The organism is Thermodesulfobacteriota bacterium (assembly GCA_040754335.1).
Classification (GTDB): domain Bacteria; phylum Desulfobacterota_D; class UBA1144; order Nemesobacterales; family UBA2774; genus 2-12-FULL-53-21.
Genome location: JBFMCV010000001.1, coordinates 115344 through 173014 on the forward strand (window position 1 = coordinate 115344; position 57671 = coordinate 173014).

General features: G+C 52.0%; 50 protein-coding genes, 1 tRNA gene and 1 pseudogene (2 of these 52 cut by a window edge). 41 read left to right on the forward strand and 11 right to left on the reverse strand.

All coding sequences use genetic code 11. The annotated features are described in order from the left end of the window. A protein-coding gene (amrB, locus tag AB1598_00560) for an AmmeMemoRadiSam system protein B (protein MEW6143488.1) crosses the window boundary here: on the reverse strand, positions 1-826 show its 5' portion. It extends 32 nt beyond the left edge of the window; only the first 826 of its 858 coding nucleotides appear in the window; it begins with the start codon at positions 824-826; its stop codon lies off the left edge, out of view. A gap of 80 nt (positions 827-906) precedes the next feature. Continuing rightward, positions 907-2052 (reverse strand): AmmeMemoRadiSam system radical SAM enzyme, encoded by a 1146-nt coding sequence (amrS, locus tag AB1598_00565; protein MEW6143489.1) that lies wholly within the window; start codon positions 2050-2052, stop codon positions 907-909. A 290-nt stretch (positions 2053-2342) separates the two neighbouring features. Between amrS and AB1598_00570 the strand changes: the two genes are divergently transcribed. After that, positions 2343-3071, forward strand: coding sequence for a hypothetical protein (locus AB1598_00570; GenBank protein MEW6143490.1), 729 nt, complete (start codon positions 2343-2345; stop codon positions 3069-3071). Positions 3072-3094: 23 nt separating this feature from the next. Here AB1598_00570 and ppsA read toward each other — a convergent pair whose 3' ends face one another. Beyond that, complete coding sequence (gene ppsA, locus AB1598_00575) at positions 3095-5518, reverse strand: phosphoenolpyruvate synthase (GenBank protein MEW6143491.1); 2424 nt, start codon at positions 5516-5518, stop codon at positions 3095-3097. Between the two features lie 407 nt (positions 5519-5925). On the opposite strand from ppsA, the gene AB1598_00580 reads away from it, so the two are divergent. The 4 genes from AB1598_00580 to AB1598_00595 all read left to right on the forward strand — a co-directional run bounded on the left by AB1598_00580 (position 5926) and on the right by AB1598_00595 (position 10276). Further along, positions 5926-6315 (forward strand): DUF6864 domain-containing function, encoded by a 390-nt coding sequence (locus tag AB1598_00580; protein MEW6143492.1) that lies wholly within the window; start codon positions 5926-5928, stop codon positions 6313-6315. 84 nt (positions 6316-6399) lie between these two features. Continuing rightward, entirely contained in the window at positions 6400-8163 is a 1764-nt protein-coding gene (locus AB1598_00585) for an alpha/beta fold hydrolase (protein MEW6143493.1), read from the forward strand. Between the two features lie 64 nt (positions 8164-8227). Further along, complete coding sequence (raiA, locus tag AB1598_00590; GenBank protein ID MEW6143494.1) at positions 8228-8776, forward strand: ribosome-associated translation inhibitor RaiA; 549 nt, start codon at positions 8228-8230, stop codon at positions 8774-8776. A 54-nt stretch (positions 8777-8830) separates the two neighbouring features. Then, positions 8831-10276 (forward strand): RtcB family protein, encoded by a 1446-nt coding sequence (locus AB1598_00595; GenBank protein MEW6143495.1) that lies wholly within the window; start codon positions 8831-8833, stop codon positions 10274-10276. 95 nt (positions 10277-10371) lie between these two features. On the opposite strand, the gene AB1598_00600 is transcribed toward AB1598_00595, so the two are convergent. Further along, complete coding sequence (locus tag AB1598_00600; protein ID MEW6143496.1) at positions 10372-10683, reverse strand: MTH1187 family thiamine-binding protein; 312 nt, start codon at positions 10681-10683, stop codon at positions 10372-10374. Between the two features lie 286 nt (positions 10684-10969). Between AB1598_00600 and AB1598_00605 the strand changes: the two genes are divergently transcribed. After that, complete coding sequence (locus tag AB1598_00605; GenBank protein ID MEW6143497.1) at positions 10970-11443, forward strand: YbaK/EbsC family protein; 474 nt, start codon at positions 10970-10972, stop codon at positions 11441-11443. Positions 11444-11645: 202 nt separating this feature from the next. After that, positions 11646-13424: an adenosylcobalamin-dependent ribonucleoside-diphosphate reductase gene (locus AB1598_00610; GenBank protein MEW6143498.1), complete on the forward strand. Its 1779-nt coding sequence runs from the start codon at positions 11646-11648 to the stop codon at positions 13422-13424. On the opposite strand, the gene AB1598_00615 is transcribed toward AB1598_00610, so the two are convergent. Both AB1598_00615 and AB1598_00620 read right to left on the reverse strand, forming a co-directional pair. Continuing rightward, positions 13421-13690 carry a hypothetical protein gene (locus tag AB1598_00615; protein ID MEW6143499.1) on the reverse strand — a complete coding sequence of 90 codons (270 nt, stop codon included), beginning with the start codon at positions 13688-13690 and terminating at the stop codon, positions 13421-13423. The genes AB1598_00610 and AB1598_00615 overlap by 4 nt on opposite strands. 668 nt (positions 13691-14358) lie before the next feature. Then, positions 14359-14847, reverse strand: a complete 489-nt coding sequence (locus AB1598_00620) for a hypothetical protein (GenBank protein MEW6143500.1) — start codon at positions 14845-14847, stop codon at positions 14359-14361. 387 nt (positions 14848-15234) lie between these two features. Between AB1598_00620 and AB1598_00625 the strand changes: the two genes are divergently transcribed. Both AB1598_00625 and AB1598_00630 read left to right on the forward strand, forming a co-directional pair. Further along, entirely contained in the window at positions 15235-16122 is an 888-nt protein-coding gene (locus AB1598_00625) for a polyphosphate kinase (GenBank protein MEW6143501.1), read from the forward strand. Further along, positions 16115-16585 carry an NUDIX domain-containing protein gene (locus AB1598_00630; protein ID MEW6143502.1) on the forward strand — a complete coding sequence of 157 codons (471 nt, stop codon included), beginning with the start codon at positions 16115-16117 and terminating at the stop codon, positions 16583-16585. Before AB1598_00625 ends, AB1598_00630 begins: the two co-directional genes overlap by 8 nt. Positions 16586-16686: 101 nt before the next feature. On the opposite strand, the gene AB1598_00635 is transcribed toward AB1598_00630, so the two are convergent. Beyond that, the gene (locus AB1598_00635; GenBank protein ID MEW6143503.1) at positions 16687-17031 is read right to left on the reverse strand and encodes a PilZ domain-containing protein; all 345 of its coding nucleotides are present in this window, start codon (positions 17029-17031) and stop codon (positions 16687-16689) included. Positions 17032-17198: 167 nt separating this feature from the next. On the opposite strand from AB1598_00635, the gene AB1598_00640 reads away from it, so the two are divergent. From AB1598_00640 to AB1598_00650, 3 genes are all read left to right on the forward strand, one after another. Further along, the gene (locus AB1598_00640) at positions 17199-19016 is read left to right on the forward strand and encodes a PQQ-dependent sugar dehydrogenase (GenBank protein ID MEW6143504.1); all 1818 of its coding nucleotides are present in this window, start codon (positions 17199-17201) and stop codon (positions 19014-19016) included. A gap of 183 nt (positions 19017-19199) precedes the next feature. After that, positions 19200-21002 carry a PQQ-dependent sugar dehydrogenase gene (locus AB1598_00645; protein MEW6143505.1) on the forward strand — a complete coding sequence of 601 codons (1803 nt, stop codon included), beginning with the start codon at positions 19200-19202 and terminating at the stop codon, positions 21000-21002. 129 nt (positions 21003-21131) lie between these two features. Then, positions 21132-23060, forward strand: coding sequence for a TonB-dependent receptor (locus tag AB1598_00650; GenBank protein MEW6143506.1), 1929 nt, complete (start codon positions 21132-21134; stop codon positions 23058-23060). Between the two features lie 19 nt (positions 23061-23079). Here AB1598_00650 and AB1598_00655 read toward each other — a convergent pair whose 3' ends face one another. Next, complete coding sequence (locus AB1598_00655; protein MEW6143507.1) at positions 23080-24198, reverse strand: GDSL-type esterase/lipase family protein; 1119 nt, start codon at positions 24196-24198, stop codon at positions 23080-23082. A gap of 378 nt (positions 24199-24576) precedes the next feature. Here AB1598_00655 and AB1598_00660 point away from each other — a divergent pair. The 24 genes and pseudogenes from AB1598_00660 (at position 24577) to AB1598_00775 (ending at position 51380) form a co-directional block, all read left to right on the forward strand. After that, positions 24577-24653 (forward strand) — tRNA-Arg (locus tag AB1598_00660). Positions 24654-25556: 903 nt separating this feature from the next. Beyond that, positions 25557-26876: a TolC family protein gene (locus tag AB1598_00665; protein MEW6143508.1), complete on the forward strand. Its 1320-nt coding sequence runs from the start codon at positions 25557-25559 to the stop codon at positions 26874-26876. Then, entirely contained in the window at positions 26848-27816 is a 969-nt protein-coding gene (locus AB1598_00670; GenBank protein MEW6143509.1) for an efflux RND transporter periplasmic adaptor subunit, read from the forward strand. The genes AB1598_00665 and AB1598_00670 overlap by 29 nt, the downstream gene beginning before the upstream one ends. Before the next feature lie 12 nt (positions 27817-27828). Then, positions 27829-31083: an efflux RND transporter permease subunit gene (locus AB1598_00675; protein ID MEW6143510.1), complete on the forward strand. Its 3255-nt coding sequence runs from the start codon at positions 27829-27831 to the stop codon at positions 31081-31083. 61 nt (positions 31084-31144) lie between these two features. Next, positions 31145-31648, forward strand: coding sequence for a hypothetical protein (locus AB1598_00680; GenBank protein MEW6143511.1), 504 nt, complete (start codon positions 31145-31147; stop codon positions 31646-31648). A gap of 107 nt (positions 31649-31755) precedes the next feature. Next, complete coding sequence (locus AB1598_00685) at positions 31756-32226, forward strand: hypothetical protein (protein MEW6143512.1); 471 nt, start codon at positions 31756-31758, stop codon at positions 32224-32226. An 88-nt stretch (positions 32227-32314) separates the two neighbouring features. Next, positions 32315-32890: a cupredoxin domain-containing protein gene (locus AB1598_00690; GenBank protein ID MEW6143513.1), complete on the forward strand. Its 576-nt coding sequence runs from the start codon at positions 32315-32317 to the stop codon at positions 32888-32890. Between the two features lie 379 nt (positions 32891-33269). After that, positions 33270-33326, forward strand: a pseudogene (locus AB1598_00695) (SHOCT domain-containing protein). Between the two features lie 19 nt (positions 33327-33345). After that, the gene (locus AB1598_00700; GenBank protein ID MEW6143514.1) at positions 33346-33948 is read left to right on the forward strand and encodes a hypothetical protein; all 603 of its coding nucleotides are present in this window, start codon (positions 33346-33348) and stop codon (positions 33946-33948) included. A gap of 48 nt (positions 33949-33996) precedes the next feature. After that, entirely contained in the window at positions 33997-34371 is a 375-nt protein-coding gene (locus tag AB1598_00705) for a hypothetical protein (protein MEW6143515.1), read from the forward strand. A gap of 166 nt (positions 34372-34537) precedes the next feature. Beyond that, entirely contained in the window at positions 34538-36910 is a 2373-nt protein-coding gene (locus AB1598_00710) for a phosphoketolase family protein (protein ID MEW6143516.1), read from the forward strand. Continuing rightward, entirely contained in the window at positions 36907-38091 is a 1185-nt protein-coding gene (locus tag AB1598_00715) for an NAD(P)/FAD-dependent oxidoreductase (GenBank protein ID MEW6143517.1), read from the forward strand. The genes AB1598_00710 and AB1598_00715 overlap by 4 nt, the downstream gene beginning before the upstream one ends. Positions 38092-38241: 150 nt before the next feature. Beyond that, on the forward strand, positions 38242-38421 hold the full coding sequence (locus tag AB1598_00720; protein MEW6143518.1) for a DUF2934 domain-containing protein: 180 nt from the start codon (positions 38242-38244) through the stop codon (positions 38419-38421). Between the two features lie 5 nt (positions 38422-38426). Further along, positions 38427-41159, forward strand: a complete 2733-nt coding sequence (locus tag AB1598_00725) for a heavy metal translocating P-type ATPase (GenBank protein MEW6143519.1) — start codon at positions 38427-38429, stop codon at positions 41157-41159. A gap of 5 nt (positions 41160-41164) precedes the next feature. Then, a complete protein-coding gene (locus AB1598_00730; protein ID MEW6143520.1) occupies positions 41165-41542 on the forward strand; it encodes a cupredoxin domain-containing protein in 378 nt (125 codons plus the stop codon). A gap of 12 nt (positions 41543-41554) precedes the next feature. Then, positions 41555-41821, forward strand: coding sequence for a DUF2933 domain-containing protein (locus tag AB1598_00735; protein MEW6143521.1), 267 nt, complete (start codon positions 41555-41557; stop codon positions 41819-41821). Further along, a complete protein-coding gene (locus tag AB1598_00740; GenBank protein MEW6143522.1) occupies positions 41818-42474 on the forward strand; it encodes an isoprenylcysteine carboxylmethyltransferase family protein in 657 nt (218 codons plus the stop codon). The genes AB1598_00735 and AB1598_00740 overlap by 4 nt, the downstream gene beginning before the upstream one ends. A gap of 227 nt (positions 42475-42701) precedes the next feature. Further along, positions 42702-44447 carry an alpha-glucan family phosphorylase gene (gene glgP / locus AB1598_00745; GenBank protein ID MEW6143523.1) on the forward strand — a complete coding sequence of 582 codons (1746 nt, stop codon included), beginning with the start codon at positions 42702-42704 and terminating at the stop codon, positions 44445-44447. Positions 44448-44465: 18 nt separating this feature from the next. Further along, positions 44466-45482: an efflux RND transporter periplasmic adaptor subunit gene (locus tag AB1598_00750; GenBank protein ID MEW6143524.1), complete on the forward strand. Its 1017-nt coding sequence runs from the start codon at positions 44466-44468 to the stop codon at positions 45480-45482. Next, entirely contained in the window at positions 45463-46977 is a 1515-nt protein-coding gene (locus AB1598_00755) for an ATP-binding cassette domain-containing protein (protein MEW6143525.1), read from the forward strand. The genes AB1598_00750 and AB1598_00755 overlap by 20 nt, the downstream gene beginning before the upstream one ends. Next, the gene (locus tag AB1598_00760) at positions 46952-48076 is read left to right on the forward strand and encodes an ABC transporter permease (protein ID MEW6143526.1); all 1125 of its coding nucleotides are present in this window, start codon (positions 46952-46954) and stop codon (positions 48074-48076) included. The genes AB1598_00755 and AB1598_00760 overlap by 26 nt, the downstream gene beginning before the upstream one ends. Next, positions 48076-49203, forward strand: coding sequence for an ABC transporter permease (locus AB1598_00765; protein MEW6143527.1), 1128 nt, complete (start codon positions 48076-48078; stop codon positions 49201-49203). Before AB1598_00760 ends, AB1598_00765 begins: the two co-directional genes overlap by 1 nt. 912 nt (positions 49204-50115) lie before the next feature. Continuing rightward, the gene (locus AB1598_00770) at positions 50116-50547 is read left to right on the forward strand and encodes an SLOG family protein (GenBank protein ID MEW6143528.1); all 432 of its coding nucleotides are present in this window, start codon (positions 50116-50118) and stop codon (positions 50545-50547) included. Positions 50548-50759: 212 nt separating this feature from the next. Then, positions 50760-51380, forward strand: coding sequence for a VTT domain-containing protein (locus AB1598_00775; GenBank protein MEW6143529.1), 621 nt, complete (start codon positions 50760-50762; stop codon positions 51378-51380). Between the two features lie 22 nt (positions 51381-51402). Here AB1598_00775 and AB1598_00780 read toward each other — a convergent pair whose 3' ends face one another. Then, positions 51403-51615 (reverse strand): hypothetical protein, encoded by a 213-nt coding sequence (locus tag AB1598_00780; GenBank protein ID MEW6143530.1) that lies wholly within the window; start codon positions 51613-51615, stop codon positions 51403-51405. 339 nt (positions 51616-51954) lie between these two features. Between AB1598_00780 and AB1598_00785 the strand changes: the two genes are divergently transcribed. The 5 genes from AB1598_00785 to AB1598_00805 all read left to right on the forward strand — a co-directional run bounded on the left by AB1598_00785 (position 51955) and on the right by AB1598_00805 (position 56221). Beyond that, entirely contained in the window at positions 51955-53148 is a 1194-nt protein-coding gene (locus AB1598_00785; protein MEW6143531.1) for a TIGR04053 family radical SAM/SPASM domain-containing protein, read from the forward strand. A gap of 54 nt (positions 53149-53202) precedes the next feature. Next, positions 53203-54342: a TIGR04053 family radical SAM/SPASM domain-containing protein gene (locus AB1598_00790; protein ID MEW6143532.1), complete on the forward strand. Its 1140-nt coding sequence runs from the start codon at positions 53203-53205 to the stop codon at positions 54340-54342. After that, positions 54326-55024: a Crp/Fnr family transcriptional regulator gene (locus AB1598_00795; protein MEW6143533.1), complete on the forward strand. Its 699-nt coding sequence runs from the start codon at positions 54326-54328 to the stop codon at positions 55022-55024. The genes AB1598_00790 and AB1598_00795 overlap by 17 nt, the downstream gene beginning before the upstream one ends. Before the next feature lie 224 nt (positions 55025-55248). Further along, entirely contained in the window at positions 55249-55524 is a 276-nt protein-coding gene (locus tag AB1598_00800; protein MEW6143534.1) for a 4Fe-4S binding protein, read from the forward strand. A gap of 250 nt (positions 55525-55774) precedes the next feature. Then, positions 55775-56221 carry a pyridoxamine 5'-phosphate oxidase family protein gene (locus AB1598_00805; protein MEW6143535.1) on the forward strand — a complete coding sequence of 149 codons (447 nt, stop codon included), beginning with the start codon at positions 55775-55777 and terminating at the stop codon, positions 56219-56221. Positions 56222-56246: 25 nt separating this feature from the next. On the opposite strand, the gene bioB is transcribed toward AB1598_00805, so the two are convergent. Both bioB and AB1598_00815 read right to left on the reverse strand, forming a co-directional pair. Continuing rightward, positions 56247-57233, reverse strand: coding sequence for a biotin synthase BioB (gene bioB, locus AB1598_00810; protein ID MEW6143536.1), 987 nt, complete (start codon positions 57231-57233; stop codon positions 56247-56249). Positions 57234-57488: 255 nt separating this feature from the next. Further along, positions 57489-57671: the end of a hypothetical protein gene (locus AB1598_00815; GenBank protein ID MEW6143537.1), read on the reverse strand. It continues 588 nt past the right edge of the window; 183 of the gene's 771 nt are visible here — the last part of the coding sequence; the start codon falls outside the window, past its right edge; its stop codon occupies positions 57489-57491.

The following is a 57671-nucleotide window of genomic DNA, read 5'->3' on the forward strand; positions in this document are numbered from 1 at the left end:
TCCTGACTATTACCGCAGCCGCATAACCGACAACGGACTCGTAGTCACCCGTAACGTCGCCCGAATTGGCGTAATTGAGGATTTCCACGCGGTCGGCCCCCAGATCGCGGCAAGCCCATAATACCGCGGCTATAGCGCCGCTCCCGCAGGCGAAACCCGCTCCTTCGCTCTCTGCTTCCGAGACGCCGTCCGGATCGAATGCTCCAATTCTGCGGAGCATCTCTCCATCGAACTTTCTCGCCGGGATGTCCGGATAAAAGTGAGACAAATCCGAGCTTGCTATGAGCAGAACCTTGCGGCCGGCTATGACACGAGCGAGTGAATGTCCGAGCGCTTTCGCGGCCCTCGGGTTTGAGCCGTACAGCATTACGGGCAGCATACGGGGAGAGCCCAGCATGTACTGCAGGAAGGGCAGCTCGACCTCGACCGCGTGTTCCGGATCGTTGCTTACGGGGACCAATTCTTCCTTGTACGCCTCCATGAGTGTACGGTTGAGCGCGTTCATCAAGTCCTTGTCTATTTCCACTGTCCCCAGAGGAGTTTCGTAGGCATCGTGAGAGGAAGTGATAATATTTCCGGAAGAGAGAAAATGAGACGGTGAAACGATGACAACTGTTTCGAACTCCATGCCTCTTATACACTTGTATGCGTATGCGGCGACCTGCCCGGAGTACATGTGACCGGCGTGCGGCGCTATGATGCCGACTACCTCACCGACGGGTTTATTTAATTCCGCATTCGATATGTACCGTTCTATGCTTTTGACAAGGAGCCGGGGGTTTCGCTGATACCACGCACCCCCGATCGATGGTCTGATGTTCTTCATTATCTTGCGGCCGTCATGCCTCCGTATCCGCGCCCGTAAACAATTTCTGCTTGTATGCCGTACATTGACGATCCTGCTTCCTAAGCACCGTAAGTATCATCTGCGGAAGGAACGTGTCCGTGTTTCTTTGGTATTGGCATTATATCTACGGAGAGTCTTCGTGATCCCCAGTTTCCGGGCTCCGGGTCGAGGCGGCCTGACAGCGCGGTTCCGCAAAACGTACAGCGCCCGTTCTTATCAAGATTCCATTTCCCGAGCTCGTACCTGCTCCTCCCGATCAGAAGGCTGTCGCAGGAAGAGCAGTACGTGGACTCGCCTTCAGGGTCGTGGATATTTCCCGTATATACGTGGTTTATGCCTGTCTCTTTTGCGATTCTCCGGGCTTTTTTCAGCGTCAACGGAGGGGTAGGGGGTACGTCCGTCATTTTAAAGTCGGGATGAAACGCCGAGAAGTGAAGCGGAACGTCCGGGCCGAGATTATCCAGGACCCATTGACTGAGCCTTTCGATCTCTTCGGCCGAGTCGTTGCGGCCCGGTATTAAAAGAGTGGTTATTTCGAGCCACGAATCCGTCTCGTTCTTTATCCATTTCAGATTGTCCAGGACGGGTTCAAGCTCGGCGAGACATATTTTCCCGTAGAATTCCTGCGTAAACGCTTTTAAGTCGACGTTTACGGCATCTATATTGGCAAAAAACTCCTTTCTCGACTCGCGTGATATATAACCCGCTGTCACGGCGACGGTCTTTAGCCCGAGGTCATGCGCTGCCAGAGCGGTGTCCGTCGCATACTCGGCGAAAATAACTGGGTCGTTATATGTAAATGCGATACTCTTGCACGATTGTCGTTTTGCCTCGAGTGCAATGTCTTCGGGAAGAGCGTGTGAAGTGAGTCTTTCGTCCTGCTTTGCCTTGGAGATATCCCAGTTCTGGCAGAACCTGCATCCGAGATTACATCCTGCTGTTCCGAATGATAATACGCTTGTTCCGGGGTAGAAATGATTCAGGGGTTTTTTCTCGATCGGGTCGATACAAAAGCCCGAAGCGCGCCCGTAGCTCGTAAGGACGATTTCTCCGCCCTGCGCCCGGCGGATGTAGCAGAAGCCGCGCTGTCCCACGCGAAGTCTGCAGTACCTGGGGCATAGGTCGCACTGCACCCTTTCATCATCCAGCCGGTGCCACCACCCTCCGCTTACCGTATATGGTGCGATAAACTTTCTTTTTTCCATGTACTTTTTACCTTGTTTACTTCATAGCATATATTATATCATCCTTGCGAAATGAGATTTGTTACAGGCTCTTATGGCCACGGCCATCGAACCCGTTCGGCATCCACTTTCTCCGCATACGGACATAGAACCGGCGCGAAAACAGGCGCGTCTCGTCCCTTCCCCGGGATTTCCGGTCTATTGACAACCGAAGGCGGTTTGCTTTATATTGGGGCATGAGGGCGTCATGTTGTGTTGAGAGATTTGGCATTGCCGATCCGGACTGAAAGCGGCTTTTCAGAAACTATGACATGACCGGTATAGCGACACTCTTATTAATACTTCTTATCTCACCCGTTATATTCCTGCCCGGCTGCTCGTCAACGAAATATGTCCCTATAGAGGACCCCTCGGAGCGGATAATCAGCGGCTGCATATCCATGCTCCCGCCAGCGGAGGGTGAGTGGTACGTGGACACACACTGGACCGAGGTGCTCTACGGTCCCGATCCGTGCGAGGACAGGCTCAGGTTGGCGAGCGGAGACGAGGAGGATTTGTACTTTATTTATATCACGACCGGACTCAGGAAATGGAGCGATAAGCTCGATAACGAATATCTCCGGAACTGGGTAAAGAATTACCATGACAGGGAGCTGATAAAGAATGAGGAGCTCGGGATTGAGGTCGTAAATTATGAAACTGTTACGTGTAAAAGTATCGAAGGCGTCTGTGCCGAAGCAAGCTACAGCTTCATAACGTCCAAACGGCTCCAGTTCAAGGCGGGCGGCCCAACCACGACTTTCCGTGATATTAAGCTCATGCCGAGCGATAAATATTTCTATGAAGTCGTCGAATTTTATGTGTTCGACGGTCCATATGACAATCTCGAGAAGGACAGGAACACTTTTTATTATGAAGTTATGTTCCTGCACGTATCGGTCGATGAGAAAAAAGACCCCGAATTGAAAGAGCAATCCTACAAGGTCCTCGAGAATATAAAATTCAACGAAAAATGGATTATAGATGAGAAGTCGTACTGATAACCGCTACACCCGAAGAAATATCAGACCTTGCGTTTTCCGCCGAGCTCTTTTTCGAGCTCTAGCACTCTGAGGGTGGTTTTCATAACGGAATCGGGGTTGAGGGATATGGAGTCTATCCCTTCTCTTACCAGGAATTCGGCGAATTCGGGGTAGTCGCTCGGCGCCTGACCGCAGATGCCGCTGTGCCGCTTGTTTCGTTTGGCTCCTTCTATGGTCATCGAGATCATTTTCATTACGCCGGGGTCTCTCTCGTCGAAGTCGTGAGCCACAAGCTCGGAATCCCGGTCGACGCCGAGCGTGAGCTGCGTAAGGTCGTTCGAGCCGATGGAAAACCCGTCGAAGAGCCGGCTGAATTCGTCGATCAATATGACGTTATTTGGAATCTCGCACATGACGTAAATTTCGAGTCCGTTCTCTCCCCTATTAAGCCCGTTCCTAGCCATCTCGTCCAGAACCTTTCTTGCCTCGTCCGTCCTCCGGCAGAACGGGACCATCAGAATGAGATTATCGAGCCCCATTTCTTCGCGTACCCTTTTCATAGCCCTGCACTCGAGCGCAAAGCCTTCCCTGTATCTCTCGTCGTAATACCGTGAAGCCCCCCGGAAACCGATCATGGGATTTTCTTCCCTGGGCTCGAAGAACTGCCCGCCGATCAGGGTCGCGTACTCGTTGGTTTTGAAATCGCTCATCCTGACGATTACGGGCTTGGGGTAAAAAGCCGCCGTTATGGTTCCGACACCCTGCGCGAGCTTATCGACGAAGTAATCTCCCTTATTCCCGTAACCGGAAGTCAGGTTGTTAATCTGGTCCCGGATACCGGGATCGGAGACCCTTTCCGGGTGCGCGAGAGCCATTGGGTGTATTTTGATGTAGCTTGTGATTATGAACTCCATTCGCGCGAGCCCGACGCCGTCGTTGGGGATCATGGAGAGGGAAAAGGCGAGATCCGGGTTTGCCATGTTCATCATGATCCTGGTTTTGGGACGTTCCAGCTCCTTCAGGTGGATCGTATCGATATGAAAAGGCAGGTCTCCCTCGTAAACTATCCCGTCATCGCCCTCGGCGCAGCTGACTGTCACGATCTCTCCCGTCCGTATTTTTTCGGTCGCTCCCTCGGCGCCCACCACTGCGGGTATTCCGAGCTCGCGGCTCACGATCGCCGCGTGACAGGTCCGCCCTCCTCTATTGGTTACGATTGCGGAAGCGGTTTTCATCACCGGCTCCCAATCGGGGGTCGTGGTGTCGGCGACTACGACCTCAGCCGGCATTACCTGTGAAAGCTGGTCAATGCTGTAGACTACGCGTGCTTTTCCGCCCGCGATCTTTTCTCCCACACTCTTGCCTCGAGCCAGCACAGGCCCCTTTTTATCCAGAAGATATGTCTCGAGCACGTCCATGTCTTTCTGCGACTGGACGGTTTCGGGACGCGCCTGGACGATGAAGAGGTCCCCGGTCAGGCTGTCCTTTGCCCATTCGATGTCCATCGGCTGGGCTTTTCCCGACTTCGTTGAATAGTGTTCCTCTATGTTCACCGCATAATCCGCTAATTTGAGTATCTCCTCATCGGGGACCGAGAAGCGCCTCCTGTCGGCTTCGGGCACCTCCACGTTCCGCGTGAGCGTTTTCGAGCCTCCCGCTCCGTAGACCATCATTATCTTCTTCTCACCCAGCTCCTTTTTTATAATCGCTTTGTACCCTTTTCTGAACGTCGGCTTGAAGACGTAGTACTCGTCCGGATTGACCGCGCCCTGCACTATGTTTTCTCCGAGCCCGTAGGACGCCGTTATGAAGACTACGTCGCGGAATCCGGTCTCCGTATCGAGCGTGAATATGACTCCGCTCGTCGCGAGATCCGAACGGACCATCTTTTGCACGCCTATGCTGAGGGCGACTCTGAAATGATCGAAGTTGTTGTCGATGCGGTAGGATATGGCTCTGTCCGTAAAGAGGGAGGCGAAACACTTCGAGCACGCCTCTTTAAGGGACTGGTAGCCCTGTACGTTCAAATAGGACTCCTGCTGTCCGGCGAATGAGGCTGTGGGAAGGTCTTCCGCGGTCGCCGAGCTTCTCACCGCAACATCGGCATCATGTCCATACTGCTCCGAGAGTTTATCATAGGCGTTTCTTATCTCCTCCCAGAGGTCTGGGGGGATTCCCGCGCCGAGAATGAGGTCCCTCGCTTTCTTGCCCCGGTTCGCAAGATCGGCCACGTTTCTCTTGTCGAGACCCGACATGGCGCCTCTGAGCCGATCGAGGATTCCGGCCGAGCTTAATACGTGCCGGTACGCATCTGCCGTCACGGCGAACCCGTTGGGGATTTTGACGCCTTTCCCGGTGAGCTCTCTATACATCTCCCCTAGGGAGGCGTTCTTGCCGCCGACGAGCGGGACGTCTTCTATCCCTATCTCGTCAAAGAAGCGAATGTACTTGCTTTGTCCGTTCATAGCGTTCTCCGGAGCCAAAGATTTTTGCGGTTTTGGGTCGTTCTGGTATTAAGTATAGCAATATTTCTACCAAGCTCGGATGCGTATCTTCACAGTCAGGCAGAAGTGTGTTACAGAAATAAGTCCGGCTACAGGAACCCCCCTTTCATGGCCGTGCGCGATATCATATCGGTCTGGGAGCGGCTGGATGAATATTGAGCATAAGAAGCAGCATGAACGGCTTCTGTAAGCTTTTAAGACACTCGACACGGGCTTGCATTGCAAATAACTGCGTAATACCGACTGGTTACGCTATACCATTCCGTGGTACGATGATTGCACCTATATTATTGGCATTCGTAGATCAAATAACATGTTTTGAATCCGGCAACCGAAGCCGGGTTGAGCGGGTTAAGGGTATGCTGCCTGTGCATATAAAATCGGGGCCTCTAAGTCTGAGGGCGGGCGGGACGGCGATCCAATTCGAGGACGAGGACGTCACGCTGTCTTTTCAGCTCCCCATGTCCGACCGCAGCGTCTTCGATATAGACGTAACTTTCGTTTTCAGAGAAGATTCCGGCAGGGACTCGGGATATGAGCTTGTAAATCCCCTTGAAGGCATGAGCCCCGACGATATCGGCGGCTCGGCCCGATACGAGCTTACAATTTATAATTCAAGCTTCCCGGACGGGGTCTCGAATGAAAGTCCGATTCTCCTGGGAGAGTATGCGGGGATCGGACTGTATCTCAATTTTAAGGCAGAGGGGCATTCATCGGCCTCTCAGAAAATTCTGCAATATTCTTTTTACACGTCCTGAGAGCGAAGGTCATGACGGTGATCTAACTGCGAGTAGTGGAGGGGGAGCGGGAGAGAGAGTTCCAAGGACAGTGCATAAATGACTATGAGAATCAGAGAGGATATGGACGGGGAAGCGGATTTCCCGAACGCGCTTTCGAGTATGGACAAGATGATCCATACCGCGATAAGCAGGTTCACGCTCGGCGTATCGCCCGCGGCTCTCATGATGGCCTACCTCGACTGGCTCGTCCATCTGAGCATATCGCCCGCGAAGCAGCTCGAGCTCGTGCAGAAAGCGCTCAGGAAGGCAGTCAGGTTCTACGTTTACGCTGTGAAGTGCGCGTCTCAGCCGGGAGCGCAGCCTTGCCCTTGCATCGAGCCGCTGCCCCAGGACAAGCGGTTCGGCGGCGAGGAGTGGCGGCGGATGCCGTTTAATCTCATGTACCAGTCGTTCCTCCTGACCCAGCAGTGGTTCCACAATGCGACTACAGGGGTCCACGGAGTCAACCGCCACCATGAGGAGGTCGTCTCCTTCGTTACTCGTCAGATACTCGATATATTCGCTCCCTCCAACTTTATACCGTCGAATCCCGAAATTCTCAGGAAAACGCTGGAGTCAGGCGGCAATAACCTGTTCAAGGGGTGGCTCAACCTGCTCGAGGACTGGGAGCGGGCTGTAATCGGGAAAAAACCGGTCGGTACTGAACAATTCGAGGTCGGGAAAACAATCGCCGTTACACCGGGAAAGGTCGTATTCAGGAACCGCCTGATAGAACTTATACAGTACGAGCCCTCGACGAGAGATGTCTACGCCGATCCCGTCATTATTATCCCGGCCTGGATCATGAAATATTATATACTCGACCTCTCTCCGCATGATTCTCTCGTCAAATACCTGGTCGATAAGGGACACACGGTCTTTATGATATCGTGGAAAAACCCCGGGCCCGAAGAAAGGGACACAGGCATGGGGGATTATCTGGAGCTGGGGATAATGGAAGCTTTGAGAGCCATATCCGGCATAATCCACGGGAGGCGAATCCACGCACTCGGCTATTGTCTCGGCGGGACGCTCCTCGCGATCGCAGCGGCCGCTATGGCCCGGGACGGGGACGGCAGGCTCGGAAGCATAACCCTTCTCGCCGCGCAGACCGACTTTCACGAGGCGGGGGAGCTTATGCTGTTTATCGACGAGAGCCAGCTAGCGTTTCTCGAGGATCTCATGTGGGAGCAGGGTTACCTGGATACGAGGCAGATGGCGGGGGCGTTTCAGATTCTCAAGTCGAACGACCTCATCTGGTCGCGCATGGTGCACGACTACCTCCTGGGAGAGCGCGAGCCGATGTTCGACCTTATGGCCTGGAACGCGGACGCGACGAGGATGCCCTACCGTATGCATTCGGACTATCTGAGGAGCCTTTTCCTCAACAACGACCTGGCCGAAGGCCGGTTCCTCGTGAAAGACAGGCCCGTCTCTCTCACGGATATAAGGGTGCCGATGTTCGTGGTATCGACCGAGAGGGACCACGTGGCCCCCTGGCGCTCCGTTTACAAGATCCATCTCCTGGCGGATACCGAGGTGACGTTCGTGCTCACGAGCGGCGGCCATAATACGGGCATTGTGAGCGAGCCGGGACACCCCGGCAGGAGCTACCGCATAGGGACGAGGAAAGAGAACGATTCATACATCGACGCCGAAAGCTGGACCGCGAGGACGCCCGGGAAGGAAGGCTCCTGGTGGGAGGCGTGGGAAGCGTGGCTCAGGAAGCGCTCGGGGGATAAAACAGCTCCGCCTCGTATGGGGGCTCCGAAGAAGGGGTATGCGCCTATAGCCGATGCGCCCGGGATTTATGTAATGCAGGAGTAGCGCCCGAGCGGTATGGAGTGTTTGTAGATATGCGACGATCGAATAAAATACAAGAGGAGAAGATATGAAAATTGAGTTCATAGGGAAGGGAATAGACATATCCGAAGACATAAGGAGCATGACCGAGCACGGCCTTTCGAAGCTGGAGCGGCATTTGAAGGAGATGGGGGAGGGCGAGGTGGAGGCGGTCGTTACCTTCACCGTGGAGAAGCACAGGGAGAGGCACCGGGTGGACATAGACCTCTACCTCAAGACCCCTGGCGGCGGGGCGCTCCACGCATGGGAGGAGTCGAACGATACGTTCATGTCCCTCGAATTCACGCTCGACGATATCGACAAGCAGCTCAACAGGCTAAAGGAAAGGCGGATCGAGATAAGGAAGGACATCGCGCGCGAGAAGGCGAAGCGCAGGGTCGAAGAGCCTTCTCCACGCGAGGCGGGGCTGATAACCGAGGAGAGGCTCTCTATAGAGAAGCCGCTCACGCCCGAGGAGGCGCTCTCGGTGCTCCAGGACGAGGACAGGTTCTTCCTCGTCTTCAGGAACAAGGACACGGGTGACCTCAACGTCGTCTACAGGAAGAAGTCCGGGAAGTACGGCGTCATTACGCCCTAGGGAAGTCCGGTGCGGGATGGGGGCTCAGAAAATTTTCTTATAGAGAAGTGAACGGTGAATGAAAGGATAGAAGTCAGAAAGATACACGACTACCTCTGGGAGATTCCCAGGACAGGCGGGATGCTCGTCCCCGGGCGCGTATATACGACCGAAAAAATGCTCGAAGCCATAAGAGAAGAAAAGGCCCTCGAGCAGGTGATGAACGTCGCCTATCTCCCCGGCATCCAGAAATACTCCATAGCCATGCCCGACATACACTGGGGATACGGCTTCCCCATCGGCGGCGTCGCTGCTTTCGATGCAGAAGACGGGGTTATATCTCCGGGGGGAGTAGGCTATGACATAAACTGCGGCGTGAGGCTCATGAGGACTAACCTCACGGAGGGGGAGGTGAAGCCCGCGCTCAGGGACCTCGTCACGGAGATATTCCGCCGCGTCCCCTGCGGGCTCGGCGAGGGGGGCAAGATAAAGCTCACGCAGGAGGACTACAAACAGATAATATCGAAGGGGATCAATTGGGCTATACAGAACGGGTACGGAGAGAAAGAGGACTCCGAAAGGGTCGAGGACTACGGAACGTTTCCCGGCGGAGACCCGGCCGCAGTTAGCGAGAGGGCTTACGAGAGGGGGAAGGACGAGATAGGCACGCTCGGCTCGGGGAACCACTTTCTCGAAATAGACGTCGTAGACGAGGTCTACATCCCGTTTGTCGCAAACTCGTTCGGCCTCTTCAAGGGCCAGGTGTGCGTCCTCATTCACTGCGGGTCGAGGGGGTTCGGACACCAGATATGCACCGACTACATAGACGTCATGCTCTCCTACATGAGGAAGAAGAGCCTCGAGCTCCCGGACAAGCAGCTCGCCTGCGCCCATATCAATTCCGAAGAAGGGAGGAGGTACCTCTCGGCGTTCGCGGCCGCGGTGAACTATGCCTGGGTGAACAGGCAGGTGATCATGTCCTTCGTCAGGGACTCCTTTTACTCCATATTCGGGATCGGCCCCTCCGAGCTCGGAGGAAGCCTAGTCTACGACGTGAGCCATAATATAGCGAAGTTCGAAACGCACAAGGTGAACGGGGAGAGGAAAAAGGTGTGCGTCCACAGAAAAGGCGCGACGAGGGCTTTCCCCAAGGGTCATCCGCTCATCCCGGACATATACAAGAACGTGGGCCATCCAGTGTTCATACCCGGCGACATGGGGAGGGCGTCCTTCGTGCTCGTAGGCACCGAAGCGGCGCTCGACGAAACGTTCGGCTCGAGCTGTCACGGAGCTGGGCGCGTGCTCTCGCGCACCAAGGCGCTCAAGCTCGGGAGGGGCAGGGACATCATCTCCGAGCTCGGCGAGAAAGGGATAGTGGTCATGGCAAGGGGCAGGAAGACCGTGTACGAGGAGATGCCCGAGGCGTATAAGCAGATCGAGGAAGTAGTCGACGTCGTCCATAACGCGGGCATAGCGAACAAGGTCGCACGCTTGAGACCCATAGGCGTAGTTAAGGGATGATCTGAATACGCAGCGTTCGGTGACACCCTGGTTACTTGGGTGCTGACTCCTCATAAATAGAAATAAAACGGAAGAAGCGTAGAATTAACCCGGCCTCATTTTGCGGCTTTTCTGAGCCTCCTCTTAACCGAAGCCACCTTGCTCTTCATCGTCACTTCCTTGTCCCGACGGTCGTCGATAACGATAGTGGTTACGACGCGCTTGATCCCTTTCCTGAAAGACGCCGAATGCATCTTTGCTGCTATCCTGAATAAATCGGCATTATCGCCTTCGAGGAGCGTGCCCACCGGGCTCACCTCGTACTTCACTTTTTCCTTTTCCAGAACCTTCACCGCTTCGGCAATCCAGTCCCCTATGCTTGGCGACGGCGTGCCTATCGGTATGACCGTAATCTCGGCTATAGCCATATCAAGCCCCCCTTGAAATGAGATTCCGCGCGCGGCGCTCTTTGGATTCCGGTGTTTGTACGAAGAGATCGGCCTCGATCATGCGGCATGTCTTGCGGAGAACGAGCGTCGCGGCCGCTCGATCTCATTATATCACGGACACGGCTTCCGGTTACAAGGTTAATTCTCCTGATAACCGGTACTCGGCGGTTCTCCCCGGGAAGGCAGATGTGGGATGTATTATTTGAGGCAAATGTTATATAATAATTATCAGGATATTGGCAGAGGTCAGAGGGAGGTGATAAGCATGGGTGTGCTCAAAAGATTAGAGGACTATCTGGACGGCAATACGGTAAATTACCGTAAGCTTCATCATAGTCCGGCCTTTACTGCGCAGGAAATAGCGGCTTCCGCGCACGTCCCGGGAAAAGAGCTGGCCAAATCTGTGGTCGTAAGAACCGACGAAGGCTACGCTCTCGTGGTCTTGCCCGCGTGTTATAAAATCAATCTTAAAAACTTGAGAAGCGCGATGGCCAGGAAACGTGTCGAGATCGCCGAAGAGAAAGAGTTCGAGAAGATGTTCCCCGATTGTGAGGTTGGGGCAATGCCTCCGTTCGGGAACCTTTACAGCCTGCCGGTCTACGTGGCGAAGGCGCTCTCGGACGACGAGGAGATCGTGTTCAACGCTGGGACGCATACGGACATGATAAGGATGAGCTACCGGGATTTCGAGAAGCTGGTAAAACCTGTAGTGGCCGATTTCTCGGAACCGATGAATTAAGCCGTTATCTGTTCGGGTCCGGCGCCTCGCACGCCGGCATGCTTGAAGGCGGCAAGCCGGTTCCTCTCCTGAGCCGAGCTCGGAACGGGCCCGGTCTTAGCACGGGGTTTAGCATATTTTATTAACGCTCATAAGCACATTTATTTAGGTTCCCTGTCGCTCCAATATTTTCTGTCCTATACTTCCTAGACCGGAGAACCCATTGTATCTGTCCGAAAACGCGAAGAAGGTGCTTAAGGCGAGGTATCTCAGGAGGGACGACAAGGGGTCTGTGATCGAGACCCCTGAAGAGCTCTTCGGGAGGGTCGCGAAAGGGGTTTCCGAGGCCGAGCTCGTCTACGGAGGTTCCTCCTCGGCCCGTATGTGGGAAGAGCGGTTTTTCGAGATGCTGAGCAAGCTCCGGTTCCTTCCCAACTCGCCCACGCTCATGAACGCAGGCACACCTCTCGGCCAGCTGAGCGCCTGTTTCGTCCTGCCCGTGGACGATACGATCGAGGATATTTTCGACGCGGTAAAGAACATGGCCCTCATACAGAGGACGGGCGGAGGCACGGGATTTTCATTCTCGAGGCTCCGCCCCAAGGGCTCGGTCGTCTCGAGCACGGGAGGGGAGTCCTCGGGCCCCGTGTCCTTCATGAAGATATTCGACAGCGCAACGGAGAATATAAAGCAGGGCGGGAGAAGGAGGGGCGCCAACATGGGGGTCCTCCGGGTCGACCACCCGGATATTCTCGAATTCGTCACGGCCAAGCTCGGGGAAGGCGAGCTCAGGAACTTCAACCTCTCCGTAGGCATAACGGACGTCTTCATGAAGGCCCTAGAAAGCGGCGGGACGTACGAGCTTATCGACCCGAGATCGGGCGGTGTCTCGGGGAGTCTCCGGGCAAGGGAAGTTTTTGAGAAGATCTCCGAATGCGCATGGAAGACCGGGGACCCGGGCGTATTGTTTCTCGACACCATAAACAGGGCTCATCCCCTGAGGGACCTGGGTGAGATAGAGTCTACCAACCCCTGCGGCGAGCTCCCGCTCCTCCCAAACGAGAGCTGCAACCTGGCTTCCGTCAACCTTTCCGCCATGCTCGACGATAAAGGGGCGGCTGTCGACTGGGAGAAGCTTGGAAGACACGTCAGGGACGGAGTCCGTTTCCTCGACGACGTGATCGACGTGAATAAATTTCCGACCCCCGAGATCGGCTCGGTCACGAGAGCAAACAGAAAGATAGGCTTGGGCGTTATGGGATTCGCGGAGATGCTCATCAGGCTCGGCATCCCGTATAATTCGGCTGAGGCCGTGGATTACGCGGACAGGCTCATGTCCTTCGTTTACGACGAGGCGTTTAAGGCGTCGGCCGGACTCGCGGAGGAGAGGGGAGCGTTCCCGAACTGGGAGAAGAGCGATTATGCGCGGCAGGGAAAGAGGTTAAGGAATGGAACGCTCGCCTCCATAGCCCCGACGGGCACGATAAGCATCATAGCGGGGACGACTTCCGGAATAGAGCCGCTCTTTGCGCTCGCTTACAGAAGAAAAAACGTGCTCGGGGGCGAGACCCTTTATGAAATAAACCCCGTATTCCTAGAATACGGCACGAAGCTGGGACTATCTCCCGGAGAATTCCATGACCGCGTTATCCGCGAGATGCTTGAGAAGGGCGGCATAAGCGGGGTTGGGGGCGTCCCGGAGGATATGAAGAGGTTATTCGTTACGGCCCTCGATATACCTTACGTGCAGCATATAAAAATGCAGGCTGCGTTCCAGATGCACGTCGACAATTCCGTCTCGAAAACCATAAACATGCCCGAGAGCGCGGGCGTCAGTGAAGTGAAGGACGCATATCTCAAGGCCTACGGCCTGGGCTGCAAAGGGATTACCGTCTTCCGATACGGATCGAGGAGTCAGCAGGTGCTCGAGATAGAGACCGACGAGAAGGCGTTCGAAAGGGAATATTTCACCAGGTGCGATCCCGAGGCCTGCAGGCTTTAGGCGTTTTCCCTGCGGAGCCTTGTCACGCCAAGCACGGCTCTCAAAACTATGCCATAATCGTCAAGAGCGTGAAAAGACGAAGAAGCGCGAGCTTCTTCATGCGCGCGTTTTTGTTTTTTGCGCGCTTCTTTTTTTACTGTGTCTTCCTTCCCCGTGCTTCCTTCAACTGTGTATTCCTTAGGGTTCAAATTTTGAACACCCGGGTGTTCGTTATCTGAACACCGGTGTTCATATTCTGAACGGGTGGGGGACGTTTTCTTCAGCATGACCGCCGCGCCTGTCCTGAGCGAAGTCGCTCATCTCGATCAAAGCCCTAGCCCTAGCCGGGAAGGATCGAAGTATGAACGGGTTTGAATTCGTTGCTGATTTGAGCAGAGGACTTGGAAGGAATCGTAAAACAGATTATATGATTGGTTTATAAAAGAATAAGAGACAACTAAATTCTTTCTTCTTTTCCTTGATGAAAAGAAGCAAAAATCATCCGACTACACAGAATTTCGGCTAAAATCGTTCGTAAACGCTAAAAATCTATCAATTCCGCCCCAAATAGCATGGTAGTTTAGTGATGTCCGAAGCTAATTAACTTCTTTCTGATAGGGAAGGGCGTCCGAATGCGCGCTCGCTTGCATTCGTTCCCTGATAGATTTTTCCGTGCGTTTGCGACCGATTCCTTAACGCCGATTCTGTGAATGTCGGTAAAACGACAAAGCAAAGAAAAAACCGTTCGTACTGAGGCGCAGAACCTGCGCTCGTATACGATCCTTAAATCACTCCACTGATTTAACGGAATAATGGACCCAAGATAATCCTGAACTCGCTGTCCTTGCGTGCCATCTCCTGAGCGAAGTCGAAGGATCGAAGTATGAATGGTTTAGTATTGGAGACGTTAAACGGAGGAGTTGGAAGGGATCATAGAACGCACTATGTGCGTGTGCTATTCGCCTATCCATCTCCCCTCGGCCTCCCTGTCGCCTAGAGGCATTTCTTCCTGCACGGGCGCCTGGTTTTCGAGAGGGTATTCCTCCCCCTCGGGTCCGGGGGGCAATACTTCAGACGCCTGCTCGGCCGTTTCCGAATCCTCGCCTACTTCCTCGGAAGCCTGATCGTCCGTCTCGGAGACTTCATCGAGGGACTCGGTGGGCGCTATATCGTCGCCGACTTCTTCAGACGCCTGGTCGTCCGTTTCCGATACCTCGTCGAGCGACTCTGTAGGCGCGCCGACAGGCTCCCCGGACAGGTCGCCAACGGGCTCGGATACCTGGTCGAGCTCTTCCGTCTCGGGGTCTATCTGGAGCATTATGCCTCTTGCGTGTCCGTAGGCCGCGCCGTCCAGGGCTTCTGCTCCCGTTACGGTCAGAGTTATTCCTGCGCAGAGCACGGCCAGGCAGAGATACGTCAGGGCTCTACTCAATAAATTTTTCATTTAACTTCTCCTTTTCCGGACGTCTTAACAATTCCTTAACATTGATGCGTATAATTCTAATAATAGAGCTTATATCCGGATTCGGCAACGGATGGCTGGGCTGAACACGTACAGAAGCTAAATACGTGAAGCCCTTCCCGCCGCGACAGGGACGGATGAGGTGATTTGAAATAATCGGTGTATTTTTATATAATAATCGGAGCAGCGAATCCGACCTGCCGTAGCGATACTGAGCCGTGCTTGTATGTAAATTTAATTTCACCAACTGCCCCGGATTAAATAAAAAGGGGAGAGGTGCAGCCGGCCATATGCAAGCCGTTGGGACCGTGTTTAAAGACTCTCTACAGCCGACGATCGGCCGGAAAGACAGTACGGAGGACTGACTGCATGAAAAAACTCACGGGCGGCAGCGTAGAAAAGATCGAATCCCCGTACGAGGGGATAAGCCTGAAGGACTACTATATCGAGAAGAGACGCCTCCAGCTCGAGCTGCTCCTGATACAACAGAGCATAGTGAAAAACGGGGAGAGGTGGTGCATCTGTTTCGACGGGCGCGACGCCGCAGGCAAGGGCTCGACCATACTTAGGTTCACTCAGAACCTGATGCCGAAATATTACCGTATAGTGGACCTCGGGGTGCCGACGCCAAAGGAGTCCAAATACTGGTTCCACAGGTACGAGCAGCACCTTCCGAACCCGGGCGAGATGGTGTTCTTCGACCGGTCGTGGTATAACCGCGCGCTCATAGAGCCTACGATGGGTTACTGCACGCAGAAGCAGTACGAGTATTTCATGGCCAAAGTGCTCGACTGGGAACACGAGCTCATAGACGGCGGCCTTAAGCTCGTGAAGTTCTACCTCTCCGTCGACCCCGAGCACCAGCTCTACCGTTTCCAGGAGCGCCTGACCGACCCTCTCAAATTTTGGAAATTCTCGGAAAACGATTACAATGCTCGGAAGAAATGGGAGACCTTCACGAAATACAAGGAGCAGATGTTCGACCATACGGCATCGGAAAAGTCGCCGTGGATTCTCATAAACTCGAATTCCAGAAAGACGTCCAGGCTCACGTGCATGCTCTACATCGTGAGGCTCTACGGGAACAAGAAATTCGTCCCCCTTACCGGAGAGGACGTGACGGAGACGCATACTATAGAAATAAACGGAGTCGCCTTCGACGGACTCAATAAATTACAATACTCAGTGCTGAAGGATTTGGCCGACGAGCGTAAGCTCGAGGCTCAGGATGTGCTGACAGGACCCCAAAATGGATGAAGACATCACATTAGCAAATACCCTTAACCTGCCCCGCGTGAGATCCGCGGGCGGGCTCGTTTATAACGATAATTACCATATCCTTCTCATTTTCAAGCGCGGGAAATGGGACCTCCCGAAGGGGAGGTTCGAAATGGGCTCCGACCCACTCGAGACAGCGCTCAGGGAGATAAGCGAGGAGACAGGCCTCGACAAGGACAAGCTCACGATCCAGGGGAAGCTCGTATCCACATGGCATACGACGAGGCACGAGAAAACGAAGTACCTCAAGAAAACCCACTGGTACCTGGTCCACTACCACGGCGAGGATTCGGACGTCGCACCCCAGTTCAGGGAGGGCATTATAGAATGCCGCTGGGTGCACCTTCCCGACCTCGACAAGTACAGGTCGCTGCTCCTTCCGAGGATCGAGTACGTAATAGATTTCTGGCTCCAGAACCTGGCGTACGCCCCTAGGTTTTGAGGACGGTGCGCGTGGCCGGAAACTGCGCCTGGCTCAAGCGATTAGTTCGGATTCGGTTGAAATCTTCCGGTTAGTGCGGAAAGGCCGCGGCTCGCGGACCGCTATTCTTTTATTAGCTTGTTGATCCTTTCCCTGTAGGCGCTTTTAACGGTGTCCCCCGAGTCGTCGATTATCTCCACCCCCATCTTTCCGGAGAGGCTCCCGGCGAGGCGGGTAGACCATCTTACAATTCCTTCCACCCTTATTTCCTCGATGTCTTTCCCGGATTCGCCTTCTTCCTGCAAGCTTATCACGATCCTCGTGCCGGCGGGGAATACATTCCTCGCCTCGACCTCGAGGCCTTGCTCGGAAATGTTTACGGCGTACCCCATAAATGTCGGGTTCTCCTTACCGAGCCTTATCCGCTTCCTGAAGGGAAGTCTCCTCGATTTTCTTTTCTCGCCCACAGGGACTCCTCAGCCAATTATAACCCCATTTCTGCGCTCCGATGAACGTGCCCCTGGGCTGCAGGCGCTCAAAAATCCGGCGGGCCGCCTGGTTGCATATAACTCCCGTATGGATAATATTCATTAGGATGTAAGGGCCCCCGGCTGCCCCGTCCCGGATATCCGATATGAATCATATCGTCTCTATAACATATAAGGCGGGACTCTTCGCCTGCCTTTTCATCGCTCTCGCCATCCCGCCCCGGTCAAGCCCTGCCGCTCAGAATAACGACTGGATGGGAGACTGGTCCCTCGAAGAGGGCTTCAATATAAGCATCGACACGGAAGGCTATCATTTCCCCACGGCGATTGCGTTCGTCCCCGAGCCGGGCAGCGGACCCAAGGACGCCCTCTATTTCGTAACCGAGCTAAGGGGAAAGGTTAAAGTCGTTACGAACGACAGGAGCGTATATACGTTCGCCCGGGACTTCTTCAGATTCGAGCCCGACGAGGAGCTTCCCTCCCGCTCCGGGGAAGGAGGGCTCGCCGGCATCTGCCTCGACCCGGTTCACGGATATGTCTTCGTTACGTTCGTCTACGAGGACGAGAACAGGGTCCTCAGGAACAATATTGTGAGGTTCCAGTCCGAGCCGGGCAGGTTTTCCCTCGAACCGAGCTCCAAACTCGCCTTTACCGATGTCTTAAATAATGCGGTGACGGGATTGTCGCACCAGATAGGGTCGTGCCAGGTCGACGGCGGTACGCTCTACGTGGGGGTGGGTGACGGATACACCGTGACCGAACGGGATGCCGAGGGACGGAATACGAGCCGTAGCGTCGACTCCGTACTCGGAAAGATACTGCGTATGACGCTTGACGGTAAGCCTCTGGAATCGAATCCGTTTTACGTCGACGACGACGCGGGCAAGGCAAGGAATTACGTATGGGCGAAGGGGTTCAGGAACCCCTTCGGGCTCAAGGTGCTGAACGGGCGCGTGTTCACCGCCGACAACGGCCCTTCCGTCGACAGGTTCACGGAGGTGAAGGCGGGGGACGACTACCTGTGGGACGGTACGAACTGGAGCATCGGGGCTAATTCTGCCCAGGTTCTGTCCCCTGCGACCGGAGTGACCCAGATGGAGTTCATTCCAGCGGATTCGGAGATTTTCCCCGAAGGGTACAGGGCCAGGTTTTATCTGACCCTCTGCGGTTTCCCGAACAGCGACCTAAAGAGGGACGCCGCGAGGGGCATTATCAGCATCCGTTACGGTTTTGAAGTCGACTTGATAACAGGGACGCCCCGATACTTATTAAAATACAGGGGAGAGAGCCTTCAGATGGTCGTCGGCCTCGCGGCTGGTCCCGACGGTCTGTATTTCCTCCCGCTTTATCCCGATGCATCGGGAAGGAGTTATGCGCTCAAAATCAGATATGATAGAGACAGCCGGCATCCTTACGGTTTCGAGGATACGGAGGATGCCTCCAGGTATATCGAAGAGCGCGGCTGTTTCACCTGCCACACGCTCAACGGATACGGGGCGGGCGGGGACGGGCCGAGCCTCGATAAGGCGGGTCTCGTCGCAAGGATAGAGGAGAGGATTACATCCCCTGAATATTCCGAATTGGCAGGCGAGCTCGACGAGATCGACAGCGAACCGTATAAGAGATTCAGGGAGGCGAGGAAGGAGGTCCTCGAGAAGCGCGGGATGGATAAGGTCAGGGCGTGGATAAAATACCGTATAATGGAGCCGAGGTTCGATGACCCTCACGCGCGCATGCCGAATATGGACGTAACGGAGCCTAACGCGCAGATGATCGCCGACTACCTGCTTGGAGAAGTCAGGATTGATCAAAACAGACCGGATATGAGGGTGAGGAAGTTCATGAAGCGTTTCATTCCGGAGCTCAAATACAGGCATATATTGGTTTCCTTCGCGCTCGGCTTCTCCCTGGCGCTCCTGGTTACAGGCGGCTATGCCGTGATCAGGAAAAGGACGCGCCGCTGAACTGCCCGTCAACCGGACCCGTCTCCTCGGGGCGCGGGACTGGCGGCGTGAATTTGCATACTTGCGGGGTACATATAATATTGAGTACGTGAGAGGAACTGGCTTTATGCAGGGATCTCTATATTCCTATATAACCATATACTGATGAAACTTGGAATGTCGATGACGGATAACTTCTCAATCATGATCCTGCGCGGGGTTTTCATTCTCCTGGCAGCGTTATTGCTGTTTTGTCCCCTGTCCGCGCGGGCAGATGAAAACGCCGGCGAAAAGAAGGAATGGTGGAGGGACTGGTCCCTCGAGGAGGGTTTCGATATAAGCATCGACACGGAGGGGTACCATTTCCCCTCGGCTCTCGCCTTCGTCCCCGACCCCGGGAAAGACCCCAAGGACCCGCTCTATTTCGTCCTCGAGCTGAGGGGCAAGATAAAGGTCGTCACTAACGACAGGAGCGTGTACACGTTCGCCGAGGATTTCTTCAAATTCACCCCTTCCACAGAGCTTCCGGCGTTCTCGGGCGAGAACGGGCTTGCCGGAATCTGTCTCGACCCTGAAAACGGCTATGTCTTCGTAACCTTCGCCTATCAGGATGAATCCGGGATTTTGCGGAACAATATCGCGAGGTTCGATTCAAAACCGGGGACCTTTTCCCTCAAGCCCGGCCCGATGACCGCGTTTACAGACATATTCTCGCGGGAGGGGTCGAGCCCTTCTCATCAGATAGGACCGTGCCGGGTCTATGAAGGCGCGCTATACGTGGCGGTCGGAGACGGGTTCGACATAATATTGACCGAGGAGCATGATTACAAGCGTAGCCAGAGCCCGGATTCCGTCCTCGGAAAGATACTCCGCATGACGCTTGACGGGAAGCCCTTGAAATCGAATCCGTATTACGTCGACGACGACGTTAAAAAGGCACGGAATTATGTCTGGGCCGTTGGGTTGAGGAACCCGTTCGGGTTAACGATTGCGGACGGGCATGTGTTCGTAGCCGATAACGGCCCTTCCGTCGACAGGATCATCGAGGTGCGTGAAGGGGGGAATTATCTCTGGGACGGGACGGACACGAGCTTCGCGACGAACTCTTTGGTCGTGTTCGTGCCCGGAGCGGGGATCACACAGCTCGTATATCTGCCCCCGGACTCGGAAATGTTCCCGCCGCCCTACATAGGGAAATTCTATGTATCCCAGTGCGGAGACCCTGACGTCGATCCCAAAACTTCCAAGGGCAGAAACATTGAAATGTTCGACTATGATTTCAGGGTGGGTAAAGTAGTTTCCCCTCCGGCGACGCTGCTCAGGTATACGGGCTCGGCGTTCCAGACGCTGGCGGGTCTCGCGATAGGCCCCGACGGGCTTTATATCGTCCCCATACTGCCGCTTGCCGACGGGAGGAGCGTGGTGCTGAAGGTCACGTATAATCCGGAAAGCACCCATCCCAACACGCTCGGGAGCGAAACGAGCGCGCGCGTGCTCCTCGAATCCCGCGGATGTTACGGCTGCCATACTTTCGGCACGAGCGGCTGGGGCACGGCAGGGCCCAATCTGGACAGCGACGGTCTCGTCGCGAGGGTCACCGAGAGGCTCGGCTCAGGCGAATACAGGACACATGTGAAGGAGCTCGAAGGGCTCGAAACCGAGCCGTACAAGAGCTACAGGGAGGAACGGGCCGAGGTGCTCGATAAAAGCGGGATCGAGAGGGTGAGGACCTGGATGAAGTATCACATCATGGAGCCCAAGTTCGATAACCCGGAATCGGCCATGCCTAACCTCGGCATAAATGAAAAGGAGGCGGAGCTTATCACGATGTTCCTCGTACCGGAAGAGTTCGATGCGAGGTCCGTCGGTTTTAAGGACATCACGGTTGTGATCCCTCACCTCAGGTACAGGCACATTGTTTATTCCTTTCTTCTGGGGATCGCCGTAACGCTTCTAGCAGGCGGCGTTTACGCCGTGACGCGGAAGCGTAAGCGGATGCGGGCATAGCAGCTTCCGCGGAGACCAGCTCACCCTGCCCCTTCTTCCCCGGACTTTACTATTAGCGGTTTACTAAATATCATCATCCCCGAGGATCGGGCGCTGCCCGAATCACGCCCGCTCCCATGAGCCGTACGTATGAAATACAAATTATTACTGAGATTGTTGATATGCGTATGCCCGGTTCTCTATGCCGTCCCTTCACCTGCGGAGGATGAAAGCCTCGGTTTCACGGGCGCTCGGACTCTCGAACCGGTCGTCGTAACGGGCACGGCGTACCCGGCCGAGCTCGGCAAGAGCACGGGGAGCGTTACCGTCATAACGGAAGAGGAGATAGAGGCGAGCCATGCCGTAAGCGTGGGCGAGCTGCTCGAGGACGTACCCGGGCTCTACGTCGACCAGCCCGCCTCGCGCGGAGGAGTGACGTCAGTTTATATAAGGGCCGGCGACCCTAACTTCACTCTGGTTCTCATCGACGGGGTGAAGGTGAACGACCCGACGAACAGCAGGGGCGGGTCGTTCGATTTCTCATCGCTCAGCACGGACAACATCGAGCGCATCGAGATCGTGCGCGACCCGATGTCGTCGCTTTACGGCTCGGACGCGCTAAGCGGCGTAATCAACATCATCACGAAAAAAGGGAAGGGGAAGCCCGAGGCGTCCGCCGAAGCCATGGCGGGGAGATACGGGCAGTATCAATTCCTTGGCGGCGTCTCGGGCGCGGGGCCGTTCTACGATTTCTCGGTCACGGGTTCCTGGCTCGACGACGGGGAGGAGGTGGAGGGGAGCACCTTCAAGAGCCCGAGCGTGACGGCGAAGGCTGGGCTTGTTAACGGGGACGATATGGAGCTCGCTTCCACATTCAGGTATTCGCATATCGACAGCACGAGCTTTCCTGACGACAGCGGCGGCCCCGAGTTCGCGGTGCTCCGCGCTACCGACGACAGGAACATAGACCAGCTCCTCATGGGGCTCAACTACACCCACGGCCCCCTCGAGTGGTGGGAATACAGCCTCAAGCTCTCCTATTACAATACCAAAGAAAAGTTCACGTCCCCTGGCGTCGCGCCCGGAGAGCGCGACCCGTTCGGCATCCCACCCAACGAATCCGACAGCGATTACAAGAGCTACGACGCGAACGCTGCGAGCACGTTCTCCCCTTACGCGGGTCTCGATATAACCGCGGGTTTCGAGGCCGAATACCAGGACGGGTCGAGCCGCGGAATGATAATCGTTGGATTCCCCCTACCTACCGCCTTCGACCTGAGCAGGTACATATTTTCCCCGTATGCGGAGGTCCAGTTCAGCGTGGTGGAAAACCTCCTGGTCGTGCTGGGCGCGAGGGAAGATTTCCCGGAGGGGTTCGACCCCGAGTTCAGCCCCAGGGCGGGCGTATCGTACAAGCTCGCGGCTACGGACACGATACTCCGGGGGAGCTGGGGGGAGGGGTTCAAGCTCCCGTCCTTCTTCTCCCTCGCGAACCCCATAGTGGGCAACCCGGACCTCGTCCCCGAGGAGAGCAGGAGCCTCGACCTCGGCCTGACGCAGGGGGTCTGGGGCGGCAGGCTGAGCGCTCAACTCAACGTCTATTACAACGAGTTCAAGAACCTAATAGACTTCGAGGAAGGGCCTCCTCCCATACTCGTTAACCGCTCCCGCGTAACGGTAAAGGGGTTCGAGTTAATCGGAAACGTCCGCCCGTGGGAAGAGCTTCGGTTAAACGGCAGCGTGAGCTACGCCGACAGCGATATAAAGGGAACGGACGAGCCCTTAAGGAACAGGCCCAGGTGGTGGGGGGAGCTCACTCTTGTCTACAACCCCTCGGCGAGCGTGACTTTCAGTCTCGACGCGGTCTTTACCGGGAGCGTCCCGGATTCGTCGGTACCCACGGGGGATGTCACCCTCGACCCCTACGACGTTTACAACGTCGCTCTCACCTGGGCGCCAGGGGACTGGATAAGTCTCTATGTCGCCGTCGATAACCTCTTCAACGAGGAGTACGAGCAGTATGTGGGCTTCCCCGCGCCTGGAGTGAGCCCGAGGGCGGGTCTACGCGTCACTTTCTGAATAAATGCGTTGATACGGTTTATCGCAGGCGGGTGTGACTATACCGATTCGTTTCTTTTGTTTTGGACAGCAGCTCCGCGGCTATGACATCGGCGAACTTTTCCCCGCCCTTTTTCGTGAAGTGGCCGTCGTCGATGAAGTCGTCCTGTTCCCATTTTACGTCCAGGACCCCGTCAATGTACAAGCATTTAGGATCGTCCTTGGCGCAAACGGACCGCATTATTGAATTGAACCTGTCCATTAATTGCGGCATCGCCCCGTTCTTTATATGGAAGCTCCAGCCGTTGCAGCCGATGTCATCCTCCTTTCCCGTGAACGCGGGGTAATTTAACACCTGGGGGACGAATATAGTATATGGGGCGATATGCTCGGACAAGAGCTTTAAGGTTTCAAGATTCCTCGCGTAAATTTTGTTAACGTACTCATCCGGTGTATCGTACTTGGGGCAGGAAGGGACGTCCGCTCCGGCAAGCTCCCTTTTTATCTTCGCAGCCAGTCTCCCCATGGCCGACATCTCGTACAGCTTCCCCCAGAAATCCTGCCTGTGCATCGGAGGTATCTCTAAATTACCGTACTGCGACATTCCGTGAACGTAGTAGTCCCCGCCTAAATCGGGGACGTGATAATTATGTATGTCGTTCCAGCCCTCGTAGAAGATCACGAACTCTGGCTCGAGCTCGGGAACGATAAGGGCCGTCTGAACTATGGCTTCAGCCGTCGAATAGCCGGGGACGCCGTAATTAATAACGCTGAAACCCTCCCCGAGCTTTCTCTGCAGAATGGCGGGCCAGGTGTCGAGGTCCGTCAACCCGGTGCCGAACGTGCTTGAGCCGCCCAGTACGGCTACCCTTATCAAGTCACCGTCTTCCTCGGGAGCCCCCGTCGAGCGGGTATGGTATTTCGTGGCGGTGATACGCTTTCCCGACTTTACGTCCGTAACGGCGGCGTCTTTTTTTAGCCGCCCTGCGAGGTACGGATGGAGCTCGAACACTTCCATGTACTGGTCTCCCTCGACCATCTGGTATGGAAACATTCCGTACCTCATGTAGTAGGCAATCTGACCGAAGGACTCTATGACGATAATAAAAATGAAGACAAGAATGACGTTAATTATTACGGGAACGAGTTTTCGTTTCATCGTCTGTGTATTCCGGTCACGGAGACCCGCCATAAATATGTGATTGAGCGGTAATGAAGGACCGGTCCATCGGGCCCGGCTTCAAAAATCAGTCTCTCCTTTGCGCATCCGGCCTGACGGTACATGCCGGTATTGCTGATTATAGAATATCGGCGATTTACTTTCAATCGGTTCCCCGGGTCCCGTTTATTGTGCGGTACGATGCTTGACGGTCCGCAAGCATACCTCTTTATGGTCAGGCCGGGCATTTCACAACCCCCTTGTTGAAGTGCCGGAAGGGTGCAGGTAAATTAAAAAATTCCCCGTGTTAGAAGAATGTTAGAAATATTGAACAGGGAAACATATAATATCCATGTAACTATCCGTAAACATTACTCTGCGCCCGTAGCTCAGTTGGATAGAGCAACGGACTTCTAATCCGTAGGTCGGGGGTTCGAATCCCTCCGGGCGCGCCATATTATATAATTATATCAGTATGTTATGCCAGCCACGCAAATTATCCTTAAACTTGCTTTCAAAGAATTGTCAAAGAATGATTCGAGCAAAAACGAATTTATTCGTCCATACAAATTTTTTCGAAAAATAAACATTGTCTCTATTCCGCTGATTACGAGAAGCGAATATGGACTCATCCCTCCTTTTTAATAGAGCAACTGGTCTATAGTCCGTTAGTCGGCAAGAGCGTTTCTGCGGTAATAGATATATGAGAAAATCCAGCTGTTGCCGATGTTTCATAGACAACCAGAGATAGAAATTTTTTTGACTATCGGCAGCGGATTAGCTAGAATTTATTTCAACATGAGACTGTTAAGTCTGTATATAGTATTCAACCTCATCCTTTGCACTACTGGCATCTATTCCGTAACGAATATATTTGCAGAAGAATCAACGCATTTAAGCTCAAATTGCCATGATCATGAATACAGTGACGTTCATGATTCGTTACAGCATAATTCTAATCCGGGAATAATCGCAGCGGATGTGGAATGTTACGACTGCTGCTTGGAAGTACTCCCAGGCTCCAACGATAGCGGCAATTTTAATGCCACACCTTCGGTTGTTGCTTTATTGCCGTTACTTTCATCCGAAAGCGATTCCAGCAAATCACAATTTTTAAATTCGGCATTCACAAAACGACCTCACGGTCCTCCGGATATATATTTGTTACACTCCTCGTACTTACTATAGTTCCCTCTAATCGATCCGTCCCGTGCTCATTGATAGTCTACTAAACTATCAAATTGGGCCTCTCCGTAAATTCTTGTTTTTTACAAAAGAAGTCAGTGCCATATAAAACCTTCGATTTAAGGGGTTGTAATTTGCTCATGGTCGATGTTTCGCAATGGAGGAAAAATAGAATGAAAGTATTCCTCATCATATTATTTATCACAGTTATTGCCGGAACTAACGCTCAAGCTCAAGAGCCGATTCAAAGCTTAACAATTGATCAGGCAGTCGATATTGCCCTCAAAGAAAACCGGGATCTCGCAGCAGCCAGGGTGCAAACTGAGGAAGCAAGAGGCAGATTAAAACAGGCGGGACTCTATCCCAACCCGGATGTAGAATCCAGTTTCGGGTTCGACACCATATTTGCTAACGACGGCGAACGGAATTTTACAGCTGGCATAAACCAGCCTATTCCCATAAGCGGGCGTATCGGTGCTCAAAAGGAAGTCGCAAATCTGAATGTCAACCTTACCCTTTCAGACATCGCAAATTCAGAGCGTCTGCTTGTACGAAATGTCCGTCAGACATTCATAGAACTCCTTGCAATCGAGGAACAGCTCAAGCTTCAGGAAACCTTGATAAACCTCAATAGCGAATTGCTTAAAGGTATAGAAACCGGAATTAAAGAGGGTCTTGCATCACAGCAAGACCTCAATGCCGTTGCGATAGCCTTCCAGCAAACAAGGCAGGAAAAAGAGGTACTTACAGCTCTCAGAAGAAGTAAGATTTTTGCAATAAACAACTTGATAGGAAAGCCGCCCGGCTTCGACTTCACCCCGGAGGGCTCGCTTACATACGAACCCTTAAGTGATTTAAATAACTACAATATCGATACCGCTTTTTCTCAGAGGCCGGATGTAAGACTTGCGGAACTTAACATTGAACTCGCTAAAGCCGACACGAAGTTGGCGAAGACTTTGCGCTTTGAAGACATAACGGCGGGGATTTTCTATGAAAACGACCGCCTGGTTTTAGACAGCTCCGGCGGGCAAATCACGGATAACGATCAGTTGATTGGCTTTAAGCTGACTATTCCCATACCAATTTTCGATCGCAAGCAGGGTCTCATTGCCGAAGCGCAGTCTCGCGAGAATAGAGCGGAAGAGAATTTCAGGGCATTGAAGTTGACAATCAGCCAGGAGGTAAGCGATGCCCTAAATAGAGTAACAACCCTCTCACAACTATTAGACACTTACCGAACTGGAATTTTAAGGACTGCGGAAGACAATGTGAAACTTGTGGAAGACGGCTTTAAGCAAGGACTTGCCGGTATCACTGATGTTATACAGTCCCGCCAGCAATTTGCTACATTGTCATCATCTTATATCAATTCGGTTCGAGATTATCAGATTGCCCTCAACGATCTTCAGATATCTACGGGCTACTACCCGACGTCTGTCACGTTTAATGAGACCAAGGAGGTTGAAACCAATAACGATGGCAAGGAATAACACCTGTATTTCGGTTTTTATTACAGCTTTCGCGTTGCTCACGGCAATAGCATCACCGCGATATGCCAATGCAGACGGTGAAGAACATTTAGGGGGAGAGGAGAAAGATACTGTTTCTACTTCGGAGAGCAGCGGTATAGAGCTATCCGACATAGCCCAAAAAAGCATAGGTCTCAAAGTAGTCGAAGCCGATATAAGACCTATTGAGGAAGTGCTTCCAGTTAGCGGAATAGTGAAGGCTGAGCCCAACAGAATTGCAGAGGTGAGCACGAGAGCCGAAGGCCGCATTCAGGAACTCTATGCAAGCCTCGGTGATCGGGTTAAGAAGGGGCAAAAACTCGCCGCATTCCTTCCGCGTCAGATCGGAGACCCTCCTCTCGTATCAATCACTGCGCCGCTTTCGGGAACAATAGTCGAAAGAAACGTCTCGCTTGGCGGTTCAATAGAGCCGAATGCGACGCTTTTTCGAATTGCGGATTTATCCGGGGTAATAGTAGAAGGCGATGTATTCGAAAGCGACGTCTCCAAGGTGAAACCCGGTCAGTATGCGCGTGTGAGGATGGATGCCTACCCAGACATGGTTTTAGACGGGACGGTGAGCTTTATCGCCGATCAGATCGATCCCGAGAAGCGAACTTTACGCATATGGGTCTCTATAGACAACAACGAAGGATTGCTCAAGCCCGAATTCTTTGCAAAAGTCGACCTCGTGGTCAGACCGGGCAGTGAGGTTTTAGCCGTTCCTGTAGAAGCGATCATCGACGACGGGGCTGAAAAATTCGTATTTGTAAAAAACGGGAACGAGTTCATCCGTCAGGACGTCGCAACCGGCATGAGTGATGACCGCTATATCGAAATCACGGACGGTCTTTATCCCGGAGACCAGGTAGTCACAGACGGCAACCGTCAGATCTATACGAAATGGTTATTCAGCAGATAGGAGAATTGCTTAATGTTTAACGCAATCATAAGAGGATCGCTTAATAATAAGTTGCTGGTTGTTGTGGCTACTCTTATCTTCTTAGGCGCTTCGGCATACCTCGTAACGCGTATGCCCGTGGACGTCTTTCCTGAGTTTGCGCCGCCCCAGGTCGTGATACAGACGGAAGCGCCGGGACTTTCCCCGGAAGACGTCGAGGCGCTGATAACTTTCCCGATCGAGAGTGCCGTAAACGGTACGCCGGGAGTCGATACCGTCCGCTCGTCGTCCTCCGTTGGCCTTTCGACGATCATCATTGTTTTTAACTGGGGCACAAATATATATACCGCGCGTCAGCTTGTGACCGAGCGAATACAGTCGGTTCAGGACCGCTTTCCTCCAGGGACGAAGCCGCCCGTCATGCTCCCAGTCACATCCGCCGTCGGATGGATGGTTAAGTACAGCTTGACTAGCCCGGAGCTCTCGCCTATGGAGCTCCGGACGATCTCGGACTGGCAGATACGCCCTAGGATCCTCGCAATAGGCGGTGTGGCCTCGGTCGTTTCGATCGGCGGGGAGGTCAAGCAATATCAAGTCCTTGTTGACCCTCTGAAGCTGCGCTCATACGATGTCACCCTGTCTCAAGTGAAGGACGCGGTTGAGAAATCGAATATAAACGTCCCTGGGGGATTCGTGTACCGCGGCGGGGAAGAGTTTACGATTACCGGCGTCGGGCGAATCACGACCCTCGATGATCTCAAGAGGACCGTAGTCTCCGTCCGCAGTGACGGCACTCCCATTACCCTGAGCCAATTGGCCGAGGTGAAGCTAGGCCCCGAGATAAAGCGTGGCGACGGCGCTTTCATGAATAGCCCTGCCGTCATCGGTACGATTTCAAAGGCTTACGGGGCGGACACGCTGGCCACGACATATAAGGTCGAGAAAGCCCTGGAGGAAATCAAAGCCGGCCTGCCTAAAGGAATTGACATGAATTACGAGGTCTTCAGACAGGCCGATTTCATCGAATCCGCCATCTCAAATTTAAAGAGAGCCCTGTGGGAGGGCGGAGTCATAGTGACAATTATCCTGTTTCTATTTCTAGTCAACTTCCGCGCCTCTTTTATCAGCCTTCTCGCCATGCCGCTCTCGCTCCTAGGGGGGTTAATGGTTTTAAAATCACTGGGTATCGGTATAAATGCGATGACGCTCGGGGGTCTGGCCGTCGCGCTCGGAGAGGTAGTGGATGATGCGATTGTCGATGTGGAGAACATATTCAGACGGTTGAGGCTCAACCGTAACTTGCCTGACCCGGAACCCGTGATCAGGGTAGTATTCAACGCCTCGACCGAGATACGGAATTCTATTGTTTATGCAACTTTTATTGTCATAATCGCCTTCACTCCGGTCTTTTTGCTTTCTGGTCTCGAGGGCCGGATTTTTACCCCCCTCGGTATCGCCTATGTAGCGAGCATCCTATTTTCTCTGCTTGTTGCTGTGACTATCACACCTGTGCTCTGTTACCTTCTCCTTACGCGTAAGCTGGAAAGGAAGCGAGAAAGGGGAATGGCCCAGGCAGGAGTGCCTTTATTACAGCCGGCATTCGCTTATGGTAATCCCGGCAATCCCGCGAACCCATCGGAAACAACTGGGAATCCAGGCGGCGGGAATAGCGGCGGCTCGGGCCGCGAGGAAATCGAGAAAGAGGGGTTCTTAGTCCGGTTCCTCAAGAAAAACTATGAGCGTGTCCTGAATCTTACGCTCAAAGGTTTCTACCCTGTAGTCGGCTTATCCTTGATTCTCCTAATTGGAGCAATTGCTATGATCCCGTTCTTCGGACGGTCTTTCCTCCCGGAGTTCCGAGAGGGGAATTTCATCATAGCTCTGACTACCCTCCCCGGCACGTCCCTTCAGGAATCGATGAGGCTCGGGTCAATAATCCGGGAGAATCTCGGTGATAAATCAAAGTACCCGGAAATCGTCTCCGTAGCCCAAAGGGCGGGGCGCTCGGAGCTCGACGAAGATGCACAACCCCCCAACTTCAGCGAATTCGATCTGAAAATCGAGTACGGGGAGCGTCCGGCGGATGAGCTGCTTGAATCCATACGTTCGGACTTAAAGCAGATACCGGGGGTCGCAGTGAACGTAGGGCAGTTTATATCGCACCGATTTGACGAGGTCCTTTCGGGAATCCGTGCACAGATAGCAATAAAAATTTTTGGCCCTGACCTTAATACCCTGCGCAGCATAGGCAAAGAGGTCAGAGAAATCATGGAAACAGTGGATGGGATAGAAGACCTCCAGCTCGAGCAGCAGTTGGACGTTCCTCAGGTGATTGTCAGGTATGACCGAGAGAAAGCCGCCCGCTACGGACTCAATGTTGGAGATCTGGCGGAAATCACGGAAACCTCCTTAAACGGCGCTGCAGTCTCGCAGGTACTTGAGGGACAAAAAACTTTTGACCTGTTCATCAGGCTAAACGAGGAATCCCGGAGCGGCGTTGACACCCTGAAAAACGTTCTGATAGATACGCCTTCGGGAGCGAAGATTCCGCTTCACCAGGTTGCGGAGATCAATTTGGAAAACCGTCCCTACTTTATTAACCGGGAGCAGGTACAGCGAAGGATAGTAGTGCAGTCTAACGTTGCCGGGCGCGACCTGAACAGTGTCATAACCGAAATTCAAAATAAGATTAACTCACAGGTCAAGCTCCCGCAGGGCTATTTCATAGAATACGGCGGGCAATTCGAAAGCCAGCAGCAGGCTGCCAGGGTGCTCACGATATTCGGGTTTGTTGCCGTGATTGCAATCTTCATGCTCCTCTTCCAGGCTTTCGGGAACACCCGCGAAGCCCTACTCGTAATGATCAATCTGCCTCTCGCGCTCATAGGAGGAATATATGCGGTTTTCCTCACAGGGGCCGAGCTCAGCATTCCGGGGCTGATCGGTTTTATCACCCTCTTCGGTATCGCCACAAGAAACGGAATTATCCTCGTCAGTCACTACAACCAATTAAGAAGAGAGGGACTTTCGATACGCGATACGGTAATTCGGGGTTCTCTCGACCGGCTTAGTCCGGTTTTAATGACAGCGTCCACAGCCGCGCTTGCGCTCATTCCGCTTCTAATCGGCGAGCCAACAGGGAAAGAGATAGAGCGGCCATTGGCGATAGTAGTCATAGGCGGTCTTTTCACTTCCACTTTCTTAAACCTGATCGTGGTCCCTACGATCTACAATAAAGTCGAAAGCTGGGCGGAGAGAAGAAAGCAAGCTGCGGAGGGGAAAGCATGATGGATAACGGAATAATAAGGACACGAGTTCAATAAAAATATCAAATTTCAGGAGGTGTAAAATGAAATTACACAAGAAGTCTATTTTGAAGTGGACAATCGGCGTCTGCCTTTTAGTGACTCTGTTAGTATCGCCCAAACTAACCGTAGGGGCTTGGGCGCACGGGGACCAGCTTGGTGGAGACGAGGACGGCGGCGCCGTGAAAGAAGAAGAGAAAGGCCCGCACGGCGGTGCGGTTGTTGTATCCGGCGACAACCATCTTGAATTTACAGTTGACCATGGAAGCGGGGAGATTGTCCTTTTCCTGCTCGATAAAGAGTTGAAGGCGATACCGATGCCGGAGAGTTATTCGGGTGTCGTTTATCTCACTATGTCCGACAACTCTAAGAAAACCTTTGATCTGAAGCGCGGGACGGAAGGCCAGGTTTCCCATCTTGAAGCGGATACGGGGATTAAAGAAATCGGTTCTTTTAAAGCCGTTGTCAGCTTAAAAATCGGAGACAAGCGTGAAAACTTCCGGTTCAGCTGGGCGCCCGCTGCGCATTCGGATGACGAGAGTAGCTAGGTTAGAGGGATATGAATAGAAGTATTTCATAATAAGCAGCGACCTTGCCTTGATATTATAGGCATTATGCAGGGCGTATCGATTACTTGGTTCTATGGAGGTGTGAAGTGAATCTGCATGTGAAGCATGTCTTAGGATGGGTCATTGCCATAAATTTCTTAACAATGGTCTTGGCATTATCTGAATTTACGAACACAGTGTGGGCGCATGGTCCAATGGACCATCAGGAAGAACTGAAAAAAGGCCCTCATGGCGGACCTGTATTTCAATTTGGGATGAATTACGTGGAATGTATGGTTGATCATGAAATTGGATACATCGTGATTTTTTTCTTTGATGAAGATATGAAACCAATTCCGCTGCCAAAGTATCATTCGGCCAGCGGCTATCTTACCATGGCAGACGGTTCGATCATTTGGGTTACCTTCAGAGCTGCGGAAGAAGATACGACCTCACACCTCAAAGCCGAGACAGGAATTAAAGAAATCGGTTCATTTAAAGCAGTCGTCAGCATAAAAGACGGAGAGAACCGTGAGAATTTCCGGTTCAGGTGGGTGCCCGCTGCGGCATCTGAATAATCGGAGGGAAGATCATGCGGGGAGCAACGAAAAGGAAGTTAGAGTACAAGAGGGATCTTGACATATCTATAAACGGAGGCGAGAAACAATGAAGAGGCTTTTACCTTTAACAATCTGGTTACCTGTATCTTTTCTGCTTTTGCTTACTGCCTGCAAACACGAGGAAAGGGCGAGCACGGTACATATTGTAACAGGCGATTTTTTCTTCAAACCGGAAACAATCGAGCTCAAGGCCGGTCGGGAGGTAAAGATCGAGCTAGTCAACGACGGGAATATCGAACATGAATTCATGGTGGGCCGCGGGGTTAAGACGGCGGAAGACGAAGCCCACGAAGAGACGGATGAGGCCGGTGAACATGAATCGTCCGAAACCGGACACGAGCACCACCACGAACACGACGGGGGAATGAGCAGCGCCCATGCTGGAGCGTCGAGGGGCTTTGACAAAGACTTCTTTGAAGGGATCGATGTCAAGGCCGAAACCGGGAACGGAGCCGAATTTATGAGAATGCCCGGCCATGGGACCATGGTTTTACTCAAACCACATAGTAAAGCCACGATCACCTTCATGGTGCCGACAGACCGGATTGGAAAGTGGGAGATGGCCTGCTTTATCCCGGGTCACTACGAGGCAAAGATGAAGGGGAACGTTACAGTTGAATAAGTGCATTAATCAGTAAAGAAGGAAAGGAGCATACAGTGACTCAAATATGCATATACAATTGCTCGGCGGATTGTCAGAAAGTCAGACACTCTTTGTCTGGTACGGACGATAGATGCTGTAACTATATGTAAACAAAATAAATTATTTTGGCATTAAATATGCTCGACAAAATTATAAAGAAGAAGAGGGAATCAAGTAACGGGTAAGACAAGTTAGGGAATTGATTATGCCTGTTCATGAGATCTTAGGTTGGCACTGGGGAATGTGGATATTTTTCATCATTTTTTGGCTCCTGATCGTATTGTTAATTGCGGCAATTGTAAGATGGTTCAATGACAAAACTAAGAATGAATAATCACCCATTCAGATACTGGAATAGAGGTATGCAAAGGGCGAAATAAGTAAAGAGGAATTTGAAAGAAGAAGAAAAAAATAACAGAACGGAGGTATTAGACATGAAAAGATTAATCGCTTCAGCTCTTATTTTGATATGCCTTACGAGTCTGTCGCTCGCCCAGGAAATGGGCCAGAAGATGGGCGATCAAAAAGAAGGCATGATGTCCAAAGGCATGATGATGGGGATGGAAAAGGGGATGGGGAGCCATATGATGGGTTCCATGATGTACGACATGATGATTCAGCATATCCTGATGAAAGCGAGCGCCCTCGACCTCACGGATGCTCAGAAAAAAGAACTGGCCGGCATCAAGGAAAAGTATCTCTATCCGATCGTCAGGAAGGAAGCCGATTTCAAGATCTCTCACATGAAGATTATGGACATGATACACGACCCCGGCTTCGACCCCGCAAAGCTGAAATCGGAGATAAAGACGTCTAATCAGCTGAGCCTAGAGCAGGCGGATATGATGGTGGATGCCCTATCGGCTGTTAGAAAAACCGTAGGGACAGAAAACTTTACGAAGATGATGAAGGCGATGCCTATGGAATGCGGAATGATGAAGAGCGGAATGATGATGGAAAAAGGAGATACGATGGGGAACGAACCCGCGCAAGAGGAAGAAGAGAATCCTCCGGGTGAACACGAAGGACACCATTAAAAGCAGTGAGATATTTAAACTACGTCATAAAAAAGGGAGGTGATACAAATGAAGAAGTCGATGCTACTTTTGGCAGCATTCGCTGCGGCGCTCTGGGTTTTCTCCCACTACAGAGAAACCCCGACGAGCGCCCAAGAGGAAGTGGACATTACAGTGCTGATCGAAACGGCGGACACGCCCGAAGACCATCTCAAGATCGCGGAATACTACGAAGAGCAGGCGGTCTTGATGGAGAAGAAGGCGACGCTGCACGAGTCGATGGCTAAGGCGTACGAGGGGGGGAAGATGGGCGGCATGAGCACACACTGTAAGAATCTGGCGAAGGATTCGACCTCTTCCGCCGAGCAGTATAGGGCGATGGCGGCTGAGCACAAGAAGATGGCGCAAGAGACGCAGGGCCAGAAAACCACAGAGCCTCAGTAAATGGGAAATTCCCCGGGTGAGGGCTTCCTCAGGTCCCAAGAACCCGGGGGGCAATAATAGTGATTTTTATGAAGAGATATTGAATTGAAAAAACGGCGCAAGACATACAAGAGAGCCGTTGAATATTCAATGTAGTAGATGTGCAAAATATAAAACGGAGGGCAGCATGGCTAATCCCGACAGTGTGCATATCGATAAGATTCACAGGTATTGGCAAGCCGCAAATTACCTGTCTGTCGGACAAATTTATCTCTATGATAACCCCCTTCTTAAAAAGCCCCTTAAGCTGGAACACATAAAACCGAGGCTCCTCGGACACTGGGGAACTACGCCGGGACTCAACTTCATTTACGTGCATTTAAACCGTGTTATTAAGGAAAAGTATTTAAACATGATATATATCGCCGGGCCAGGTCATGGCGGTCCCGCCATCGTGGCTAATGCTTATCTCGAAGGTACGTACAGCGAATATTATCCCGAGATCAGTCAAGACGAAGAAGGCATGAAAAAACTTTTTAAACAATTCTCATTCCCCGGGGGCGTACCCAGCCACGTTGCGCCGGAGACTCCGGGTTCCATTCATGAGGGCGGAGAATTGGGATATTCGTTATCTCATGCATATGGTGCAGCCTTTGACAATCCCGACCTAATAGTAGCCTGTATAGTCGGCGACGGCGAAGCCGAAACAGGGCCGCTCGCCACTGCCTGGCATTCGAACAAATTTCTTAATCCGGTTACAGACGGCGCAGTTCTTCCGATTTTGCACTTGAACGGTTACAAGATCGCCAACCCCTCGATATTGGCGCGAATAGGCCGGGAGGAGCTGGGGAGCTTGCTCGTAGGTTACGGTTACCATCCTTATTTCGTCGAAGGCTCTAACCCTAAAGTCATGCACGGAATGATGTATGAGACCCTCGATATGGTCATCGATGAGATTAAGAAAATCCAGAAGATCGCGCGTACCAAGGGAGTTATTAAGCGTCCTAAATGGCCTATGATAGTCCTGAGAACTCCCAAAGGATGGACGGGACCTAAGTCCGTTGACGGTAAGAAGACAGAGAATTTCTGGCGATCCCACCAGGTTCCTTTCGGCGAGATGGCGACTAAACCAAGTCATGTGAAACTGCTTGAAAAGTGGATGAGGAGTTACAAGCCTGAAAAGCTCTTCGACAAAAAAGGAAAGCTGATTCCCGAATTGGCGGAGCTGGCTCCCGCGGGTAAGCGCAGGATGAGCGATGACCCTCATACTAACGGCGGATTACTGCTTAAGGAATTGAAGATGCCCGATTTTCGAGACTACGCCGTAGAGGTACCCAAGCCCGGACGGGTTGAGGCGGAAGCGACAAGAATCATGGGGCGATTCTTGCGTGACGTTATGAAGCTGAATATGAACGAACGGAATTTCCGCGTATTCGGACCTGACGAGACCGCCTCGAATCGGTTAAGTCCGTTATTCGAAGTGACCGATAGGGCATGGATGGCCGAGCGGCTTCCCGAGGACAATGACAAAGAATCGCATCTCGATCCAAGCGGCCGCGTGATGGAGATATTAAGCGAACACACGTGTCAGGGCTGGCTCGAAGGTTACCTCCTGACAGGCAGACACGGGTTCTTCTCATGTTATGAAGCCTTTATCCATATAGTCGATTCAATGTTCAATCAACATGCAAAGTGGCTCAAGGTCACATCTCACGAAATTCCCTGGCGCCGGCCTATCGCGTCCCTCAATTATCTCCTGACCTCTCATGTATGGCGGCAGGATCATAACGGATTCAGTCATCAGGACCCGGGGTTTATAGATCATGTCGTAAACAAAAAAGCGGACGTCATACGTGTTTATTTTCCGCCCGACGCGAATACGCTACTCTCGGTGACCGACCATTGCTTGAGGAGCCGCAATTACGTCAATGTGATAGTGGCCGGCAAGCAGCCTGAATTACAGTGGCTAAATATGGACGCTGCAGTCAAGCATTGCACTGCAGGGGTAGGAATCTGGGAGTGGGCGAGCAATGATATGGGAAGTGAACCGGACGTCGTAATGGTATCTTGCGGTGATGTGCCGACCATAGAGACCTTAGCAGCGGTTGATATACTCCGCCGAAAGCTACCGGGGCTCAAAGTAAGAGTGATTAATGTGGTTGACCTCATGAAACTGCAACCGAAAGAGGAACACCCCCACGGCTTGTCGGATTGGGAGTTCGACACTTTATTCACGACTGATAAGCCTATAATCTTCGCATATCACGGCTACCCCTGGCTTATTCATCGTTTAACGTACCGAAGAAGAAATCATAATAATCTTCACGTTCGGGGCTATAAGGAAGAGGGAACTACTACAACTCCATTCGATATGGCGGTACGAAACGATATAGACCGCTTTCACTTAGTAGAAGATGTGGTCGATCGAGTACCCAAGTTAGGTTATACGGCAGCTTATATAAAACAGGAGATGCGGAACAGAATAATCGATCACAAAGAGTATATCGAAAAATACGGTCAGGATATGCCCGAGATTCGCAATTGGAGATGGAAGTCATGAATGACGAAGGAATCAAAAGGCTGGCAAACAAAGATTCAGGAGTCCATATCGTCGGAGCCGGACCTGCTTCTCTTGTCGCAGCTATCAACCTCGCCAGAGCGGGCATGGAAACAGTAATTCACGAACAGAAAAGGGATGTTGGCTCCAGATTTAATGGCGACTTTCAGGGGATTGAAAATTGGTCTACCAATATAGACGCGCTTGAATTCTTATCATCGATCGGAGTCACGATAAACTTTCTGTGTGAACCATATTCTATCGGGCAATTTTATGGGCCGAGTTTGAAAAAACACGTAATAGAGACCTCAAGGCCTCTGTTTTACATGGTCAAACGGGGCACCGGGGCCGGCACTCTTGATCAGGGGTTAAAGCGGCAAGCAATCGACGCCGGTGTAAAAGTACTATGGAACGACAAGGTCGAGAGAGCACGGAATCGAACCACCATAGTCGGCACGGGTCCCAGGGCTGCAGATATGATCGCAAAAGGAATAATATTCAGAACACCACATCCGGATTCTTGCTACGGTTTTTTGGATAACCGGATTGCGCCTAAAGGTTATGCATATCTTTTAGTTAACAACGGTGACGCCACATTCGCAACAGTTTTGTATGAAGATTTCCAGAAAACCAAAGATTATTTCCTGCGAGCGCTCGAAATAATGAAGAGTGTCGTGGACATCGAAATAAACGGACCAAAGGAATTCGGCGGTTATGGGAATTTTGTGCTGAATCACAGATCGGAAAAGAAGAGCGACGTTCTCCTTGTTGGAGAAGCTGCCGGATTTCAGGATGCCCTGTGGGGCTTCGGATTAAGGTACGCGATGCTCTCGGGCTATTTGGCGGCGAAAAGTATCTTGACGGGGACTTCCTATTTTCAATTGTGCGAGGAGAAAATCATGCCAATGATGGAGACCTCGCTTGCTAACCGGTGGCTCTTCGCACATCTAGGCAATTATGGATATGACAAAGTTCTAAGCCTTATTTCAAGGCGGAATGACATTATCGAGATGTTGCAAAGACAGCATACGCCATCACAGTTCAAGAGCTTGATATTTCAACTTGCTAAACAATGGTATCACACGAGATTGATCGATAAGCAATGCTTGCATCGGAACTGTGATTGCGTCTGGTGTAGGCGCTGTGAAGATCCTTATGAATCCAAGGAGGTTATGTCGGCATGAAGCTTCATAATCACTCTAAACATAAACGCTTGGAACATGAAGATCACACCAGTCGTGAGCATAAGGAGGGAACACAAATGCAGCAATCAACTCTTTAATTACTGATTTTAGGATCTTACCAAAGCAACGAAAGATAAGGAGGTATTACCGATGGCAAAGGAAACCAAACCAAAAACATCCAGGATGAGAAAGAAAGTAGATGAAAGATCAATAAGAGATATTATTGAAAGAAAGGCTTACGAGATTTTTGAACAAAGAGGCAGACAGCCGGGTAAGGAGCTCGATGACTGGCTTGAAGCTGAGAGGATAGTTAAGGGCAAAAAAAGATGACTAAAATGACAAGAGACCCTGTTTGCGGAATGGAAATTGAGGAAAGCTCTGCGTTCTCTTCCCGGACGGTAGACGGAAAGGTATATTATTTTTGCTCTAAGGCATGCGAAGAGAAATTCCTATCCGAACCCGGTAAATATACCGTCGAACCTTCTGCAACACTCAACCCTGTGGAATCCGTGGGCTCAAATACACAGCAACTGAAGCAAAATACTCCTTCGGCAACGACCGGTATCGGGCTTCCTTCTGAAATCGTACGAATCGAGATACCGGTCTTCGGAATAACCTGCTCCGAGTGCTCCCGAAACATCGTAAAAGCGCTCCAAGGAGTAAAAGGAGTTCACCATGCTATGGTAAATACCGCAACCGGACATGCGCACATCTTCTACGACCCGAAAACAGCAAATACGCTTGATCTCTATAAGGCGATCAAGGAAGCGGGATACCGCACTGGCACGAATACTCTCCGCATGAGGATTAACGGCATTTACTGCTCAGGCTGTATTCCGCAAATCGAGGAAGCTCTAAAGAAAGTCGAAGGAGTCGCAGCCGCGGTACTGAATCCCGCAACCGAAGAAGCTTCGATCGAATACATGCCGGATTCATTCGACATGAAGAAACTCGAGAGAGCAGTTGAATCGGCCGGTCCGTATAAAGCCGTCAATCCTACGGCGCCTACTTCTGAGGCTGTACACAAAGAAGAGGACGATTCCGCAAGAGAATACCGCCAGCTTATGCGAAAGTGGTGGTTCGGTGCTGCGGTCGGGGTCTTTACCATGATTTTTTCCTACCCGCAGATCTTTCCGGGGCTGAGAGATTGGCTGCCTCGCGGCAGCTTGCAGTTACGTTATCTATGGATGTTCATGGGCCTCGCGTCCCTCGCTGTCATGGCATACAGCGGTAGTCAATTCTTTACCGGCATGTGGGAATCGCTACGGAGGCGTACAGCGAACATGCATACACTGATCGCTATCGGCACCGGTGTAGCCTGGATCTATTCGACCGTAGCTGTCCTTTTCCCGCGGATATTCCCTTCAATCGAGATGGCGGACGTCTACTATGATGTAACGGTTGTAGTGACAGCTTTGGTAGTACTGGGCTTGGCAATGGAGATAAAAGCCAAAGGGCGAACAAGCGAAGCAATCAAGAAGCTTATCGGACTACAGGCCAAAACCGCCCGCGTCTTGCGCAATGGGAAGGAAATGGATATTCCGGTAGAAGAGGTCTTGGTCGGTGATATCGTAGTCATACGGCCCGGGGATAAGATACCCGTCGATGGCGAGATTATCGAAGGAGCTTCGGCGGTAGACGAGTCAATGATTACCGGCGAAAGCATACCCCTAGAGAAACGAATCGGTGACGAGGTTATAGGTGCTACGATTAATAAGACCGGTTCTTTCAAATTCAGCGCAACCAAAGTTGGAAAGGATACGGCATTGGCAAATATAATCCGCATGGTGCAGGATGCGCAAGCTACAAAAGTTCCAATCCAGAGGATCGTCGATGTTGTAAGCGGCTACTTTACACCGGTTGTGATTATTCTCGCCGTTATAGGTTTTATGATATGGTACGACTTCGGACCCGCGCCCGCTATTGCTTATGCCTTAATAGTGGGTGTCACGACATTGATCATTGCCTGTCCCTGTGCGTTGGGCATGGCTACGCCTATTTCGCTGACGACGGGAATAGGTTTAGGAGCTCTTAACGGTATCCTCATACGTGGAGGTGAATCATTACAAACGGCGAAGGAGCTTAACACAATTATTCTTGACAAAACGGGAACTATCACCCACGGAAAGCCTGTACTCACTGATATTGTCATAGCAACAGAGAGAAATCAAGAAACAATAACGATAACCGAAAATGAGCTGTTGCGATTGTCTGCGTCGATAGAGAAAGGTTCGGAACACCCGCTTGCCAGCGCTATCGTCGAGGGTGCTGAAGCACGGGATCTTACATTGCCCGAAGTTCGGGATTTCAACGCAATACCCGGACATGGTGTAGAGGCGGCTGTAGAAGACAAGAAACTGCTACTTGGCAACCTGAAGCTGATGCGCGGCCGAGGGATAGATGTCGGCGTTCTGGAAAATGATGCAAGAAGGCTTTCCGAGGACGGCAAAACGCCAATGTACGTAGCTATAAACAGTGAAATCGCGGGCATAGTTGCAGTCGCTGATACCGTCAAAGAAGATTCGAAACAGTCGATTCAGATTCTTAAACGGATGGGGTTGGAAGTAGTTATGATCACGGGGGATAACGAACGTACCGCGAAGGCGATTGCCGGCAAGGTCGGTATAGAGCGCGTGCTCGCGGAAGTATTGCCGCAGGATAAGGCTTACAATGTGCAGAAGCTTCAGCTAGAGGGTAAGAAAGTAGGAATGGTAGGGGACGGGATCAACGACGCACCGGCACTCGCCCAGTCCGATGTGGGTTTCGCGATCGGCACGGGGACGGATGTCGCTATCGAGGCGAGCGACATCACGCTCATTAAAGGAAGCTTGAGGGGTGTTGTTATGGCAATTCAGATTAGTCGGTCTACAATGCGAAATGTTTATCAGAACCTCTTCGGGGCTTTCATCTACAACACGATAGGCATACCAATCGCAATGGGCATTCTCTATCCGTTCTTCGGCGTGCTGTTATCACCTTTAATGGCAGCGGCTGCCATGTCGTTTAGCTCGGTAACTGTTATTGCCAATGCCAACAGGCTAAAGAGATTCAAACCGAAAGGAGTGTAAATCAAATGGCGCCGGACAAAATCTACGTAACACTTGGCGGACTAGGGGTTATCGCTTTCATCGTATGGTTCTTCTGGATGGGTAAACGGAAGGGCGTTAAAGCGGGAGTAACTTCCTCGGGATATCAAGAGGTCATGGTGCTTGTGAAGGGGGGCTACACCCCTGACGTGATTGTGGTAGAGCAAGGCAAGCCTTTACGTTTGAATTTTCGTCGGGAAGAGACTGCGTCATGCTCCGAAATGGTTATATTTCCGGATTTCAACAAAAATGCGAAACTGCCTACCGGCGAAACAGTGTCTATCGAGCTTATGCCTGACAAACCGGGTGAATACGAGTTTAGCTGCCAGATGGGTATGTTTCGCGGAAAACTAATAGTGGAATAGGAGGTATAAAATATGGATACCAAACAACAATCGCAGACACGGAGTTGGCTCAGGTCGCCCGCGTTTCTTGTGCTATGCGGATTCCTCATCATTGCCATCTTCTTCCTAGTTACTGAACACAGGGCGCATGCACTCGGCGTACTGCCATTCATATTATTACTGCTTTGCCCGATACTGCATTTTCTTATGCACGGAAAGCACGGGGGACACGGCGGTGGCGACGGAGGACATGCAGGCCATAACGGTGGGCGCAAGCACGATTCCGGAGGTGACCAATGAACGACTCTGCACCCGCATACGGACTCTGGTTCCTGGTAATAATCAACTCTCTTGTATTCATTATTTTTGCGTTCAGTTTCACTCGTCCGCGCACACGCCGCGACTGGCGGTCGTTCGGCGCCTTCTCTGCATTCATCGTCGCACTGTTCGTCGAAATGTACGGATTCCCGCTGACGATTTACCTGATCTCTGGCTGGCTCGGCAGCCGCTATCCGGAGCTCGATCTATTCTCTCACGATACCGGGCACCTCTGGGAGACACTCCTCGGATGGAAAGGCGACCCGCATCTGAACCCCATTCATATATTAAGCGATATACTCATTATCGCAGGATTCATCCTCCTCTCCGCTGCCTGGAAAGTCCTCTATGAAGCACAGCGGAGCCGTAAGCTCGCAGTCACGGGACCTTATGCCTGGGTTCGCCACCCGCAGTATGACGGCTTTATACTCATCATGTTCGGATTCCTTCTGCAGTGGCCGACGATTCTGACGCTCGTGATGTTCCCGATATTGGTCTATATGTATGTCCGGCTCGCGCACGCAGAGGAACGGGAAGTGCTTGAGGAATTCGGAGACGAATACGCGCGATATGCGGCGATCACGCCGGCTTTTATTCCTCATCTAATGAGAGCTGAGAAAGTTAGAGGGACTTAAGAAAAGCATTTTTTATTTGTTTTTCATGCTTCGTCTAAGTATGGATACGACGAAGTGTTAATCTATATTTTGGTTTTCAAATCTCTGGCGGATTATTTTACTCAATCGGGGTATTGGCGACGATGGTATATACGCTCATGGCGGACATGAGAGACGTGGGGATGAAAAGATATGGATGAGTTGATAAAGCTGAACTAATTTACTGTAGCAGGAGAGGAATGCTTCTAATGGAACCTGAGAATAAAACCACCCATGATGTCACAGTCGCTTATTTCTCTATGGAGATCGGCCTTGACCCCGCCATGCCGACCTATAGCGGAGGGCTGGGAGTTCTGGCAGGGGACACCTTGCGTGCCGCAGCCGATCGTGGCTTATCCATGGTGGGAGTGACTTTATTATATAGAAAAGGCTACTTTCGTCAGCACCTCGATGCTCATGGCAATCAATCTGAAAGTCCCTACGAGTGGTCGCCCGAGAAATTTCTCGAACCTATGTCCGCTCGCGTGACAATGACAATCGAGGGGCGGCAGGTGCAGGTACATGCTTGGCGGTATTTCGTAAATGGTTTGCAAGGGGCTGATCTGCCTGTTTATTTTCTGGATACGGCATTGCCGGAAAACGACCCCTGGGATCAATCTCTGACCGACTACCTCTACGGAGGAGAAAACCGCTACCGTCTGTGCCAGGAAGCTTTGCTCGGCATAGGCGGTGTGGCCATGCTGCGTGCCCTCGGACATGACAATATAAATGTCTATCATAAGAACGAAGGTCATGCCTCTCTCCTCGCTCTGGCGTTACTTGAAGACGAAACTGGGGGACGAGGCCTCAAAAATTTTACACCGAAAGACATAGAGGCCGTACGACGGAGGTGTGTATTCACCACCCACACGCCCGTTCCCACGGGCCATGACCAGTTTCCCATTGAATTAGTTCGAAAGGTATTGGGCAATGAGAGGACTTCCGCTCTCGAGGCGGCTGGGTGCTGTCCCAAAGGGATACTGAACATGACTTACATGTCCCTCTTTTTTTCCTATTATATAAACGGTGTGTCCATGCGGCACGAAGAACTCTCACAGAGCATGTTCCCCAATTACCCCGTGAACTCTATCACCAATGGTGTGCATGCCGGCTCATGGGCATCTTCACATTTTTGTGCCCTTTATGACAGGCACATACCCGAATGGCGTTATGATAATTTATACCTCCGGTATGCAATAAATATCACTCTGGACGAAATCCTTGAGGCACACGCCCAGGCAAAACATGAGTTGATAGCGGAAGTAGAAAGACGCACAAATAAACGTTTCGATCGGACTGCATTGACCATAGGTTTTGCCAGGCGTGCCACACCGTATAAAAGGGCGGACTTACTCTTCTCCGGCCCGGACCGCTTGAAAAGGATTGTAAGACGCGTCGGCCCTATACAGGTGATATATGCGGGCAAGGCGCACCCCAAGGACGAGGGCGGCAAGACGCTTATCAGAAGTATCTTCAGATACGGTGCTTCCTTGGCGGATACGGTGCGCGTCGTATATCTCGAAGAGTACGACATGGCATTAGCAAAGTATCTGTGCGCGGGGGTGGATTTGTGGTTAAACACACCTCACAAACCACACGAGGCTTCCGGCACAAGCGGCATGAAGGCCGCACTGAACGGCGTGCCGAGTCTTAGTGTTCTGGACGGGTGGTGGATCGAGGGACATGTAGAGGGCGTGACAGGCTGGTCCATAGGCGACGGGTGGGAGACTGAAAGCGATCCCTCCCGGGAAGCTCTTTCTCTTTATGATAAGCTCGAATACGTGATAGGTCCTATGTTTTACAAAAGACCGGATGCATTCGCTCAGGTTATGCGCTCGGCCATCTCACTCAACGCTTCATTCTTTAATACGCAGCGCATGGTGTCGCAGTATCTGGGGAATGCATATAAAAGAACGAGAGTAATTTTCAATAATAATAAGAATAAGATCTTATAATAGCCCTAGGAAAAGATTATGTACCAAATACGGTATTTGGTTTTAGCTGTTGTAATTATTCTGATTGTATCGGCTGCGCTATGGTTTTATTTTCGCAGTAATCAAGTAGACGAAGGAGTTCTAGAGGCTAATGGACAAGTAAGAGGGATTGAAATCACTATCAGCTCCAATATACCCGGAAGACTGGATAAAGTGCCGATTAATGAAGGACAGCAGGTCAAAAAAGATGATTTAATTGCGGAGATATCTTCAGAGGAGATCCAGGCAAGGATTGAGCAGGCTAATGCCCAGGTTGAAATATACAAAAAACAGCAGGATGTGGCTTTTCACAGCGTTCATGAGGCGAAAGCCGCTCTACAAAGAGTCGAGTCCACAATAACAGAAGTCGAATCCCGGCTAAACCTTGCAAGCTCCGACTATGAAAGGTCATCCCAACTTGCGGACAAGGGAATAATTTCACGAAGGCAGCTGGAAGAGGCTGAAACTCAGTTTAAGTCAGCTCAGGCAAATGTCGATGCGGCGATAGAAGCTAAGGAGGAAGCGATTGCATCGATAGAACGCGCCGAGGCGTCGCAGGAAGTGATTGTCAGCCAATTAGCTTCGGCAGTCGCCCAGTTAAAGGAAATAAATGCAACCTTCGAGGACACTAAAATTTACGCACCATCGGACGGGACTGTCATCAATAAGCTTGTAGAGCAGGGTGAATTGGTCGTTCAGGGTACTCCCATCGCGGTGATCATAGACCTTTCCGATATATACGTCAGAGTCTATATTCCGCAAATAGATATCGGAAAAATAAGAATCGGCAATCCCGCCAGAATCTACGCCGACTCTTTCCCGGACAGATTTTTCGGCGGGAGGGTTACGGAAGTCTCTCAAGAGGCGGAGTTCACTCCAAAAGAGGTGCATGTGAAAGAGGAGAGAACAAAGCTCGTCTTCGGGGTCAAGGTTCAGATAGAAAATCCCCAGGGTTACCTCAAGCCTGGCATGCCTGTCGATGTAAAGATAAAATGGGATGAAGATGCTCCCTGGTGAAACTGTTATAGAAATCAAAGGCCTTGGCCGTAGATTCAAAAAGACCCAGGCATTACAAAACATAGAACTCCGAATCAGAAAGGGAGAGCTGTTCGGAATTGTAGGCCCCGATGGCTCGGGGAAGACCACGCTGCTCCAGTCCATATGCGCGATCCTAGACCCGACTCAGGGTACGGTAATTGTAAATGGCCTTGATACGGTAAAGGACGCATCGGTCATAACATCACAACTTGGTTATATGTCTCAAGCATACTCACTGTACGGGGACCTGACGGTCGAGGAAAATCTGGAGTTTTTTGCAAAAATTCGGGAGGTACCCGAGGAAAGTCTTACCGAAAGGAAAACGAAGCTCCTTGAATTCTCAGGCCTCTCTCCGTTCCTAAAGAGAAGGACAAAACTTCTGTCAGGCGGGATGCAGAAGAAGCTCGCCTTATGCTGCAACCTCATACATGAGCCCGATATCCTTATCCTGGATGAACCGACACTGGGAGTCGATCCTCTTTCAAGACGGCAGCTCTGGGATATCATACGCGAGTACCATGACCAAGGAAAAACCATAATCGTCGCCACTTCCTATATGGACGAGGCGGCAAAATGCGAACGGGTCGCGTTCTTATTGGAAGGAAAGATCCTAGCCTGTGATGTTCCGAGCACTATGGGCGAGAGGCTGGAAGACCTGTTTTTTGCCCATATACCTAAGAGGCCCGTCGGAAAGCAAATTATTCCTTTTTTGAGAAAAGAGGGGAAAGAAACCCTGGTTGAAGTCAAAGAGCTTGTAAAAAAATTCGACAGTTTTACCGCAGTCAACCGCGTAAGCTTTTCGGTGAAAAGGGGTGAGGTATTCGGCTTCGTAGGTCCTAACGGTTCGGGCAAGACTACGACTATCAAAATTCTTTGCGGAATCATATCGCCGACCAGCGGCGAAGTAACAATCATGGGGGAAAACGTAGTCCTGAGACCCGAAGACGTAAGAGGGAAAATCGGATATATGTCTCAGAAATTTTCGCTTTATATGGACCTCACTGTTGAGGAAAACATAAACTTCTTTGGAAGAATTTACGGTGTCGACCGGGACACGCTCTATAAACGCAAGAGATGGTTAATAGAGATGGCGGAACTTCGGGGGAAAGAAAACATAATTACGAAAGATCTTTCAGGAGCCCTTAGACAAAGACTAGCCCTAGGCTGTGCCCTCATTCACCACCCGGACATATTATTCCTCGACGAGCCAACGTCTGGAGTAGATCCTGTATCAAGACAGTCATTCTGGGAGATGATAAAAAGCCTGGCTGAGATGGGGACGAGTATTTTCGTAACTACTCACTATCTTGATGAAGTGGAAAATTGCCACAGAGTGGCCTTTCTTCACAGGGGGCGCACTTTGACCATAGAAAACCCGGCTAGGTTGAAGTCTTTATATAGTATGGAATCAATGGAAGAAATCTTTATTAAGATGGTGAGAAAAGCCGATGAAAATTCTCCTGGCGCTTATTAAAAAGGAATCGAAAGAAATCCTGAGAGACCCCGTTACTTTGGCAACAGGGATTATTCTTCCATTGGTTTTACTATTCATATTCGGTTATGCAATTTCATTGGATATAGAACATATTTCCATGGCCGTATATGATCAGGACAGAAGCCAAGAGAGCAGTAAACTCATAGAGACATTTACAGCTAGTGGGTATTTCGACTTAAAATACCATCTTGTTTCTTTCGAGGGAGTGGATAATGTACTCGATAGAGGAAATGCCTCGATAGTAGTTATCATACCCCCTGATTTTTCAATGGACTTACATTCCGAAAGAAATGCAAAGATCCAAATGCTCTTGGATGGAACCTTTTCGACTAAGGCGCTTATAATATCGAATTATGCCACAGCCGTTGTGAATGAATATTCTCTAGAGCTTATAGACAGATACCTTACCGGCAAGGGACTGGTAGTTGAAGCACCTGTCAGAATAGTTCCCAGGGTATGGTACAACCCCCCTCTGAGCAGTGTGAATTACATTGTGCCGGGACTATTTGCTGTCTTGCTCATGGCCTTTCCTCCCATGCTCACTGCTTTGTCGATTGTGCGTGAAAAGGAAAGAGGCACAATAGAACAGATTTATGTCTCTCCGATAAAGCCGTCTCTCTTTATTCTCGGAAAGATTATACCCTATGGCGCAATAGCATTCGGTGAGATGCTTTTGATATTAGCATCCGGCACTCTCTGGTTCCGAATTCCATTCGAGGGAAGCATTACTCTCTTAATAGTTATGTCTCTTATATATGTTTTGACCACAGTTAGCATTGGGCTATTCGTGTCTACAATAACCAGGACTCAGCTCGCTGCTGTGCTTCTATCACTGATTATAGCCCTTATGCCCTCATTCTTATTCTCGGGCTTCCTTTTTCCCATTACAAGTATGCCATACATACTTCAGCTCTATACTTACGTCTTCCCGGCCAGATACTTCAATGATATCAGCAGAGACATATTTTTAAAAGGAGTGGGGATAGAATATCTGTGGGGTAATATGCTTTCCTTGATTATTTATACCTTGGTCCTTTTTGTGATAACCAGCCTCAGATTTAAAAAGAAGATAGCCTGATGAATAGAGTACTTGCGGCAATTAAAAAGGAATTTCTTCAGTTTTCAAGAGATAAGATGCTCATACTATTAATACTATTTACTTACAGCGCTGAGATTGTACTTTGCACTTATGCACTTGACTTCGATGTAAGTAACCTGCGTATGGTTGTTTATGACCAGGATAAAAGTCAGACAAGTCAGATACTCATCGAGAGATTCATCTCCAGTGAGTATTTTGGCAAGACATTTTTTGTCGTAGACGAGAATGAAGTAAATCGTTTGTTAGATAAAGGTGAGGCTGACATAGGAATTATCATTCCCCAGGATTTTTCAGAAAGCATAAGTGAAGGACGAACGGCGGATATTCAGGCCGTCTTCAGCGGAACCAACTCGAATACAGCAAATATTGCAAGGAATTACGCCATATCAATAATAAACGGTTTTTCACTTGACGAATTTGTCGAGTTCGCGGGCATGAAAGGATTATCAATAACAAATATTCCCAACATAGAGCCGGAAATCAGGATTTGGTATAACTCGGAACTTGAATTCCGCTACTTCATGGCTATCTCGATGATTGTGGTAGCCGGAATTCTCATAGGAATAGTTCATATAGCGGCTACAATGGTTCGTGAGAAGGAATCAGGTACTATAGATCAGCTTATTGTCACCCCTTTAAGAAAGTACGAAATCATTCTGTCAAAGGTTGTCCCGACTATGACGGTAGGCCTGCTGGCTCTTATTCCCAGTCTTTTAATTGCCATCTGGTTCAGAGTCCCCATCAGGGGAAGTGTCCCCTTATTCTTTTTTACATCAGCGATAGCACTCTTTTCGAGTATGGGTATTGGGGCGTATATATCTACAGTATCTAGCAACCTGCAACAGGCTCTTCTCATAGCGTTCTTTGTTCTCTTCCCGTTAATGTTTTTATCAGGAACTCTTGTGCCTATTGAAAGTATGCCTGCATCACTCCAGTACCTATCTTATTTAAGTCCTGTACGATATTACATGGAAATCACGCTAGGGATCTTTCTGAAAGGCAACGGGTTAACCATTTTATGGCCCAAATTAATCTCACTTTTTGCTTTCGGCGTTATATTGTTTTCTTTTAGTCTCTATAGATTGGGAAAGAAAATGTACGTTTAGACCAATCTCTCAGGGCACCTTAACCACTTTCAGGTAAATCATCCATTTAAGATATTCCTTTCTAAGAATATTCTAAGAATCACCCATAATTCTTGACATCATCCATACTCAATAGACCAAGTGGAATAGATGTAATTCTTTTTTTTCAAGGCAAGTTGCGAATATCTTAATGGTATCAGCGAGTTATACAATTCTCTCTGATCGGACTTCTAATCCGTAGGTCGGGGATTCGAATCCCTCCGGGCGCGTACCTCCTTCCCTGGACACAGTGACATCGTTGCATTCATCCAAGGGCGTCCGGTTCCTCCTATTCGTCGGAACCGTTCCCTCCGGGCGCGCACCTCCTTCCCTGGACACAGTGACATCGTTGCATTCATCCAGGGGCGTCCGGTTCCTCCTATTCGTCGGAACCGTTCCCTCCGGGCGCGATCCACTTTCCCGAAGTAAACACAGGGTGATGCCATTTTCCGACAGCGACCGATTCCTCCTATTTTGGATTTAGACTCCTCATCACTTCGATTAAAGGACTCGCCCAAATTAGACCGATTTCTCACTAGTTCGAAATCGTTGCTCGCAATCGTTCCCTCCGGGCCCGCCAATATTCTCAGTTAAATCGGGTCATAGGTCGGGTTATGAATTCTCCTGAGGCACCTGTATCAAGCATAGTGTCTTTCTAAGTTCTCAGCTCCCCCAAGTCCTTACAAAGCTCGAGCCGAGCCTCTTCGCTCCTCGCAATGACGGATTAACCATCCGGCATATCCGACACATCCGCCTTTGTAAAAGGGACAAATATGAGCACACATTGCCTTACTGCTGCCCCCCTTTACCTTCCTTTCATTATCATTGTGAGATATTCTATAGACGTATTTCGATGTATCTCACACGTCTCTGTGGGGGTGACGGAGGCAGTGAGTGAAAGTGGTAATCTGCGGGTCTCCGCAGTGGACACGCGCCGAAATAGTTAAGGACGAGATAGTCCGGCTCCGCCGGGAATCGCTGAAGTCCGGCAAGAAGCTCCTTATCATTCACGGAGGCGAGCCCGGCCCCGAGACCGTCGCGCAGGAGTATTGCCGCGAGATCGGCGTCGACACGATTTTGCAGGAAGCCGTAAGGCGCCGTGGGGAGGACTCCTATTTCCGCAGAAACGAGCTCATCCTCGTCTATCATAAACCCGACCTGGTCGTGGGTTTCGCCCATTCATTCAAGGAAAGCAAGATTGTCACCGATATGCTGACGAGGGCCCGGGAAAAGGGCATCGAGATCAGGCCGTTGGATTATAAGGCTATTACGACGTATAACACGGACGGTACCCCCATAGGACACTATAAGTGCGGTTTGTTATAAGGAGGAGGGGCGCTCGCTTTGTCCGAATTCAGCGTCGGCTGCCGTGCCAACCCCTTCTTTTCTTTCAGGTAGTTACAACCGTTTTCCTGTGGTACACTCCTTCTCCGGTATTTATATGCCGGAAGTTAATAGGATGGAGTGATCTTAAGGTAAGGGCGTCCGGTTCTTGCGCACGCTCAGAACCGTTATCCCGCGCCTGCCCAATATCGACCATGCATATACCGTTTCTCGAAATCGACCTCGTGGCCCTGATCAAGTGGGCCGGATACATAGGCATATTCATCATAATATTCGCCGAATGCGGCGTCTTACTGGGCATATTCCTCCCGGGGGACTCGCTCCTCTTCACGGCGGGGTTCCTCGCGTCCCAGGGACACCTCGACCTGACACTGCTCATTGCTATATGCTTCGTAAGCGCTGTGCTGGGGGATAACTTCGGCTACGCGTTCGGGCGCAGGGTGGGGCCCGCGATATTCAAGAAGGAGGACTCGTTCTTCTTCCACAAGAAGCACCTCGAGCGGGCGGCCCGCTTCTACGACGCCCACGGTGGGAAGACCATAATCCTCGCCCGCTTCATGCCGATCATAAGGACGTTCGCCCCTATACTCGCCGGGGTAGGCAGGATGAACTACAGGGTGTTCATCTTGTACAACCTCGTAGGCGGCGCGCTCTGGGCGATCGGCCTGACGACCCTCGGCTATTATCTCGGCTCCACTATACCGGGCGTCGACAGGTACCTCTTCCCGATTGTGCTTATGATCATAATCATATCGATGCTTCCGGGGATCATCGCTTATCTCAGGACCGTCCTCGCCAAAAAGCAGCAGCAGTGACCTCGGCCGCGAAACCCGCATTCTATTTTCTCGCGCCCGAAAAGAGCCGCTTCAACAGAAGGCCCAGGATGTCCGGCCTTAATAGCATCGAGATAATGAACTTAAAGTCTTCGGGGCCGAGATAGACCTTTACGTCCCAGAGCCCCACGCCCGTGTCGACGACGACGCTCCCGCCCTCTACCTTAGTCCCCTTGATTATGACGTCAAGCTCCCCTGCGGGGCTCGCCACCTTCATTCCGGTTCTCCCTCCTCGCGGTCATGGCTTCCCCCCAGCATCGCCGCCTTTGCCGGATTTCTGATTATCGTTCCCGCCCGTTCATGACTCCGCCGGGTTCCGCCCGATCCCGATAAAGAAAAGGCAATAAGGGTGCCAGCGTATTCTCTATTATTTGCCGTATGAGAGCGCAGGGGAGCGGTGTAAGGTGTCAGAAAGTCTTACGAATTACGGGGTGTCAGCCGGGCTCGCCGAGGCCGCGATCCGGCGGTCATGCCCTGTCGGGTTCCGTCTCCTCCGCGTATGCCCCTGAAATATCCGCATATTCGCCCGGAGCCCCCGGCGGCTCGCCCTTCTGGCATGGGATTTGCACTCTATTTCAAGATGGAGACGTCCATGAAAGACATATATGATATGGATTTTTCCATGACCCCGTTCGTGGTGATCTGGGAGGTTACGCAGGCATGCGACCTCGCCTGCCGCCACTGCAGGGCCGCGGCGATCAATCTGAGGAGCCCGCTTGAGCTTTCGACGGAGGAGGGGTTCGACCTCATCGATAAAGTCCGCTCCATGGGTACGAATATCTTCGTCCTCAGCGGCGGAGACCCTGTAAAAAGAGAAGATATTTTCGACCTGATCGCGTACGGGGCCCGGAAGGGACTGCGTATGGCGACCATCCCCGCGGCTACCACCAGCCTGACAGAAGGGCTTGTCGCGAAGCTCAAGGAGGCGGGACTATCTCAGATAGCGTTCAGCCTGGACGGGCACGACAGGGAGACCCACGACTCTTTCAGAGGGGTTCCGGGTGCCTTCGATCTCACGATGAAGGGAGCGGATTACGCTCATTCGGAGGGCATTCCGCTCCAGGTCAACACGACTCTGGGCGCCCATAATATCGACTGCTTCGACGAAATCGCCGCGCTCGTAAGGGACCTGGGTGTCGTATTCTGGGAGGTGTTCTTCCTCGTGCCCATGGGCAGGGGGCGGCTCCTTAAACAAATGAAGTCCCGCCAGTACGAAAGGTTGTTCGAGAAGCTTTACAGGTTTTCAAAAGAGGTCGATTTCATTGTCAAGATCACGGAGGCCCAGCATTACAGGCGGTACGTTATGGAGCGGGAGGCGGAGGGGAGGGCCCCCGGCGGGAGCCCCTTTCCGGCGGATCTGCCCGATCGCATGACGCGTGATTTCGGGCCCGGCGGGAGCATAGGTCTTGCCCCGAAGGGCGTCAATTCGGGAAACGGCTTCGTGTTCGTCTCGCACACTGGCGAGGTGTATCCGAGCGGGTTCCTGCCTTTATCCGCCGGGAACGTGAAGAACGAAAGCATAGTGGATATTTACAGGAGCTCGCCCCTTTTCAGGGAGATAAGGGATTACGGGAGGCTCAAGGGCAAGTGCGGCGCGTGCGAGTTCAGGAACATCTGCGGAGGCTCGAGGGCGCGGGCTTATGCCCTCACGGGCGACTACATGGAGTCCGAGCCCTGCTGCGCCTTCGTGCCCGAAACCTACAGGCGGAGGGCCCGCGAAGGAGCGGGCGTCCGGCATGCCGGTGCGTGAAGCGGGTCCGTGGGCGCATCCGTGTTTTCCGATTCGCGGTGACGGGGTATAACAATGGCTGCTGAAAGACCTGATATAAACTTCGACCTTTCCCCCTTCATAGTTATATGGGAGGTGACACAGTCGTGCGACCTCGTCTGCCTACACTGCAGGGCCGACGCGCGCAGATGCCGGGACCCGCGCGAGCTCACTACGTACCAGGGACGGAACCTCATAGACGACATATCCGGGTTCGGATCGCCGCTGCTCGTGCTCACGGGCGGCGACCCTTTGAAAAGGGACGACATATACGACCTTATCTCGTACAGCGTAAAGAAGGGACTGCGGACGACCGTGTCCCCGAGCGTGACCCCGCTACTTACGGACGAATCCGTCCGCAAGCTCAGGCAGGCCGGCATTTCGAGGCTCGCTGTTAGCCTCGACGGCTCGGAGCCCTGCATACACGACTCGTTCAGGGGCGTCGAGGGGAGCTTTGCGAGGACGGTCGAGATACTCTCTCTATGCGTCCTCGAGGGCATACCGATTCAGGTCAATACTACGGTGACCAGGTACAACCTTGACGACTTCGAGAACATAGCGAATCTCATCGGAGGATTCAGCCCTGTCCTCTGGAGCGTGTTCTTCCTCGTCCCGACGGGGAGGGGGAGGGCGTCGGACGGCGTGAACGCGGAGGAATACGAAGAGGTCTTTGCCAAGATGTACGAACTTTCGAAGACTGTCCCTTACGACATCAAATCGACCGAGGCCCCTCATTACAGAAGGTATGCGGCTCAGGCGAGGGTGAGGGAAAGGAGGGCCGGCGAATGTCCGCTCGACGCCTCGGCCGAAAGGAAACGTGACGCGATAGGCAGGGCGCCACGCGGGATAAACGACGGCAAGGGCTTCGTGTTCGTCTCGCACACTGGCGAGGTGTATCCGAGCGGGTTCCTGCCTTTATCCGCCGGGAACGTGAAGAACGAAAGCATAGTGGATATTTACAGGAGCTCGCCCCTTTTCAGGGAGATAAGGGATTACGGGAGGCTCAAGGGCAAGTGCGGCGCGTGCGAGTTCAGGAACATCTGCGGAGGCTCGAGGGCGCGGGCTTATGCCCTCACGGGCGACTATATGGAGTCCGAGCCCTGCTGCGTTTACGTGCCTAAGGGTTTCGATATGAAAGAACCCGGGGAGGAGTCTGCCCGTGCGGCGGAAATTTAAAAGCTGCAGCACGTGCGTGCTCAGGGCCGACACCATTTTTTCGGGGCTCGATAATGAAAGCGCCCTCGGGCTCGAGAACATGCTCCAGAAATCTGTTTATCCCGAAGGGGTCGTCGTTTTTCTCAAGGGTGAGAAGCCCCGCGGAATTTACTGTATCTGCTCGGGACGCGTGAAGCTGTCCGCTCATTCGCCCGACGGCAGGGGTATCGTTGCGGGTTATCCTTCGGCCGGGAGCGTTATAGGCGTAAGAGAGGTAATGTCGGGCGAGCCGCACGATTTCACGGCGCGCACCGTCCGGGAATCGGAGATCGGCTTCATGGACCAGGAGCAGTTCCTGGGGCTGCTGAGGAAAAACGGCGGCGTATGTCTCAGACTCGCCGAGTCTCTCGGAGAAGAGCTTTCGAGGGCGTACGCTGACTTAAGGAATGCGGCCCTCGCCGGGCCCGAAGAGCGCCTCGCATCACTCCTTTTGAGACTCTGCGAGGAGTACGGCGAGACTTCGCCCGAAGGGATAGCGATAAGACTCGGCGTGAGCCAGGAGGAGATGGCGGAAATGGCGGGTATGTCGAGGAGGACCCTCACGAGGGCGCTCGACAAGCTCAAGAAAATGGAGCTCATCAAGTGCGGGAGGCGCATTACTATAGTGAGGGATAAGTCGGCGCTTAAAAACCTGATTCCTTGAAGTGGCTTGAAGTCCCGGACCATTCCCGCGTCTGTAATACGCTGAAATAACAATGGGACAAATGACTCCGTTTGGCCGCGTCAATTGTCCTTGACGGGCTTCTGCTGCGCGAGCGATAATTTTAAGTGCGCGCAACCGGAGCGGTGAACTTGTAAACGTGGGTGACGTACAGTCTCACGCGGACGTACCGGGGAATGGGGGCAATAAGATGAGCGGAGGCAAGAATGGGAATATATGAAGGCATGGAAAAAAGCAGTTACAAATGGCTGCCCGACGTGGATCTCGAGAAATGCACCGGATGCGGGAGGTGCGTCGATGTATGCACGCCGAAATCCCTCAAGGTCGTGAATAACGATTTTGCGATACTAGTCCGCGCCGATACCTGCGGCAGCGAGGGGCACTGCGTCGAGTCCTGCCCCGACGACGCCATTCACATGGAGTGGATAGAGATGACGGGGGAGCATACCGCGGGCGAGTGGAAAACGGTCATGAGGTTGTGAGCGGGAACCCGGCACGGCACATAATGTGCGGCGCAGAATCTGCGCTCATATACGATCCTACCCTTCCTCCTGCGTTCAGGCCGGCTACGAAACGGAACCCGTTCGTCCTGAGCTTGTCGAAGGACGCGTTTTTATACCCACTCTCCAGAGTGGGTGGTAGCACCTTAGAAAATATATAAACGCAGACACAACCTGAAGGACAAAGATGAAGGACAAGACATTACCTCGCCAATGCGGACGCGAAGAGCGGGTGACGAGAGAGACGGTCGCCGGAATTCTCGAAGGACACAATACGATGAGCCTCGCGACATCCAAGGACGGCTCGGTCTATGCCGCTTCGCTCTTTTACGCGAGCGACGGGCTCACGTTGTATTTCCTATCGAATCCCGATTCGGCTCATTCGGTCAATATATCCCTCGACCCCAGGGCCGCGGTTACGATAAGCAAGGACCATTCCGACTGGAAGACGGTGCGCGGGCTTCAGATACGGGGGAAGGTATACGAGGTGCCCGAAAGCGAATCGGAAGCGGCCGGAAAAATATTCGGGAAAAAATACCCTTTCCTGGCCGGGCTCCTCGATAACCCGGAATTATTCCGGGGAGCAGGGGGTATCTCTTTTTATAAAGTCGTCCCTGAAACCGTGAGGCTCATAGACAACACCGTGCGCTTCGGATACAGGGCCGAGCTCGATCTGTGACGCCGTTTGTATAAACGTCCGGGCTTCACGAGTACCTGAGCACGGGAAGCTCCAGGTCCCGCAACATGTCCATGTCCTCTCCGGGCGGGCTTCCCTTCGTGGTGAGATAGTCGCCCGAGATGATGGCGTTTGCGCCCGCGAAAAAAGCCCAGGGCTGATATTCCCCGAGTACCGCTTCCCTGCCTCCTGCGCAGAGGAGAATGCACTCGGGGAGAATGAGCCTGAATATCGATATATATCTCAACGCTTCGAGCGGATGGAGTTCGTGCATTCCACCGAGCCTCGTGCCCGGCCTGGGGTTAAGGAAATTGAGCGGCACCACTTCTGGCGCGAGGTCTCTAAGTTCGAAAGCAAGGCTTATCCTGTCGAGGGCGCTCTCTCCGAGCCCGAGTATCCCGCCTGAGCAAAGTCTCATCCCGTTTTTCTTCACGAGGCGGGCCGTATAGATGCGGTCGTCGTATCCGTGCGTGGTGCAGACCCTCGGGTAATAGTCTCTCGATGTCTCGAGGTTATGGTTATAACGGCTCACTCCGGCCTCTGCGAGAAGCCTCGCCTGCTCATCAGTCAATATTCCGAGGGAGCAGCCGACACTGAGACCCGTGTGCGTTCTGACGAGGCGTACGGATTCGAGCACCTTTTCCAGGGTCCTTCCATTAGGCCCTCTCCCGCTCATCACGATGCAGAATTCAGATGACCCTCCGGCTTCCGCCCTCTTCGCCGACTCAAGTATATTCCGGGGCTCGATGCGCGTACGGGGCTCCACGGGGCGCTCGCTGTAAACGGACTGCGCGCAGAAGCTGCAGTCTTCAGGGCAAGCCCCTGTCCTGGCGCTCGTTATGCCGCATAGATACACCCCCCGCTCGTGGCGCCTCGAAGTTACCGAATTCGAAAGGACCATTATCTCCGGGAGCCGGTTGATTCCGCAAACGGCGAGCTCCGTCGCCTCGTCAGGTGTTATGTGTCTTCCGCTCTCCGTCTTTTCTCTCACACGATCGATTATATTGTCGTCCATATCTGTCTCTCCCCTCTCATGCAATTCGCATCACGGAGCTATCGGGCGTTAACGGCTCGCCTTCACACGGGAATGATAATGTGACTGTCCCGTATCTCAACATCTCCGGCAGGATAATTTTAGTGACAACGGCTGCCGTGCGTATGAGGATTGCTTTCCCGGAACGCGGCTATATGTTGCCAGTGTCGAGCGGTACCCTTTCCCGGGCATTTTCCCGGATTCCGAGTCTTATCTTGATTCCGGAGAGTCTTATTGTTACTTCTGCGAGATAGAAAAAATGAAGTTCATTACGCCCGGTCCGCTTTCACCGTTTACGAAGGAGATGCCGTAATCTATGCTCGCGTCTTCGAAAAATTTAAGCGGAATACCTCCGCTGACCCCCACCCCTATATTCCTCAGGTCGGATAATATGTCCCGGGAGGGCCTGTCCTCGGTGCG

Bases quoted from the DNA above. Each gene is read 5' to 3' on its own strand.
- AB1598_00720 (MEW6143518.1), top strand. From the start codon at position 38,242: ATGGCAAAGGAAACCAAACCAAAAACATCCAGGATGAGAAAGAAAGTA.
- AB1598_00735 (MEW6143521.1), top strand. From the start codon at position 41,555: ATGGATACCAAACAACAATCGCAGACACGGAGTTGGCTCAGGTCGCCC.
- AB1598_00790 (MEW6143532.1), top strand. From the start codon at position 53,203: ATGGCTGCTGAAAGACCTGATATAAACTTCGACCTTTCCCCCTTCATA.
- AB1598_00690 (MEW6143513.1), top strand. From the start codon at position 32,315: ATGAAGAGGCTTTTACCTTTAACAATCTGGTTACCTGTATCTTTTCTG.
- AB1598_00620 (MEW6143500.1), bottom strand. From the start codon at position 14,847: ATGAAAAATTTATTGAGTAGAGCCCTGACGTATCTCTGCCTGGCCGTG.
- AB1598_00655 (MEW6143507.1), bottom strand. From the start codon at position 24,198: ATGAAACGAAAACTCGTTCCCGTAATAATTAACGTCATTCTTGTCTTC.
- glgP (MEW6143523.1), top strand. From the start codon at position 42,702: ATGGAACCTGAGAATAAAACCACCCATGATGTCACAGTCGCTTATTTC.
- raiA (MEW6143494.1), top strand. From the start codon at position 8,228: ATGAAAATTGAGTTCATAGGGAAGGGAATAGACATATCCGAAGACATA.
- AB1598_00585 (MEW6143493.1), top strand. From the start codon at position 6,400: ATGAGAATCAGAGAGGATATGGACGGGGAAGCGGATTTCCCGAACGCG.
- AB1598_00650 (MEW6143506.1), top strand. From the start codon at position 21,132: ATGAAATACAAATTATTACTGAGATTGTTGATATGCGTATGCCCGGTT.
- AB1598_00785 (MEW6143531.1), top strand. From the start codon at position 51,955: ATGGGATTTGCACTCTATTTCAAGATGGAGACGTCCATGAAAGACATA.
- AB1598_00600 (MEW6143496.1), bottom strand. From the start codon at position 10,683: ATGGCTATAGCCGAGATTACGGTCATACCGATAGGCACGCCGTCGCCA.
- AB1598_00800 (MEW6143534.1), top strand. From the start codon at position 55,249: ATGGGAATATATGAAGGCATGGAAAAAAGCAGTTACAAATGGCTGCCC.
- AB1598_00615 (MEW6143499.1), bottom strand. From the start codon at position 13,690: ATGCTGAAGAAAACGTCCCCCACCCGTTCAGAATATGAACACCGGTGT.
- AB1598_00760 (MEW6143526.1), top strand. From the start codon at position 46,952: ATGAAAATTCTCCTGGCGCTTATTAAAAAGGAATCGAAAGAAATCCTG.
- AB1598_00710 (MEW6143516.1), top strand. From the start codon at position 34,538: ATGGCTAATCCCGACAGTGTGCATATCGATAAGATTCACAGGTATTGG.
- AB1598_00645 (MEW6143505.1), top strand. From the start codon at position 19,200: ATGATCCTGCGCGGGGTTTTCATTCTCCTGGCAGCGTTATTGCTGTTT.
- AB1598_00625 (MEW6143501.1), top strand. From the start codon at position 15,235: ATGAAAAAACTCACGGGCGGCAGCGTAGAAAAGATCGAATCCCCGTAC.
- AB1598_00630 (MEW6143502.1), top strand. From the start codon at position 16,115: ATGGATGAAGACATCACATTAGCAAATACCCTTAACCTGCCCCGCGTG.
- AB1598_00680 (MEW6143511.1), top strand. From the start codon at position 31,145: ATGAAATTACACAAGAAGTCTATTTTGAAGTGGACAATCGGCGTCTGC.
- AB1598_00775 (MEW6143529.1), top strand. From the start codon at position 50,760: ATGCATATACCGTTTCTCGAAATCGACCTCGTGGCCCTGATCAAGTGG.
- AB1598_00700 (MEW6143514.1), top strand. From the start codon at position 33,346: ATGAAAAGATTAATCGCTTCAGCTCTTATTTTGATATGCCTTACGAGT.
- AB1598_00675 (MEW6143510.1), top strand. From the start codon at position 27,829: ATGTTTAACGCAATCATAAGAGGATCGCTTAATAATAAGTTGCTGGTT.
- ppsA (MEW6143491.1), bottom strand. From the start codon at position 5,518: ATGAACGGACAAAGCAAGTACATTCGCTTCTTTGACGAGATAGGGATA.
- AB1598_00715 (MEW6143517.1), top strand. From the start codon at position 36,907: ATGAATGACGAAGGAATCAAAAGGCTGGCAAACAAAGATTCAGGAGTC.
- bioB (MEW6143536.1), bottom strand. From the start codon at position 57,233: ATGGACGACAATATAATCGATCGTGTGAGAGAAAAGACGGAGAGCGGA.
- AB1598_00640 (MEW6143504.1), top strand. From the start codon at position 17,199: ATGAATCATATCGTCTCTATAACATATAAGGCGGGACTCTTCGCCTGC.
- AB1598_00705 (MEW6143515.1), top strand. From the start codon at position 33,997: ATGAAGAAGTCGATGCTACTTTTGGCAGCATTCGCTGCGGCGCTCTGG.
- AB1598_00665 (MEW6143508.1), top strand. From the start codon at position 25,557: ATGAAAGTATTCCTCATCATATTATTTATCACAGTTATTGCCGGAACT.
- AB1598_00755 (MEW6143525.1), top strand. From the start codon at position 45,463: ATGAAGATGCTCCCTGGTGAAACTGTTATAGAAATCAAAGGCCTTGGC.
- AB1598_00740 (MEW6143522.1), top strand. From the start codon at position 41,818: ATGAACGACTCTGCACCCGCATACGGACTCTGGTTCCTGGTAATAATC.
- AB1598_00780 (MEW6143530.1), bottom strand. From the start codon at position 51,615: ATGAAGGTGGCGAGCCCCGCAGGGGAGCTTGACGTCATAATCAAGGGG.
- AB1598_00605 (MEW6143497.1), top strand. From the start codon at position 10,970: ATGGGTGTGCTCAAAAGATTAGAGGACTATCTGGACGGCAATACGGTA.
- AB1598_00730 (MEW6143520.1), top strand. From the start codon at position 41,165: ATGGCGCCGGACAAAATCTACGTAACACTTGGCGGACTAGGGGTTATC.
- AB1598_00750 (MEW6143524.1), top strand. From the start codon at position 44,466: ATGTACCAAATACGGTATTTGGTTTTAGCTGTTGTAATTATTCTGATT.
- AB1598_00570 (MEW6143490.1), top strand. From the start codon at position 2,343: ATGACCGGTATAGCGACACTCTTATTAATACTTCTTATCTCACCCGTT.
- AB1598_00725 (MEW6143519.1), top strand. From the start codon at position 38,427: ATGACAAGAGACCCTGTTTGCGGAATGGAAATTGAGGAAAGCTCTGCG.
- AB1598_00765 (MEW6143527.1), top strand. From the start codon at position 48,076: ATGAATAGAGTACTTGCGGCAATTAAAAAGGAATTTCTTCAGTTTTCA.
- amrS (MEW6143489.1), bottom strand. From the start codon at position 2,052: ATGGAAAAAAGAAAGTTTATCGCACCATATACGGTAAGCGGAGGGTGG.